Below are 57671 nucleotides of genomic sequence, written 5' to 3' on the forward strand. Positions count from 1 at the left end.
GATGTATCTAAACTAAGTGATAATTTGTTTAAGGAAGAAGGGTTTTTTAGCAGAGTTGAGTCCTTATTGGTAAATGCAGAAATATTTGAATCTCCCGGGAAATATAGGTCTGTTACGGATAAAGAGAGACATGATATTTTTAAATCATTTATGGATAATATTAATAGCGATATAGATTATCTTGTAAGGAAACGTACAGGTTGTGTGGATTTAGTTGTTCGTAGGGAAATATTTAATTCTGCTACAGTGGTTAGAGATAGGGGGAGTTACATAATTGATATGTGGGGATTAAATATCCATCCTAATGATAATAAACTTATTTTGGCTACAAGAAAAAAGTTTTCGATAAAGATAAGAGATAATATTCATAGGTTATTTTATGGTATGTTAAATGACAAATTTGTACTTCCAAATGGTAAGGTGATTAGTAAGTGTCCTTGGAGTCTGGTGGCCAATGAGTTATTTCCTATTGCCATGGAGTCAGTAAGAATGATTATGGAGGAACAATACAAGGAATTAGATAAAATTTTATCTAAAGTGCGTATTGTAGATAATAGTGGTAATAATTTTTCTAATTATGATGCTAGAGATGTTACGAGCTATGAAAAAGATAATCTTATGGCGCGTGCTAAGTCTTTTATACATAGAAGATTGGTTAATTCTATTAGGTTGTCATGGATAGATGTGTCTAAAACTCACAAACCTTACTATCATAAAGAAATGTCTGAATGCATTTATAAGGGGGAAGATAAAGACGGCAGTTTTGTGTTTAAGCTTCGCTGCGATGATGCTCTTAACATTATGTATTTAAGGCGTAAATTTTCATCAAAAATTAGATCCGCTATCTATGAAAAATTTACAGAAATTATAAATCATAAGCGTGATTTTATTAATGGTTCTGATATTGGTAGATTTGATTGGCACGTAGTGTCTAAAGAATTATTTCCAATTGCTAAAGAGGAGATTAAATATATTTTTGAAGATGAAGTTATAGCGCTGAAGGAGATTATATCTGAATCGCGTGTATTAGTTGATTCTGGAGTTGATAGGGAACTTACTAGTTATGAAAAATCTATTGTTCTAAAAAACATTATTAAGCTTGTAAATGCTGCATTGAAAAATTTGTGTAGAGGTGTTTGGGAGGACGTAACTTCTTCTTCCAGGGGTGATTCTATTGATATTAAAAAACGTGAAGTAACTGCCACTCGTAATAATCATTGTTTCGGTGAAGTTTCTTCGCCATCCGCTAGTGTTTCACGTGGTATGGAGATAGATGACGAAGATGATATTTCTAAGCTTGTTATTTATCATGAAGATGATCGTGCTCTTTACAAAGCTAAGAAGAGTATTTCCTTTGAGATAAATAGGTGTGTTTGTGTTAAGTTTAGTAACATGTTAAGAGGTAACTATAGATTTGAGGATGGTACTACCATAAGCAATTTGTTTTCTTGGAAAGATATATCTAAAAAAATGATGCCTTTTGCTAAAGAAGAAATTAATATTGTTCTAGAAAAGAAGCGCATAAAGATAAATGATCTTTTGCTAAGATCACGTGTTGACGTTTCTCCTCCTAATAGTTCTATTACAACTAGAATTACTAGAGAGATTACGTCTAATGAAAGGTCTTCTGTAGTTAAAAATATTATGAAATCGGTATTTAAACAGGTAGTTCATAATTTAGGTAGAGTGTGGAGTAGGGTTATTAATTCCTTAGACGATAAGTTTCTTGACTTGTCTGATGGTGGTTCATTGAATAGCCCTACTGTATCAAAAAAGGGTAATTCTAGAAAAAGCAGCGCATTACCTGTAAGACTGCCAGATCTTGGTGAGGCAGATAAAGCAGAGCTTGACAATATTAGACTCGAATTTATTGGGAATTTAGATTCAATAATATGTGAAGTTATTAGGTCAATGTCATTAAATTTTGATTCGTCCTTTAATATAAATAATGTGATTTCTGCTGTGTCTTATAGAAGTGATTCTTTATTTAAAGAAGAGGGGTTTTTTTCTAGGTTGAAGTTATTATTAGAAAATGCAAAAATCATTGAATTATCCGGGAATGATAGATTTATTACTGATGATGAGAGCAACAATATTTTTCAAAAATTTATGGATAATATTTATAGCGACAGAGATTATCTTGTTAAGAAACGTGTTGGGAAGTTTAGATCTCTGGTTATGTCCTCAGTGCGCAAGACATCTACTGCTGTGAATAGTTGTAAAGGATTGTAAATTTTATAGTGTAATCATATGTACCTAAAAATTAAATTTATTTTTCGATATAGGACATTTTATAGATTGTTAGTGTCATTTTATGAATTTAGTTCTGTGAGAAGCGATTATACTTACAGTAATTTATTAATAAGAATAATACGATCCGTTACCTACATATGATATAGTAAGGCTTTGTTCTTACTTTAGGTTGGAAATATTCACATTCTGTGTGAATAAGTACAGTAAGGTTTATGTATGTATCTTCAAGGAAAAAGTGATTGTGTTGATCGAGATAGTCATGATGAATCCTATCTAGAAACTAATCCTAGCTCTTCATTTTTACAAATAGATCATAATTATATTGCTCCAGATGCAAGCAGCTACTATAAAAATAGCTCGTCATGCGTTTCTCAACGATCATCACGAGAAAATTTTTTACATGTTAGCGATGGGTGGAGTACTGATATTGATACAATATCAGATATTTACGGTGATGATTTCTTTAAATTACATGCTAATAAGTGCGGGTACTGTTTGACTGAAGGTTTTTTATTAGCTATTAACAAATACAAGCGTGACTTTATAGAAAGAGTAGATTCCATTTTCATTAATTTATCTAATGCTTTTTGTTTTTTGAAAGAGTTAAACCCTCATAAAATAAACGTGGTCAAGTTGACTCGTGAAATTTACTCTTCTTTTTATGAGAATTTGTATTGTCTAAGGACTAAGTGTATTTATTTTATACATCATGATGTTATTCCAGTTATTGCCAAAAGAACTTTTTACTGTGATGCTATTGATAGCAGCGCTGGTCGTATAATAACATATCCTGAGATGGAGCAATTATTTTTACATCTTGTTGCTACTTTGGAGAAATTAATTATAGCAAGATCAGTAAAGAATTGGCGTGATTCTTGTAATGAAAATAAGTCCGTATTGTCAGTAATTCCAGGAATCGATTTTACGGATCCATTCAATAATTCTTTTGCATGTATGCACTGTTCTAACATAATTAACGATCATAGAAAGATTTATCCGGCTGCATTTATACATAAGTTCGGAGTATATATTTCTTTTATGGCTGTAGACAATATAGATGACATGATATCCCGCTTCGTTCGTACTTTTAACGATAAATTAAAAAAAGTTGTTCATTCTAAGTGTGTTCATATTTGTAATTACAGCGATAGAGTTGATTATGATCTTAGGGAATTACGTAATGAATTATATAGCAAATTAAGTGTTGAATTTAAGTTAATAGAAGAAGAGTTTGATCGGAAGGTAGCAGAAAAAACAGTTGTGCATAACTTTAGTAATTTTTTGAGCAATTTATCTATTTGGGATAAAAATAAAGGAGTAGTTGTTAATTCTGTGCTAACTTTCAGCGAAATTATTAGTTACATGAGAAATTTTTTAATGAACAAGTATACTGATGATTTATTTAATATTATTAGATGTTTTAGAGAAATGGAAGTTAAGAAAGGTGGATCAGAAAACAGTAATTTATGCACCATAAAAAGTATGTGGGGGGTTAAACTTCACCCTAAAGATAAAGTTGGTATTTTACATATCAGGAAGAAATTTTCTGCTAAATGTAGGTCTGTTATCCGGGATAAGTTTTGTGAAATGTTAGAAGATAGACGTATTTTTTTTGACAGTACTATAGTTGATTGGGGTATCGTTTCTAAAAGCATACTTCCTGTGGCTAAGGAAGCGGTTAAGTATATTGTCAGTGATGAATGTTTAGAGGTATATAATTTTTTGTTTAAAGTTCGTGTGCTAGATAATATTAGTATATTTGATGGATCTTGTGCCGGTACAAGAAAGATTACATCTACAGAGAGAGATAAAATTTTTACCTTTTATGTAAATAATATATATCGTAGGAATGGGCGTTTATTTTCTAGCATATGGAACGATTTAATTATAGAACGTGGTTGTAAAGAAAAATATTTTAGGGGAAGTATAGAAATTAACCTCCGTTACAGTGATGATGTTGCTATTTTTGATGTTAGGAGTAAATTTTCATCTAAAATTAGATCTAATATCTATGAAAAATTTAGTGAGATGATAATCAATAAACATAAATTTGATGATGGTACTATTATTGATAAATTTGATTGGGATAAGTTATCTAAGAACTTATTTCCAATTGCTATGGAAGAAGTTAAGCTTATTCTTGATGATGAAAGTAAGGAACTAGAAGAAGTTATATCTAGATCACGTGTGATTATTAATTCCAGCCTTGATAGAGATATCATGAATAAAGAAAAGTCTTCTGTTTTTAAAGATGTAATGAAAATTGTATATGGAGAATTAAATTTTTTGTTTAAGGATGCATGGGAATTAGTTCTATCTTCATTGAAAGATGATGCTATTAGCTGTGTATCTAATACTAACTCTTCGGTAAATTTTGTTGGTGAGTCTTTTTTGCCATCAATGGATGATGTAGATGTTGAGGTGGTAGATTCTAGCAGTAAGTGGAGTAACTCAAAGCTTAAGCTTCATCATGAAGACGATGTTGCTATTTTTAATCAAATTAATAGATTTGTTGATGAGATGAACAAAATTATTGTGACTAAATTTGTTGGGATAGTTAATAACAAAGGTTACGAGTTTGAGGATGGTACAACTATGAATTTTATGGACTCATGGGGAAGTGTGTCTGAAAGACTGGAGCCTATTGTAAAAGAACAAGTTAGTCCAATTATGAAATTGGCACGTGTAGAAATAAATAGAATGTTACTTGAATCAAGGGCAATTTTTTATAAATTGGATGGAACTGATGTAATTAGGAAGCTTACAGAATATGAAAGGAAAGATGTCTTGGAAAATGCTCTTGAATCTTTACATAAACTAGTAATGAAATGTTTAGGTAAAATCTGGGCAGATGCTGTTGCTGGAACAACATCAATATGTCTTCTTAATCTTAGGGAAGTAGATAAGCTAAATATTGATAATGTTAAGTTAGAGTTTGTTGGAAGTTTAGGAAAGATTGTGGATGAAGTTTCTACTCTGCTATTGTCAAAAGTTGATGCATTATATACTTGCATTGATGATATTAATGTTGATGTCTTTAATGTTGTACATGAAAAAAGTCAGGATTTATTTAGGGAGGGAGGTTTTTTTTTCAGGGTAGATTCATTGCTTTCAAGCTCTCAACTTGTTGACTCATATGGTAAGTATAGATTTATTACTGACGAAGAAAAGGAATATCTGCTTAAAGAATTTATAAGTATCATCGATCATGATATAGGCTGTCTTGTTAAGAAACGTAATAGCAAACTTAATAATACATTTTTTCCTATGCTGACAGATTAGCCTGATATGTTGATTGTAAATCTAAGGTGTGTGATTACCGTTGTACGTAAAAGCGATGCTTTTTGAATCAATAAGTTTTTATATGATATAAACATATTGTATTTAATTTTACTAGAGTATGATCTAGTAAAATATTTCTTTACTTTTCTTGTAATAATATTATCATTGCCTTATGAATAGAACCCAGTAAAATTATGTATAGCATAAGTTCTCATGGAAAACGGTGCTTTGTTTTTGGTGATAGTGATGCTGAATCTGGTATAACTAATCCTCAGTCTTCGTCTTCGCCAGTGTCGGTTTCGTGTTTTCCTCAAGATTGTTCATCTTTATTTTCTAAATTTTCCCTGGATTTGTGTACTACTTGTGGGTATGAATTTGGTTTTGAAAGCTTAGATGTTTTAGACGATGTTTTTTTGCGGGAGTATGTTTCTAAGTGTGGATATAAGTTTACTGATTATTTTTTGTTGATTGTTAATGATCATAAGATTCTCTTTATAGAGAAAATAGATTCTATTTTGACTGGTTTATGTAGTAGCTTCGATTTTTTGAGAGATTTAGGACAAGAAAATATAGATATAAGGCTCCTGATGGATAGAATTTGTGCCTCTTTTTCTAGGTGTTTGTGCGATTTAAGGTCTAAGTGTGTTGATTTTTTACGTGCTGATATTATTCCTAAGATAATAAAAAGTATTTTTGATTCTGATCTTGTTTGCGTTATTTCCGATCGTATGGTTAGTTATTCAGAAAGAGAACAATTGTTTTTGTACTTCGTTGCTTCTTTAGAGAAGCTAATTATGATAAAGGCAATGAAGTATTGGAGATATTTTTGTAGTGAAAATAAGTATGTTTTGTCATTGATTCCTAGTGTCGATTACAGTAATCCTTTAGCTCGTGCTTATGTTTTTGATGGAACTAGTGTACCTAATGTTAATCATCCTGCTGCATTTACTAATAGATTTGGGGTATGTATTTCTTTTGTTGCAGCTGATGAAATTGACAGGATGATATTTAGTTTTATCATAAAATGTGATGACGTATTGAGAAAAGTTATTCGCTATAAGTGTCTGTATATTTATAATTACAGTGATAGCACTGATAGTGATCTTAGAAAGTTGTATGATTCCGTGATTGATAAATTTAAACTCCTAATAGAGGAAGAGTTTAATAAAAAAATCATCGAAGATAAAATAGATAACATATTAAATGATTTTTTGAACAAGTTGATACTATGGGATAATAATAAGGTTGTTTCGGCAAATAGAACCTTGCTTTTTAAAAAAATTACTGAATACATGCTAGATTTACTGATAAATAAGTCAACTTGTGGTGCGCGTAGTATTATTGGAGATTTTAGAGAAGGTAGATTGTCATTTATAAACCGTTTCTCGAGGGACTGGAGATCTAGGTGGGGAGTTAAGCTTCATCCTGAAGATAGCCATAAAATTTCATTTATTAGATCTAAGTATTACTGCAAGGTCAGAAAGTTCATTAGGGATAAATTTTGTGAGATGATAAAGAAAGAATATAAATTTTTAGATGGCACAGTCATTAGTATGGTTGATTGGGATAAGATTTCAAAAAATCTTCTCCCAATCGCTCAAGAAGAGGTGAAATTATTCGTGATAATGGAACATCAAGAGCTGATGGTATTTTTATCTAATGTGCGTGTGTTTGATGATAGCAGTGTGTTTGATGGATCTTCCTATGGTACTAGGGATGCTACAGTTGAGGAGAAGGATAAAATTTTTAGATTCTCTACCGAATTAATATCAACTAAGAATAAAGAGTTGTTTATTAGGGTATGGAAAAATATCACAGAAGAGGGTTTGTTTGAATCTAAATCTAAGCGTTTATCCTTGAATTGGAGGAGTAAGTGGGGAGTTAGACTTTATCCGGAAGACAATTATGAAATTTTGTCCATCAGGAGGAGGTTTGAGGCCAAGTTTGCTAGAATTATCAGGAATAAGTTTTCTGCAATGCTAAAAGAAGGTTATAAATTTTCGGATGATACAATCATAGATTTTGTTTGTTGGGATAAAATTTCAGATAACTTATTTCCTGTTGCTCAAGAAATGGTAAAAAATCTTGTTGATAGGGAATGTTTGGAATTATCCAGGTTTTTGCTTAATGTTCGTATATTGGGTAAGAATAATATATTTGACGGGTCTTGTTTGATTTCAAGAAATGCTACTGTTGAGGAAAGGGATAGAATTTTTAGAGGTTCTGTTGCATATATACATAAAAGGAATAAGGAATTATTTGGTAAAATATGGAATAGTTTAATTAGTGAAGCGGAAGATAATAATACTAAACAGATTGATCATTTTGATGGTTTATTAAAATCTGACAGCGATGATAATTGTGTAGACTCGATGCCTGCGTCTTCTGTTAATGATGATGTTCCATTATCTGCTTCTGCTCCTACAATAGATGATGAAGCTTCCCTGGCTGTTTCTTTGCAATCATTGGGTAAGGTAGATTCGGTTATTAATACATGGGGATTAAATATCCATCCTGTTGATTGTAGGTTTATTCTTTCTATAAGGAAAAAATTTTCAAACAAAGTTAGAAATCATCTTATTGAACTATTTTCTAGTATGCTGGAGAATAGAGCTGTCCTTCCAAGTGGTAGAGTGTTGGGTTCTTGTTCTTGGGCTTCTATTTCTTCTGAGTTATCTCAGGTAGCTATAAAATCAACCGAATCTATTGTTGAAAATCAATATGTAGAATTAGGTAAATTTTTATCTAAGGCACGTGTGGTAGATGTTGATAAAAGTGATTCTTCATCTTGTGTTGTTAGGGTTGTTACAGATGATGAAAAAAGAAGTCTTATGGTACGTGCTAGAAAACTTGTAGATAAACGATTAAGTGACTCCTTCAGATTTTCATGGATGTATGTAGTTTGTAGGAATTCGGCAGATACTTTAGATGATTATGAAGGAGACTGCCAAAATGAAAATCTAATAAATGTTAACGGAGGTTCAGTAATTGTACTTCGTTATAGTGATAATATTGACATTTTGAACACCAGAAAAAAGTATACGAATGAGATTAAATCTGTTGCCTATGATAAATTTAAAGAAATGATGAGTAGTAGGTATAAGTTTGATGATGGTACTGTTATTGGAAAGATTGGTTGGCATGTGGCATCTAAAAAAATATTGCCAATAATTAATGATGAAGTTAAGAATATTTTTGAAAATGAGAGAATAGAATTGGGTAATATTTTATCTGTGGCAAGCGTAGTTGTTAGTGATGGAACTCATAGATCCATTACCTCTGAAGAAAGGAGTATAGTTTTACGAAATGTTATGAAACGTGTATATATTTCATCTAAAGTTTTATATAGGAGAGTATGGAATATAGTTATTGAATTACCGGAATTTGAGGATCTTGGGGAATGGGAAAGTGGAGGTTCTGGAATTAATCTTCGTTTAGTTGACGATGACGCTATTTTTAGTGTTAGGAGAAGATTTTCTTCTTTGATTGGAGGGGTTGTACGTGATAAGTTTATTGCTATGCTAAATAATAAATATAAATTCGATGATGGTTCTTCTATTGGTGCATTTGCTTGGTTTAGGATGTCTAAAAAATTGTTGCCAATTGTTAAACATGAAGTTAGTGGTATCATAAAAAATGAGCGGGAAGAACTAGAAAAGGTTATATCTTTATCTCGTGTAGTAGTTGATCGTAAGGCTGATAGAGAACTTACTGATGTAGAAAAAAATGTAGTTTTAGAAAAAGTTATGAGTCTTGTATATAGTTCTTCAAAAGTTCTATTTAAGAGAATATGGATTAGGGTAATTAATTCTTTATAATAAGAGTTTTTTCTATTTCTAATCTCTAAATAAAATTTATCAGGGGTTGGAAAATTATCATAAAAGATATACAGCTAAAATCATGTGTGGTATTTTTTACTTGATGTTATAAAATACCATTATAAAAATTACAATAGATTATTAGTCTATGTATATTTGTGATCATACTATTTAAAGATCATTAATAAGTAATGTCATATAATTATAATTTACCTTATCAATAATTTCTTGTTTTATTTATTACTATAGGGCTACATTTGTAATTTGCTATTATTTTTTGTTGGTAAATATGGTAATGCGTAGGTGTATTTTTATATGTAGAATTTTATATTTATCAGTTGGTGTATGGTTGTATTTATTAGTAATGGGGATAGTTGTCGTACTTATAGGATCTATTAATGTAAGTACAAAAAATAATAAATTGTAGTGTGAGATGTATAAAATATTAAATATCTCGTTGCGATTTTATAGAGATTAATAAATGTTTGATAATTTATCTTCATGATTTCAAGTTTTCATAGTCTCAAAATTTATCTATTTGCGTGTATTGTAAATACAAAATTACAAAATGATGCTTTACTTTTTAATTAATAATACAATATTATCATTTCTACTTTAAGAATACAGATAAAGAAACATTATATGTATAGCATAGATGCCCATGGGAATGGAAATTTGGTTGTTCAATGCAATAATGACAATTTTGTTGAAGTTTGTGACAATTCTCCACTATCACAAGTAGAAGTTTCTGATAACAATGCATTTGACTTATCTGTTTCTAACACAATTGATATCTTATCGCCACTATCTTATAAATTGTTACAGGATTTATGTGCTGGATATGGATATAGTGTTGATATAGAAACAATATCAGAAACGTGTGAGGATAATTTTTTACAAAAGTATGCCGTTGAGCACGGATATCGTTTTACTGAAAATTTTTTATCAGAAATGAATAATCATAAAAATAATTTTGTAGATAGTGTTGATTTTATTTTGGCCTATTTGTGCTATAGTTTTAGTTTTTTAAAGGAACCAAAAAATAATTGTAAAAATATTACTGAATTAATGAACAAAATTTGTTGTTCTTTTTCTAAGTGTGTGTATTGTTTGAGACCTAAGTGTGTTGATAATTTACGGTCAGATATTATTCCTATTATTATAAAAAGCATTTTTGATTCCAATGCTATCGATAGCAGTTATGCACTAAAAATGACCTATTCTGAGATGGAAAGATTATTCTTACATTTTGTAACTACCCTAGAGAAGTTAATCATGGGTAGAGTCATGAAGTATTGGCGGTATTTTTGTAACGAAAATAATGGACTCTTTGTTAACCATAGTAATCCCTTTGATTGTGCATACCGTTTTTATAGAGTAGCTGCTCCTGATATTGATTGTCCCGCTGCATTTACGAATAAATTTGGTGAATGTATTTCTTTTATGGCTGTTGCTAAAATTGATGAAATGGTGAATGACTTTGTTGACAGGTTAGATTGCGAATTGAAAAAAAATATTTTTTCTAAATGTTGTTTTATTTGTAATTATGGCAATGATGCTATTTCCAATCTTGATAAATTACGTGAAAAGTTTATGGATTTAGTAGAAGAGGAATTTAATAAAAGAATAATTGTAGAGGGTGTTAAAGATAGTTTTAGTAGTTTTTTAAAAAATGTATTAATTTGGAACAAAGATGAAGGGGGGGGGATAAATAAGGTATTAGTTATTGATAAAATTATCGAAAACATGCGCTATATTTTAACAAATAAGGCTAATAACGCATATAGGGTTATTAATAGTTTTAAAAAAAGATTGACATTGTTTAAAAGACGTTCATTAGTAAGTGTTAAATATTCACGTGCTGTGGAAGATTTATGGGAACTAAAACTTCATCCTGAAGACAGCCGAAGATTTTTATCTATTAAGAGGAAATTTTCTAATAAATCTAGGAAAATTGTTAATAATAAATTTTGTGAAATGCTAAACGAAAAATATAGGTTTTTAGATGGAACAATTGTTGATGTAGTCGATTGGGATAAGATTTCAAAAAATTTATTTCCTGTTGCACAAGAAACAGTTAGACATCTTGTTGATGATGAGCATGCAGAGTTGTCTAAATTTTTGTCTAATGCGCGTGTAATAGAGAATATAAATGTACTTGATGAATCTTCTATTGGTACCAGAAAAATTTCACCTGAGGAAATAGATAGGCTTTTGAAGGTTTCCGTTAACTCTATACATGGTAGAAATAGATATTTATTTAGTTCAGTATGGAGGAATTTAATCAAGAGCCAAAAAAGTGACAAAAGAAGTGAAATGGTAAACAACATTTTTTTTTCCAATGAATTAGGTGGTACTGGAAAAGTTGTATCTTCTGCAGTTAATCCTGTATTAATGTCCTCAGTTGGTGATAGTGACCCACCTTGTATTGCTACTTCAGTACAAAATGAACTACCAGAAGTTGTTTCTATTTCAGTAGATTTATTGGGAAAAGAAGATAAGATCATTAATAGATGGGGATTAAATATTCATCCTGATGATGATAAACTTATTTCGTTTATTAGAAGAAAATTTTCAAACCATATTATAGATCATCTTACCAGATTATTTTCTAGTATGTTGAAAAATAGGGCTGTACTTCCAAGTGGTATTGTATTGTGTGATTATTCTTGGACTATTGTTTCTCGTGAATTATCTGAAATAGCTATAGAGTCTGTAGAATCTATTGTTAAAAAGCAGTATGTGGAATTAGATAGAGTTTTATCCAAAGCACGTATAGTAGATGTTGGTGTAAATTCTGATTCCTCTTGTACTATTAGAAGGGTTACCAATGTTGAGAAAGCAGAGCTTGTGAAATGTGTTAAGAATCTGATAAGTAAAAGATTAAGTGTGTCTATTAGAACGTCTTGGTTATGTGTAGTTAATAAATCTTCAACAGATGTTGGGTATGGGTATAAAGAAAAACCTAACTATATTTTAGGAAGTGCTAGAGAAGGAAGTTGGGGAGTTAAGCTTCGTTATAGTGACAATATTAGTATTTTGAAGACTAGAAGGAGATTTTCATCCAAGATTAAGTGTGTATTACGTGATAAGTTTATCTCTATGTTAGAGAAAAGTCATAAATTTGATGATGGTACTTTCATTGGACCATTTACTTGGGCAAGGATATCTAGAAAACTGACTCCAATTGCTAAGGAAGAAGTTAGTCCTATTCTTGAGGATCAGAAAGAGGAATTAGAAAAAATTGTATCTAGATCTCGTGTGGTAGTTGATTTAGTTGACAGAGAAATTACGCAGGAAGAAAAGCATATCGTTTTAAGAAATATTATGAATCTTGCACATAATTCATTGAAAGCATCATTTAGGAAGATATGGGATTATGTAATTTCTTCTTCAAGGTCTAATTCGATTGATATTAAAGATTATTTATCAACTAATAATTGTGACGTTGATTGTAATGATGTTGATATTTTAAGAGCAGAGGGAGATGAAAAAAATCATATTTCTCAGCTTAAACTTTATTATAAAGATGATGTTTCCATTTTAAATGTAAGGAAAAAATTTTCTTCTGAAATTTACAGACGTATCAGCAATAAATATAACAGAATGATAGAAGAAAGGTACGTATTTAGCGACAACACTACCATAGGCATGTATCCATGGAGGGATATCTCTAAAAAACTCTTGCCCATTGTTAAGAAGGAAATTAACCCAATTGTAGAAAAAGAACGTGAAAAAATAAATGAGATTTTGCTGAAATCCCGTGTTGATATTTCTTCGCCTAATAGATCTAGTAAAGCCATAATAACTAGGGAACTTACATCTGAAGAGAGAGGTTATATTCTGGAAAAGGTTATGAAGTCTGTATATAGAAAAATTACGGATAGTGTTAGTCAAATATGGAATAAAATTATTAAATCATCTTCAGTGGGCTTAATGTGCCTTAAGGAAATGGAAAGATCAGAGCTTGATAATATTAAGTTAGAGTTTTTTGGAATTTTAGGTTCAATTGTTAATGAGGTTGTTGATTTTTTATTGTCTGATACAAACACGTCATCTTTGTCTAGTTTCGACGACATAACAGCTAATATTTATCATATTGTATCTGAGAGAAGTCATAGTTTATTTTGTGAATGTGGTTTTCTTAGTAGAGTGGAGTCATTATTATCAGATGCAAAAATTGTTGATGCGTCTGGAAAATACAGATTTGTTACTGATGAAGAAAAGAAGTTACTACTAAAAGAATTTATGGCCATAATTGGTACTGACAGAGATTTTCTTATTAGGAAACGTATTAGTAAATTGGATAGCTTATCCTTTCCTGCTGAATTGGATTTAAAAGTTAATTCAGAATCTCCGAATAAACATGAAAGTAATGTTTATTCGGATGGAATTTACTTATTAATTGAGAACGAACATAGATATGCTAAAATGGCAAGTTTCAAAAATGTGACTAATGGCTAATAACAGCTAATTTGTGTTCAATAATGTTTTTTATTTTTCTAGATATGGGAGATTATCTAAATTGCTGGCATATCATAAATTATATGTTTATAAGTATTTTTATCGGGACAAATATAAAGCATGGTTTATTTTTTTGTCAAGGATGTTAAAAATTGTTATTTTTATGGTAATACAGTGGTAGTAGTATCGATCGTAAGCTACGATGGATATCTCCGCAAAACGGTGATTTTATTTTTAATTTAAATTATAGTAATACATGTAATATGCATAGTGTAAGTACTTGTGTTAAATCCAATATGCAAGATGACTCTGATGAGTCTTCTTTTGCAGTAGCTTGTTGTGGCCCTGAGCTGGAACTAATATCTACGGGATCGGTTGATTTGTTTTCTTGTAATTCAAAATCAACTAATGGATTGTGTGCCTCTGCCTCTAACAAATTATTCGAAAATTTCTGTAATAGCTATAGTTTTATCTCTAATTCTGGAGCGGTATCAGAAATTTGTGGTGATAATTTTTTATATAAGTATGACATTGATTATAGGTATAAGCTTACTGGTAATTTTTTGTCAATTATGGATGGTTATAGGATAAAATTTATTGATAAGACTGACTCAATTTTGGATGTTTTATCCTGCAGTTTTTCTTTTTTTTTGAAAGAACTGGGGGATTATGATAAAAATATGACGTATTTAATAAATAAGGCTTGTTTTTCTTTTTCTAAGTGTGTTTATCGTTTGAGACCTAAATGTATTGATTTTTTACGATCTGATATTATTCCTGCAGTAATAAAAAGTATTTTTGATTCTAAGGTTGTTGATGATGGTTCCGAGCGTGAAATGACCTATCCTGAGATGGAACAGTTTTTTTTATATTTTGTTTCTGCTTTAGATAAGTTGCTTATGTATAGGATAATGAGGTATTGGCAAGATTTTTGTGATAGGAATAACAAAATCTTTGTTTATTATGGAAATCCATTTGATTGTGCATATCGTTTTTATAGAATTAGTGATCATAATATTTATTATCCATCTGCATTTGTCTATAAGTTTGGTAAATTTATTTCCTTTATGGCTGTTGTTAAAATTGATGAAATGTTAGGTTGTTTTGTCGGTAGCTGCATTACTGCATTGAAAAAACTTGTTAATTATAAATGTTCTTGTATTTGTTATTACAGTTCTGGATTCTCTGATAATCTTAATAAATTACGGAGCAAAATTAATGATTTAATAGAAGAAGAGTTTGATAAAAAAATAATAAATGAAGGCATTAATGATAGGTTCAGTAATTTTTTAAAGGATATAGTTATATGGAATGAGGATGGTAGTACTGAGGTAGGTGGGGTATTGATATTTGATAATATTATTGATCATATGCGCAACCTTTTGGTTAGTAAGTTTGTTAGTGATTCACATAAAATTATTGAAAATTTTCAGAAAAAAATGCTGGAATCGCGACGCTCATTAATTTTTAGTAAATATTTACCTGCTATAGAAAATAGATGGGGTGTTAAGCTTCATCCTGAAGATGATTACAAAATTTTATCCATAAAGAGCAAGTTTTTTGGTAAATCTAAGAAAATTATTGGGGATAAGTTTTTTTCAATCTTAAAAGAAGAACGTGTATTGTTAGATGAATCGGTTGATTGGAATAAAATTTCAAAGAGTATATTTCCAATTGCTCAAGAAAATATTAGACATCTTGTTGATGCTGAACATGAAGAAATTTCTAGATTTTTACTTAATGCACGTGTAATAGAAAATATTGATATATTTGACGGATATTGTGCTGGTACTAGAAAAGTTACAGCTGGTGAGAGGGATAATATTTTGAAAATTTCTTACAACAGTGTTCATCGTAAAAATATTATTTTATCTAATAGAGTGTGGAGAGGTCTAATTCAGAATAAAAGTATAAATATCTCAAAAGGAGTTGCTTCTGATTGTCAGTTAGGAGAATCTGAAAAGAACACAGTTTTTGATGTAGGTCGTGCATTAGGTGATGATAATTTTTCGGACGTTAATTTTGAACAAAGTGACCTACCAGCATCTACTCCGGCGTCTTTGTGGTTATTGAGCAAAAAAGACAAAATTTTTAATGTGTGGGGATTAAATCTTCATCCTGATGATGATAAGCTTATTTTTTTTATAAGAAGAAAGTTTTCGTCACAAATTAAAGATCATCTTTATAAGTTATTTTCCGATATGTTGGATCTAGGAATTGTACTTCCGAGTGGTGTTGTGTTGCGTGATTGTTCCTGGGCTGCTGTTTCTGGCGAATTGTATGAAATAGCAATAAAGTCAATCGATTATATTAATAAAAAACAATATGAAGAATTAGATAGGGCCTTATCTAATTCTCGAGTAGTAGATATTGATAAGGGTGATTCTTCATTTTGTATTATTAGGAAAGTTACAGATGATGAAAAAAAAGAACTAGTGACATGTGTGACTAAACTTATCGATAGGAGATTGAGAGATTCTATTAGGTTATCATGGGGTCGTGTCGTTAGTAAGCATTCATCCGATATAGGGTATGGTTACAAAGAAAAGTCAAAGTTTGTGGGAAGCGGTAGAGATGGAAGTTGGGGCGTCAAGCTTCGCTATAGTGACAATATTTCTATTCTTAATGCCAGGAGAAAGTTCTCATCTAGGATTAAACATGTTGTTCGTGATAAATTTAGCAGTATGTTAAATAATAAACATGTATTCGATGATGGTACTTTCATTGGTTTATTTGCTTGGTTCAGGGTATCAAAGAAACTATTGCCACTTGCAAAAGATGAGGCAAGCCCAATTTTAGAAAATCAACGCTTGGAATTAGAAGAAATTATATCCAGATCACGTGTAGTGGTTGATTCGTTTGATAGAGAACTTACACGTGAAGAAAAGTCAGATGTTTTGAAAAATATTATGAGTTTTGCATATCATTCATTAAAAGTTTTGTTTAGGCGAATATGGGATGATGTAATTATTTCTGCGCGAGACGGATCTACTGGTATTGGCGATACTATCGAAAATTTTCCCCCTAACATGGTGGGTTGTGATGTTGTTGAAGAGACTTCGCAGTCAATTGATGATGTAGTTGCTATAGAATTAGGTTCATGCGATAAGGATGACAATTTGATGGTTAATCTTTGTCACGAAGATGATTATGTTGTTCTAAGTGTCAAGAGAAAATTTTCATCTGAAATTTGTAATTTTATCCGTAATAGATATATTGAAATGATAAGGGAAAGTTACGTGTTTGATGATGGAACTGTTATATGCATGTGTTCTTGGCGAGATATATCTAAAAAAATTTTACCCATCCTTAAGAAGGAAGTTGCTGTTATTCTAGAGAAAGAACGCAAAGAAGTGAATGATGTATTGCTTAATTCTCGTGTAGATATTTCTTTATCTAAGGGTTCTGGTGCAACCAGAATAACAAGAAATATTAAATCGGAGGAGGTTCCGATTGTTTTGGAAACGGTCATGAAACCTGTATACAAGCAGGTTTTGCGTAATTTTGGTCAGATATGGACTAAAGTTGTTAACTTGCCGTTGGCAAGATTGGTAGATATTAGTGAGGAACAAAAACTAGAGTTAGATAATATAAAGATAGAATTTATTGGTAGTTTGAGTCCAATTGTGAGCGAAATAGATGGTCCATTATCATCAGCTGCATCAGATGTTTTATATGAAAGGAGTGATAATTTATTTAATGAAGGAGGATTTCTTAGTAGGGTAGATCTGTTATTATCAAGAGCGAAAGTATTTAGTAAATCTGGAGGTGGTAGATTTATTACTGATGAAGAAAAAAAGTGTGTGCTTAAAGAGTTTATGGATCAGGTTCGTTCTGATAGGGATTGTTTTATTCGGAAACGTGTTGGTAAATATTGTAATAAATTAAGATAGAGCAGTTGATTATGGTTATGTATTTTGGGGCTGTGTGATTATTACTTCTAATATTATATATTCATATTTGTCTTTCAGTAACTTTGGATTTATGGTATTCATTCTTTTTTAGTAGCTTGGGTGATTTTTTGGTAGGTTGTAGAAAGATTTAATTGATAGTGAAGAAATTAATATCTCAAAATTATATTTCGGAAAACATAGATTTTGATAGTGAGGTAGGGCATGAAAAGGATGTGTCTTCTATTTCAGTATCTCATGCCATAGATCCTATACTGGCGTCTAGGGTCAATGGAGGTGTTTCACTGATTTGTCCTTCATTGCATAGCGAATCTTTTCTTGCTTCTAATGTAACTCCAGGATTGTTATCTAAAAGTGAAAAAATTGTTGGTATTTGGGGATTAAATCTTCATCCTGATGATGATAAATTTATCTCATTTATTATTAGAAGAAAATTTTCGGTTAGTATCAAGAATCATCTTGTTAAATTATTTTATAGCATCTTGAAAAATAGGGTTCTGCCTCCGAGTGGCATGATTCTATGTGATTCTTCTTGGGTTATTGTTTCTAGTGAATTATTTGAAATAGCCCTAGAATCGATTGATTTTATTAATAAAAAACAATATAGAGAATTAAATAGGGCATTACCTAAATTGCGAATAGTAGATGTTTATGAAAATGATGCTTTATTTTGTGTTATTAGGAAAATTACAGATGATGAAAAAAAAGATCTTATGATATGTGCTAGGAAAATTATAGTTAAAAGATTGAATGCATTTATCAGATTATTATGGTTGTGTATGGTTAATAAGTTTTCAACAAGTGTTTTGTATGGTTGTAAAGAAAATTCTAAATTAATTTCAGAAAGTAATATTGTGGATTTATGGATGGTTAAGCTTAATCATAAAGATAACATTGCTATTTTGAAGAATAGGAGAAAATTTTCTTCCATGATTAAATCTATTGTTCATGACAAATTTAGCAGTATGTTGAGAAATAAATATGAATTTGATGATGGCACTTTTATTGGTGCTTCTTCTTGGTTCAGGGTATCTAATAAATTAATTCCAATTGCCAAAGAGGAGATTGTATCAATTCTTGAGTATCAACGAGAAGAATTAGAAAGAATTATATCTAGAGCACGTGTGATAGTTGATTATAAGGTTGATAGAGATCTCACTAGCAAAGAAAAGTATGCTGTTTTAGAAAATATTATGAATATTACATGTTGTGTCCTAAAAATTTTGTTTAAACGTATATGGGATAATGTAATTACTTCTTTGAGTAATAATTTTTCTGATACTACAGATCATTCTTATGCCTATTCTGAGGTTGGTTGTTCTGTTAAATTTCCTATATTTCCTATTAATAATGTAGTTGATATTGTAGGGATAGAATCAGGTGAGGGTGAAATCTATAGGTATGATAGTATTAAGATTAGGCTTTGTAATGAATATGATAAATCTATTTTAAGCATACGGAAGAGGTTTTCATCTGAAATTAATAAGTGTATTAGTAGTAAATACATGGAAATTATAAATGGAGGTCATAAATTTTGTGGTTGCAATGTTGGTATGTATTTTTGGAGAAATGTATCTAAGAAAATTCTTCCTATTGTTAGGAAAGAAATTGATCCCATCATGGAAAATGAACGTATAGAGATAAACGATATTTTGTTGAGGTCTAGTGCGTGTATTTTTTTATATGATGGTTTGGTTGCAGTGAGATGTCTTACGTTTGATGAAAGGGGTTTAATTCTGGAGACGATTATGGAGTCGGTAAGTAAACAGGTAATGCGTAATTTCAGCAGGATGTGGAATAAAATTATTAGGCTATCACTTTCAAGTTTGAAAAATTTTAAGGAAAATCATGAATCATACCTTGATAACATTAGACTAGAGTTTGTTGGAAGTTTAGGGCCTATTGTTAGTGAAGTTGTTGATTCGTTACCATCGGATGTTGTTATGTCATTGCCATCTAGGTTAGAACACACCGGCTATAATCTATCTGGTGTTATATACGAAAAAAGCCATAGTTTGTTTAATGAAAGAGGTTTTCTTGATAGGGTTAATTCATGTTTGTCAAATTCTAGGTTGGTTGATGCATTTGGAAACTATAGGTTTATTAATGATGAAGAAAAAAAGTACGTGCTTAAAGAATTCATGGATGCCATTGATACAGATATAGATTGTCTTATTAAGAAAAGGATTAAAAGATTGAGAGATTTATTTCCAACTATGTCAATGTATTCACATTATGTTGGTAATGATAGTGGGCATGAATAATAACGATAAAGAATTTTTTGCTCATGGGTGTCTTTATTTGTTTTTTTGATGCTAATGTGGTAGTTATATTTACGGGGATATTAGCTATCATTGGTATAGCTGGAACATCATAAATATTGGTAGCATCATTGTTACTGTTTATATGAGATATAGTAAAACGCATAATATGTATAATATAAGTGCTCTTGGAAACATCCATATCCATCAGGATGATTATAGTAAGTTCTCCGTTGAAATAGCTTGTCAATCTTCATCGTTACTGCCAGTTACTGGATCTGTTGATTCATTTGTTCTTGATTTTGCGGAAACTAATCATTCAACTGATATTTCATCTAATCAATTACTACGATATTTATGTGCAGGATATGGATATAATACTAATATTGAAAATATTTCTGAAGTTTGTGACGATTCTTTTTTGCAGAAATATTCTTCTGAGTGTGGGTATAAGTTTACTGACAATTTTTTGTCAGTAATGAATGATATTAAAATAGACTTTGTTGACAAAGTTGATTCCGTTTTGATTGCTTTGCCTAGTAGTTTTTCTTTTTTTTTAAAAGATGTAGAACACTGCGGTAAAAATGTAGAACATCATAATAAAAATATAATTTATTTAATTAATAAAGCTTGCTATTCTTTTTCTAGAGCCGCATATCGTTTGAGATCTAAATGCATTGATGTTTTGCAGCTTAGTATTATTCCCTTAACTATAAGAAGTATTTTCGATTCCATGATTGTTGATGGTAGTTCCGAGCGTAAAATGACATATCCGGAGATGGAGCGATTATTTTTATATTTCGTTACGACTCTAGAGAAGTTTATTATGGTCAGAATAATGAAGCATTGGAGAGATTTTTGCAATGAAAATAATGGTCTTTTTATAGATCGTTATAACCCATTTGAATGTGCTTATCGTTTTTATAGAATTAGCGTCCCTACTATTGATTGTCCTGCTGCTTTTAACGATAAATTTAGTGAGTGTATTTCTTTTATGGCTATTGCTAAGATTGATATCATGATGGGTGATTTTTTTAGTAAATTAGATGATGAGTTGAAAAAAATAGTTTCCTCTAAATGTTTTTGTATTTGTACCTACAGCGATAATGTTGTTTCTGACCTTGAAAAATTACGTGAAAAATATTTAGATTTGGTAAAAGAGGAATTTGATAAAAAAATAATTGAAGAAAGAGTTAAAGAAAATATAAATAGTTTTTTGAAAAAAGTATTAATTTGGGGTAAAGTCGCTCTTGCAGAAACCAATAAAGTGCTTATTGATAAAATTATTGTGGACAAGCGCAGATTATTAGCAGATGCGTCTACTAATAATCTATATAAGATTATTGATGGTTTTAAGAAAGGATTTTCATTATCCAAAAGAAGAAGTTCCTTGAGGGGTGAAAGATATTTACGTGCCATGGCAGGTAAATGGAAATTAAGACTTCATCCTGAAGATAGTAGTGAATTTTTATCTATTAAAAGAAGGTTTTATGATAATTACAAGAAAGTTGTTAATAGCAAATTTTGTTCCATGCTAAAAGAAGGATGTAAACTTTTAGATGGAACAACTATTAGTGCGGTTGATTGGGATAAGATTTCAAAAAATCTATTTCCTGTTGCGCAAGAAACAGTTAGATGTCTTGTTGATCTTGAACATTCAGAGTTGTCTCGGTTATTATCTAATGCACGTGTTATAGAAAATATTGATATGTCAAATAACTTTTATATTGATATTAGAAAAATTACACCTGAGGAAATAGATAGGCTTTTGAATATTTCAGTTAATTCAGTGCATAAGAAGAACAGGGATTTGTTTAATTTGGTATGGAAAAAATTAATTAGTAAAAATAAAAAAAATTCCATGTCAACAGATATTGATTTTTGTCCTGAATCTATATCGTCTGAAAATGTCATGCCTATTTCTGTGAGTCCTATAATAAATTCAGTTGATGTTGGTGGTCCATCATTTACTACTCACTCAATACAAAGTGATATGCCAGTAGTTGCTACTATGCCAATAGAATTTTTGGGAAAAAGGGATAAAATTATTGATAGATGGGGGTTAAATCTACATCCTGATGATGATAAACTTATTTCATTTATTAGGAGAAAATTTTCTAGTAATATCAAGGATCATGTTACCATGTTGTTTTATGGTATGTTGAAAGATAGAACTGTACTTCCAAGTGGTATTATTCTCAGTGATTATTCTTGGCCTTTTATTTCTCATGATTTATCTGAAGTAGCAATAGATTCAGTTGGACCTATTGTTGATAAACAGTATGCAGAGTTAGATACAGTTTTATCTAAGGCCCGTATAATAGATATTGGAGAAAATTCTGATTCCCTTGGCACTATTAGAAAAGTTACTGATGATGAAAAAGAAAAGATTATGTCACATGCTAGGTGTCTTATAAGCAAAAGATTGAGCGTGTCTATTAGATCGTCATGGCTATCTGTGGTTAACAAGTCTTCAATAGAAATTGGGTATGGTTACAGAGAAAAACCTAAAGATGTTTTTGTAGGCGTTAGAGAAGGAAGTTGGGGAGTTAAGCTTCGTTATATCGATAATGTTTCTATTTTGAGGGCTAGGAGGAAGTTTTCATCTAAGATTAAGTGTGTAGTACATGATAAATTTAGTAGCATGTTAAAGAATAAACATGAATTTGGTGATGGTACTTTTATTGGTGCGTCTGCTTGGTTTAGGGTTTCTAAAAAGTTAGTTCCAATTGCTAGTGAAGAAGTTTGCCCTATTCTTAAAGACCAGCTAGAAGAATTAGAAAAAATTATATCTAAGTCGCGTGTAGTAGTTGGTTTAGTTGATAGAGAAATTACCGACGAAGAGAAGCATACCGTTTTAAAAAATGTTATGAATCTTGCATATCACTCATTAAAGGTTTCTTTTAGAAAGGTGTGGGATAATGTGATTTCTTCTTCAGTTACTGACTCTGCTGATGTTGTGGATCATGCAGAAAATTATGTTTCTGGAGTGGATTGTATTGATGAAGTAGCTTCTTCTTCAGTTAATATGTTAGGTGTTACAGAAGTAGATAAGAGAGATAGTTTGACAGTTAGGATTTGCCATGAGGATGATTATGCTATCCTAAATGTTAGGAGGAAGTTTTCATTTGAAATCTGTAATTTTATTCGTAGTAAATTTTCAGAGATAACGAAAGGAAACCGAAAGCTTGACGATGGTACTACAATTGGTATACGTCCTTGGAGAGATATTTCAAAAAAACTTTTACCAATTGTCTGGAAGGAGATCTATCCTATTATAGAGAGAGAGCGCAAGGAAATAAGATTATCTTTATTAAAGTCACGGGTAGATATTTCTTCTCCTAGTGATTATAGTGCTACTAGAGTTACTAGAGAGATTACAGACGATGAAAGAGTTATTGTTATGGAAAATATTATGAAATCTGTGTACAAGCAGGTGATACGTAAGTTTAGTCAGATATGGAATAAGATTGTTAAATTACCGTTGATATGTTTGGGCGATATTAGTGATGAGTATAGATCAGAGCTCGATAATATCAGGCTAGAATTTATTGGAAATTTTGGATTAGCGTTGAATGAGGTTGTTTATTCGTCATCATCATATTCATACGGTATTGTATTACAAAAGAGCCATGATTTATTTAAGGAAATGGGTGTTATTAATAGAGTTGAATTGTTGTTATCAAATGTAAAAATTTTTGATAAACAAGGAGGTTATAGATTAATTGCTGTTGAAGAAAGTAAATGCTTACTTAAAGAGTTTATGGATATGATTGACACTGATAGGGAGTGTCTTATTAAGAAGAGAACCAGTACATTGAAGGACACATTTTCGATTGCTTAGATAGATATATTTTTACTGCTCTACTAATAAGTAATGGTACTGATGTGATGGTGAATTATTGTTTAACTATGAATTTTATTTTGTACTAATAAAAATAAAGCAAATGAGTTGTATCATTAAATTAATTACTTATGTAAATATTTATAGGCAATATGATAATTTTAGACTACATCAGTTTCCTATAGTGCTATTGGTTACTTATCGTATTGATCATGGTTATCGGTTTTACTTGCCTCATATTCTTTATTCGCTATTAGCAGATATAAGATTAACTTAATATGTGATAGTGATACAGGTTTTATTAGAAGAGGATTATTTATAAAAGTAAATAAGAGCTCAAATAATTTATATGTCATATTATTTTTGTTACGTAAATTATAGAATCAATTATCATTAGTTGTTAAGGCGTAATTTTCTTTATTCTTTATTGATAACTGTACCAGTAAACCACAAGTTATTTATCTTTTTTTGGGAACGTAGCGTAATTATTATATGAATGTTATTTCAATGAGGTAATTTATGAAAATATTATATATTTTATAAGAGTTATTATATTATACTTTTGTGACACTGGAATGATCATATCTTGAGGTGTGGTGATGAATGGTGAGTTAATTTTTAGGTGATGACATCATTTCCCTAGTGTAAGTGAGATATAGCAATGTATGTAATATGTATAATCTAGATGTTGATAGAAATAATGCTCAGGGTGACTATGATAGACTACCTGTTGAGGATAGTGTTTGTCAACATCCACTAGAATTATTAGATGTTGGTTATGTAGATTCATCCATTAATAATCTTACTGCTGATGATAGAATATCTAATATCTTTTCTTCTTCAGATCAATTGTCACAAGATTTATGTGATTGGTATAGATATAGTGGAAATTTTGAAATAACATCAGGTTTTTGCGAAGATAATTTTTTACAGGAGTTCACGGCAAAGTGTGGATATAAAATTACTGAAGGTTTTTTGTCAGTTATGAATAAACATAAGATAGACTTTATGGATAAAGTAGACTCTATTTTAATTTGTTTGCAAAGCAGTTTTTGTTTCTTGAATGAATCAGATTGTAGTTTAAAAAATATAATGATTTTATTATGTAAAGCAGGTTTTTATTTTACTAAAAAAGTACACAGATTAAGGTCTAAATGTATTGATATTTTACAGTTTGATTTTATTCCTATGATAATAAAAAGTGTTTTTTGTTCTAAAGTTATTGATGGTAATTATGAGCGCGAGATGACCTATTATGAGATGGAGCAGCTGTTTTTACATTTTGTTTCTACCTTAGAATGTTTGGTCATGCATAGAGTAATAAAATATTGGAGAGATTTCTGTAATTCAAATAAGGATCTACTATCAAAAATTTCTAGTTCTGATTACATTAATCCGTTTATTTATGCCAATAGTTTTAATGAAATTAATGTTCCTGGCATTACTCATTCTGCTGCTTTTACAAATAAGTTTGGGGTCTATATTTCTTTAATGGCTATTACAAAAATTGATGAGATAATTGATGATTTTGTTAATAAAGTTAATATTGATTTTAAAAAAAGTGTTCGTTCTAAATGTTCGTGTATTTTTAATTACAGTGATAAGTTTCATTATGATATTAAAGAATTAAGGGGTAAAATTAAATTTTTAATAAAAGAAGAAATTAATAAAAAAGTAGAAGAAGGAATTATTAAGGATGAAATTATTAATTTTTTGAAAGAAACATTTGTTTTGAATAAGTGTGGAGGTGTAGAGAAAGATAAATCATCAATTATTTGCAGTATTATTGACTATATGAGAAATTTGTTAGTATGTAAGTCTACTAATAACTCCTATGATATAATCAAAGTTTTTCAAAGAAAGATGACGGTATATGAAAAGCGTCTGTTAACTGGAAAGAAATATTCTAACACCATAAAAAGTAGATGGAACTTAAAACTTCACCCTGATGATGACAATAAAATTTTATCTATCAGAAGGAAATTTTGCAATGAATATAGGAAGATTATTAAAGATAAATTTTGTGCAATGCTAAAGGAAAGTCATAAATTTTTGGATGGTACAGTTATTGAGATGGTTCATTGGAATAAGATTTCTAAAAACTTGTTTCCAATTTCTCAGGAAGCGGTTAGGCCACTTATTATTGCCGAGTACGAAGAGATATCCAAACTGTTGCCCGATATGCGTATAGTAGAAGATATTTATGTATTCGATGGATATTTTGCTGGTACTAGAAAAGCGACAAATGAGGAAAAAGATAGCATTTTGAAAACCTTTACTAATCATGAATACCGTAGAAACTGGAATCTGTCTAATAAAGTATGGAGAGAGTTAACTGATAGCAAATCTATAAATGTATCAAAAGAAGTTGCTTCGGGTGTCGAAGTAGTAGAATTTGAAAAAGATATTACTTCTTCTGCCAGTTCAATCCATACTGTTGATGGAGGTGAGTTATCATCATCCTTATCTTCAGCACAAACTGAACTACCTGTTGTTTCTTTGATGTCAGCAGGGTTAAAAGATAAGGTTGTTAATTCATGGGGATTAAATGTTCATCCTGATGACAGTAAGCTTATTTTATTTATTAGGAGGAAGTTTTCAATCCAACTTATTGATCATATTACTAAATTATTTTGTGGTATGCTGCGAAGTAAAACTATACTTCCAAGTGGTGTGATATTACGTGATTCTTCTTGGACTCTTATTTCTAATGAATTATCTGCAATAGCATTGAAGTCAGTTGAGCATATTACTAAAAGGCAACATGAAGAGTTAGATATAGCCTTATCTAAATCACGTATAGTGGAGATTAATGAAGATGGTCTTTCTTGTGCTATTAGGAATGTTACAGATGTTGAAAAAAAAGATCTTATGGATAGTATTAAGAAATTTATGGATAGAAGGTTAAGGGAGTCTATTAGGTTATCATGGGTACGTATGGTTAGTAAGTATTCATCAGATATAGGGTACGGTTATAGAGAAAAGTCTAAATGTATTACTGGAAGCGGTAGGGAAGGAAGCTGGGGAGTTAAACTTCGCTATAGTGATAATATTGCTATTCTTAATACTAGGAAAAAATTTTCATCTAAGATTAAAGATATTATTCATGATAAATTTACTAGTATGTTAAAGAATAGATATAAATTTGATGATGGTACTTTTATTGGTATATTTGCTTGGCCTAAAGTTTCAAAAAAACTAATTTCAATTGCTAAAAATGAGATTGAGCCAATTCTTGCAGATCAAAGAGAAGAATTAGAAAAAGTTATATCTAGAGCACGTGTTGTGATTGGTTCATTTGATCGAGAAGTTACGTGTGAAGAAAATTCTATAATTTTGGAAAATATTACTAATCTTGTTTGTGGTAGCCTGAAAAAATTATTCAGGAAAATATGGAATGGTATAATTACTTTGTTAAAGGTTGATTTTGTTGGTAAGGGCAATTCATCCCCAGTTAATATTGTTGATATTTCAGAAGTAGATGTTAACAATAGGGATGATAGTTTGATTGTTAGACTTTGTTATGAGGATGATTTAGCTATTTCGAATATAAAAAGAAAAATATCCTCCAAAATTTATGATTGTATAGGTAATAAATTTAGTAAAATTATAAAAAGTAATCATCAGTTTGGTGATAATATTACTATAAGTACTTGTTATTGGAAAAAAATATCAAAAATAATATTGCCTATTGCTAAAGAACAAATTGGTCCACTCCTAGAAAAGGAACGAATAAAAATAAGTGATTTGTTGTTGGAGTCTCATGCAGATATTTCTTCATTTGGTGACCATAGTGAATCTAGAGTTCTTAGGGATCTTACATTTTATGAGAGGTCCATTATTATGGAAGGTGCTATAAAATCTATACGTAAAAATGTTTTTTCTAACTTAGGTAGAATATGGAATAGAATTATTAAATTGCAGTCTATTAATTTGATAGATCTTAGGGAAATAGATAGATCAGAGTTTGATAACATTAGGATAGAGTTTATTGGAATCTTGGGACCGATAGTAAATGAAGCTGTATCTGACTTAAGATATACAAACTCTGATATATATAGTGTTGTATATGAAAGAAGCCGTAATTTGTTTAATGAAAGAGGGTTTATTAACCGAGTAGAGTCATTATTATCTGAAGCCCAAATAGTGGATAAATATGAAAATAATAAATTTCTTACTGATGAGGAAAGGAAAAAATTACTTAAAGATTTTATGGATATTATTGATACCGATAGAGATTGTCTTATTAAGAAACGTGTTAGTATACTTTATTAGTTATTGCTGTATCTGTAGTTATGGAGATTTTTTGTTATGTGGTACTGACTAAATATCTAAAAGACAATCATTTTAATATTTGGTAATTTGATGCTATAGGTATAATGATATGAAGTATTTCTTATCTCAATATCATTTATGGAAGTTATAAATCGAGCTCGATATGATATTTATATGGATCAATATATGATATAGACGATAAAAACGTCCATATATGGACTTAAGATATTTAATTTATTTGTCAACACTGATAAAAGGTGTCATAAAATCAGATATATATTACTTGCTGTATGCTATATGCTTTCTCATTACAATATTTATGAGACGTAACAGTTGTAGATTTAGTAATTTATAATAAAATTTTTTCATACTCATACTTTTGCAATTTTATTTTCTTCATCTAAATGAAATATGGCGTCCGGTATGCGTGATGTAAGTATCAATGTAAGCAATAATGATAAAGATGATTACCATAGGTCATTTGTTGAAGTAGATCGTCAATCTCCATTATCACTAGTAGTTATGGGTTCTGTTGCTCCATCTGTTTGTGATGTTGCTGCTACTAATATTTCAATTTGCTCTGATAAATTACTACAAAATGTACATGATTTATGCAGATACGGTAGTGATTTTGAATCAATATCATTAATTTGTGATGGTATCTTTTTACAGTCTTATACTATTAAGAGTGGGTATAAACTTACTGATAATTTTTTGTCAATTTTGAATCAATTAAAGATAAAGTTTATTGATAAGGTAAATAGTACTTTACTTGATTCACATGATATCTTTCTTGTTCTTATGAAGGATTTAGAGGGTCATTGTGACGTAACTTATTTAATTAACAAATATTGTTATGCTTTTTATAAATATGAACATGGATTGGTATCTAAGTTTGTTGATATTTTACAGTGTGATGTTATTCCTGCAACGATACAAACTATTTTTGACTCCATTGTTATTGACGATAATTGTGAGCGTAAAATGACCTATATTGAAATGGAGCAGTTATTTTTATACTTTGTTTCCTCATTAGAGAAGTTAGTTAAAGTTAATATAGCTGAGTATTGGAGAAATTTTTGTAATAGAAAAAAAGATTTATTGTCATTAATTACAGATGTTGATTTTAGTAGTAAGTTTGTTTGTGTGGGTAATTTAGACAAAATTAATGAATCCATGGTTAATTGTCCCTCTTCATTTACCAATAAGTTTGGTGAATGTCTGTCTTTTATGGCTGTTGCTAAAATTGATGAGATGACATGCAATTTTATTGATAAATGTGATGATGTGCTGGCAGAAGCAATTAATTACAAATGTTTCTATGTTTGTAATTATAGTTGCAAGGCTTGTGATTTCCTTAGAGATTTACGTAATGAATTGCGTGGTGAATTGCGGGATGAATTTAAGACCATAATAGAAGAAGAGTTTAATAAAAGAATGAGAGAAGAAAAAATTAATGATAGATTTACTAGCTTTTTGAATAATTTAATTATATGGAGTAAAAATGATGGCACAGAGGTAAATAGAGCATTAATTTTAGATAATATTATTGATCACATGCGTAGTTTATTAATATATAAATTAACTAGTAATTCATACAAAATTGTTAAATGTTTTCAGATTGGAATGTCAAAGAGAATCCTATCTAAGAAAAGGACCTCATTATCTAAAAAACTACCAATAAATTTTAAATCTTTGAATGAGTTGGAAAATAAGTGGGGGCTTATGATTCATCCTGAAATTGACTATAAAATTTCATCTATTAGGAAGAAATTTTATGATAAATCTAAGAACGTTATTAAATCTAAGTTTTGTGCAATGTTGAATGAAGGATATCAATTTTTGGACGGAACAGTTATTGATGTATTTAGTTGGGATAGAGTTTCAAAAAACTTATTTCCAATTGCTCACGAAACGCTTAGACATCTTGTTGATGATGAACAAGAAGAATTATCTAAGGTTTTGTCAAGTGCACTTATAGTAGAAGATGTTTGTGTGTTTGATGGATGTTCTGCGGGAACGAGAAGTATTACAGTTGAGGAAATAGAACGGATTTTGAAAATTTCTACCGATAGGTTGTATAGCAAAAATATAACTTTATCTAGTAGGGTGTGGAAAGATTTAATTAGTGGCAAAGATATTGATATATCAAAAGAGGATAATTATGTTAGTAAGGCAGTAATATCTGGAAAAGATAAAATTTCTGTAGTGAATAATACAGTGTATGACGGCAATTCATTAGTTTCTGCTTCTTCTCTGCAAAATGATGAATTGCCTATGGTGGTTTCTGTAGGGTTATTATCTAAAAGAGATAAGATGATTAGTATGTGGGGATTAAGTCTTCATCCTGATGATGATAAACTTATTTCCTTTATTATAAGGAAATTTTCAGTTAAGATTAGAGGTAGTGTTAATGAGTTATTTTCCGGGGTTTTGGAAAGTATAATTATTCCTCGAAGCAACATGACAATACGTGATTTTTCTTGGTATTTTGTTTCTAGCGGTTTATTTGAAATGGCTGAAAAGTCAGTTATTACAGTTGTTGAAAGTCTACATGCGGAGTTGCGTGATATTTTATCTAGGGTACGTATAGTTGATTTTTGCGAAAATGATAATTCATCATGCCGTATTAGAAAAGTTACTGATGATGAAAAAAATCATCTTTCTTCACGTTCCAAGAAAATAATAGATAAAAGATTGAAGGATCGTATTAGGAGATTGTGGACTGCTGTGGTTGATAAGCATCTAGCAGATATTGGATATTCTTATAAATCAAAATATAAAGATGATTATGAGGTTGTAACAGAATGTGGGTTAGGAGTTAATCTTTGCCACAAAGATAATATTGCCATTTTGAATGTTAGGAATAAGTTTTTATCAAAAATTAGAGATATTGTATGTGGTAAATTTACTAGCATGTTAATTAATAAACATAAATTTGATGATGGTACTTATGTTGGACTGTGTGCATGGTTCAGGATATCTAAGAAATTGTTTCCCATTGCAAAGGAAGAAGTTAGGAGCATTCTTAAAGAAGAAAGAAAAGAGTTAGAAGAAACTATATCTAAATCTAGGGTAGTAATTGATCTATGTAATGATCGAGAACTTACAGTAGAAGAAAATAATATTGTTTTGGAGAAAGTTACCAGACATTTGGATGATTCATTGAAAAAAATATGCAGAAAGGCCTGGTATGATGTAATTGTTTCTTTAAGTTGTAATTATATTGACACCGTAGACTTTTCAATTACGAGCCCTGATGCAGATGGAATTGATGTATTGAATTTATCAGCTGATGTGTCTGTTATTACAGAGCTTAGTTCGTTTTCAAATTCTAAGGGTGATGTTATAAAAGTTAGGCTTTGCCATGAAGATGATAATGCTATTTTAGATCTTAGAAGAAAATTTTCATCTAAAATCTATAGTTATGTTGGTAATAAATTCAGAGAAATGCTGAAGGAAAGGTATATATTTAACGATGGTACTATCATAGGTGCATGTCCATGGAGATATATTTCCAAAAGGATTTTGCCGATTATTAAAGAGGGAATTGATCCTATTTTAGAAAAAGAACGAAAAAAGATAAGTGATATATTATTAAAATCACGTGTAGATGTTTATTCTCTTGATGATTCTAGTACAGCCATAGTAGCTAGAGAACTTACATGCGATGAGCAATCTGCTGTTATGGAGACAGTTATGAAAAATGTTCATAAAAAGATAGAAGTTAATTTGGGTAAAATATGGAATAAAGTTATTAAATTACTGCCATCAGTATTTTTGCTAGATCTTAGAGAGGTAGATAGATCTGAGCTTAATAACATTAGGTTGGAATTTATTGGAAGTTTGGTGACAATTGTTAATGAGGTTATTGATTTTATGTCTTCGGATGCTGATTCTGCTATAGATGATAAAAAACTTAATGTATTTAATACTGTATATGAAAGAGGATGTAACTTATTTAATGAAGGGGGGTTCATTAATAGGGTAAAATTATTATTATCAGAGGCTAAAGCGGTTGATAAATTTGGAAAGGATAGATCTATTACTGATGAGGAAAGGCAAATCTTATTTAGGGAGTTTATGGATGATATAGACTCTGATAGATATTATCTTATCAATAAACGTGTTGGAAAATTAAAGAGTATATTTATTACTACTTAGCTGAGTATTGTTATTTATGCAACAGATGATTTACTTGTGTTTTATGTTACTGAAAAAAGTGTTTGTAATAACTAAAAATTTATTAAGTAATTTATATTATTCGTAATTTTTATCTGTAAAAAATAATTAGTATAGGTTTAATTTTTATGCCAAATGTATTTTATTATTTGGTTGGATATTATTTACCCATACTATTCCAAAATGGTACTTTACTTTTAAATTAGTAATACTATCATTTTTCTATGGATATATAGTAAGAAGTAATGCATGCATAGTGTTAATTATAATGTGAACAGTAATTTTGTGTCCAAAGATAACAGTTATATATCCCCCTTTGGGGATGGGGGGCTGTATTTACTGTTACTGGTTAAGGATAGTGCTACTGACTCTTCCCCTTCTTCCAGTTCAACCACATCTAATAGTTTATCTTTGTCTAGTAAGTTATTACAAAATTTATATGTAGAGTATAAGTTTGATATCTACATAGGAGTAGAACCAGATATTTTTGAAGATGTTTTTTTGCATTCACATGTTATTGATTCTGGTTATAAATTTTCTGAAAATTTTTCATCGGTTATTAATAAATGTAAAACTGAATTTACTAATAGAATTGATATTATTTTGGCTGATTTGTGCTCTGTTTTTGATTTTTTTAAGGAAGTAGAAAATGATTGTACAAATGTAGATATCATAATGGAAAAAATTTGCTCTTGTTTTTCTAAATATGCTTATGAACTAATACCTAAATGTATTGATTTTTTGCGATCTGATATTATCCCTGTAACGGTAAAGGCAATCCTTGATTATAAGGTTACATGCGGTGATTTTGCTCGCAAGATGACATATCCTGAAATGGAGCAATTATTTTTGCATTTTGTTTCTCACTTAGAGAAATTAATTGCATTCAGAATAATGAGGTATTGGGGGGATTTTCGTAATAAAAATAATTCTATATTGTCTTCAGTTGCAGATGTCTATTATAGATATAGGAACCCATTTGTTTATTATCATAGTCGTGATGAAACTAGTGTTCCTAGTATTAGTTTTCCCGCCGCATTTATCAATAAGTTTGGAGAATATGTTTCCTTTTTGGCTATTGCTAAACTCGATGAGTTAGCTATTAATTTTTTTCGAAAATTAAGCAGTATATCAAAAGAGATTATTAGTTATAAGTGTTTCTACATTTGTAATCATAGCGATTCTGTTTTTGGTGATCTTAAAAAATTACATGAAACTTTGAGCGATTATTTTAGTGCTGTAATAAAAAAAGAATTTGATAAAAAAATAATAAAAATAGGTATTAGTAATGTCATTAGTAGTTTTTTAAATGAGTTAGTGATATGGAATAAAGAAGGTATAGAAACTAATAGGTCATTGGATGTTTGCAGTGTTATTGAGTATATTAGAGTTTTTTTATTAGATACTTATACTTGTGATGCATGTAAAATTATTAAAGATTTTGAAGAATCAATTTGTTCATCTGTAAAAATTTTTTCAAGAGATTGGAAAAATAGGTTGGGTTTTGATCTTCATCCTAAAGATAATTATAAAATTTCTTCAGTGAGTAGAAAATTTTCTATTAAGTATAGAAATGCTATTAGGTATAAGTTTCTTACAATGTTGGATGAAAAACATGAATTTTCAGATGGTACAATTATTAGTATGATTCACTGGGATAAAATCTCGAAAAACCTATTTCCTATTGCCCAGGAAACGGTTAGACATATTGTTGATACCGAACATGGGGAGGTATGTAGAATTTTATATAATGCACGTGTAGTAGAAGATGTTTATGCGTTTGATGGTTCTTCTGCCGGTACGAGGAAGATTACACTTGATGAAATAGATACAATTTTGAAAATCTCTACAGACCGTTTGTACAACAAAAATAGAGATTTATGTAGTAGGATATGGAGAGATTTAATTAACAATAATTTATCAAAAGATACTGATTATGGATTAGTTGAGACCACCAAATGCATGTTTCCTAGTTTAGATTCTACATTGATGTGTTCATCTGATGATTGTGATTCATCAGTGAATGGTAAGTCAGTAAAAAATGAATTGCCAGTTGTTACTTTTGCACCAGTAGAATTTGAGGGTAAAAAGGGTAAAGTTATCAGTATGTGGGGGTTAAATTTACATGCCAGTGATAATAAGTTAGTTTCCTTTATTAGGAGGAAGTTCTCAGAAAAGATTAGACATCATCTCACCAAGTTATTTTCAGGTATGTTGAGAAGGAGAGCTGAGCTTCCAAGTGGCATGGTCCTTTGTGGTTCCTCTTGGACCTTTATCTCTTCTGAATTATTACCAATTGCTACAAAATCAGTTGAATCCATCGTTGAGAAGCAGTATGGAGAATTAGATGCAGTTTTATCTAATGCACGCGTAGTGAATGCTGAAGAAAGATATTCATCACCTCGTGTTAGAAAAGTTACTGATGATGAAAGAAAAAAACTCATGATCCGTGCTAAGAAACTTGTAGATAAAAGTTTAATTACTTCTATTAGATTATCCTGGTTGCGTGTAGTTAATAAATATTCAACAGATATTGGATATGGTTATAAAGAAAATTCTAAAGGTATTTATGGGAGTGGTAGAGAAGGAAGGTGGGGGGTTAAATTACGCTATATCGATAATGTTTCTATTTTAAATGCTAGGAGGAAATTTTCTTCTAGAATTAAGAATATTGTATATTATAAATTTAGTAACATAGTGAAAAATGAATATAGGCTTAATGACGGTACTGTTATTGGTGCTTGGGCTTGGTTTAGAGTAGCCAAGAAATTATTTCCAATTGCTAAGGATGAAGTTAAACACATTATTGAAGATAAAATTAAGGAATTAGAAAAAATTATCTCTAAGGCTCGAGTAGTAGTAGATTCAAAAATTGATAGGGAACTTACAGCTGAAGAAAATAGAATTGTTTTGGAAAATGTTATGAAGCTTGTATTTAATTCATTAAAAATTTTATTTAGGAAAACCTGGGAAGATGTAATTTCCCCCTTAAGAGTTAATTATGTTGATATTGTAGATACTGTAACTTCTAATTGTGAGATTGATTGTATTGGTGAATTAAATTCATCCTCAGTTAATGTAGCTCATGGTGCGGAAGCAGGTAAGGTAAGTAATGATTATGATTCTGTGGTTAAACTTTGTAATGAAGATGATCTTGCAATTTTGAATGTAAGAAATGAATTTTCTCGTGAGATTAATAGACGCATCAGTAATAAGTATAGTGAAATTATAAATAAGAGGTATAGGTTTGATGATGGTGCTATAGTAGGAGTATTTTCTTGGAGAAAGATGTCTAAAAGAATTTTACCTATTATTGAGAAAGAAATTTTTCCCATTGTGGAAAATGAGCGTGAAAAAATAAGTGGCATGTTATTAAAGTCACGTGTGGATATTTCTTCGCCTGATTGTTTGGGTGCAACCAGAATAAGGAGAGAACTTACATCTGAGGAAAGATCAATTGTTCTAGAAACTGTTATGAGCTCTGTATATAAACAGGTAATGTCTAATTTTGCTCGTTTATGGAATAGAATTATTAAATTACCATTGGTTAGTTTTAGGGATCTTAATGAAGAGGTTAAATCAGAGCTTGATAATATTAAATTAGAGCTTATTGGGAGTTTAGGGCCATTTGTGGATGAGGCTATTAATTCAATGTCATTAGATGTTTATATCTCATCTCCAAGATTGGATTATATGAACTATAACGCATATAATGTTGTCGCGGAAAGAGGATATAATTTATTTAATGAAGGAGGTTTTATTAACAGAGTAGAGTCATTATTGCTAAAAGCTCAAGTTGTTGATTTTAATGGAATATATAGATTTATTAATGATAAAGAGAGGAAAATTATATTTAAAGAATTTATGAATATTGTTGATTCTGATATAGATTGCCTAGTTAAGAAGCGTACCAGTAACCTTAGTAATAAGATTTTACCTATGACAAAGGATTCATCTGCAGAATTATCAGTTTATTGTATGGATAAATTTAAGTCTACCAAAGATTGTAGAGACAATATTGATGTTTATAGTACTAATTTTTCATTTTATGATCACTCTTACGCTAAGAAGAAGTTATGTAAATCATAGATTATTTATTAGTACTGATAATTTTTATTTTCAGTGTAATTTAAGTTATTACCTATTTAATAAAAGAGGAGGTTTTATTAACGTGGTATAATTATTTTACGCTTATGGATGTTACCTCATCAATGTATTTGATAGTAAATTAGGTGCTCTATTTGTGGTGTTCTTATTAGATTCCGGTGATGGATTTAGCAGTCTATAAAAACTATATTATGTTTTATGCTGGTAGACTATGTTATTAAAATAAGTGATTTATCATAGATGTAAGTGAAAAAACGTGATTTAGTTTTTAGTCAGTGATATTGTTGTTTCTATATAAATGGAATATGGTGAGACGTATAGTATGTATAATATAAGTACCCATAGAAACGTTTATGATCAGGGTGATTGTGATGTATCGTCTGTTGGATCAAGTTGTCAATCCTCGCTATCGTTGGTAGTTTCGGATCCTGTTGATCCTTCTGTTAGTAATATTGCTTCCACTGATAATCCACTTTCGCACAATGAATTATTACAAGATATGTATGATTTTTGTGGTTATGTCAGTAATTTTGAAAAATTATCAGAAGATTATGATGATAGCTTTTTGCATTCGTATTCTATTAAACATGGGTATAAATTTTCCGAGTTTTTTTGGTCAATGTTGGACAAGCTAAAGATAAACTTTATTGATAAAGTAGATTCTATTTTAATTGATTTATGTGGCAGTTTTTGTTTTTTTCAGGAAAATTTAGAAGGTTGCTTTGATGCTAATATAGTATTTTTAATGAATAAATCTTGTCTTACTTTTTCTAAACGTGCATACAATTTGATATCTAAATGTATTGATATTTTGAGGCATGAGATTGTCCCCATAGCTATAAAAATTATTACCGAAGCCACTGTTATTGATGGTGAGTCTGAAAGTAAAGTTACCTACCCTGAGATGGAAAAATTATTTTTGTATTTTATTACAAGATTGGAAAGATTGGTGATGGCTAAGGTGAAAAATCATTGGTCTAAGTTTTATAATAAAAAAAAAGACGCTTTATTATCAATTTCAGATATCGATTACAGCAATCCTTTTATTTGTGTACACAATTTATACAAAATTAGTCATCCCATAACTAATTGCCCAGCTGCTTTTACCAATAAATTTGGTGAGCGCATTTCTTTTATAGCTGGTGCCAAACTTGACGATATGATATTGAGTTTTATTGATAATTGCAATGATGTATTAAAAGAAGTTATTCATTATAAGTGTTCCTATATTTATGGCTACAGTAGCAATACCTGTGCTGATTTTGTAAAATTGTATGATTCATTGCGCATTAATTTCTATAATTTAATAGAAAAAGAATTCAATAAAAATATACTAGAAGTAAGAATTAAGGATAGGATTGTTGATTTTTTTAATAATTTAGTTATATGGGGTAAAGTTAAAATAACAGAAAGTGATGTAGTATTGATTTTTGACAATATTATTAGGTACATGAAAAATTTACTAGTTGATAAATCTACCAATAGTGCCTGTAGGATTATTAGAAATTTTAATGAATCTAAATCTTTAGCTATAAAACGTTTGTTGAAGGATTGGAAGTGTAAGTGGGGTGTTAAAATACATCCTGGGGATATCAATAAAATTTCATCCATCAGAAAAAAATTTGCGGCCGAATGTAAAAATAATGTTAGGGACAAGTTTTGTGAAATGTTAAAAGAAAAACATAAGTTTTTAGATGGAACGGTTATTGGGATATTTAATTGGGATAAAGCATCAAAAAATATGTTTCCAATTGCTCAAGAAACAGTTAGGAATATTATTGATGTGGAACGTGAAGAGCTATCTAATTTTTTGCTTAATGTGCGTATAATTGATGACGATAGTATATTTGACGGGTCTTCTTATTCCGTAAGGAAAGCTACATCTGAGGAAAGGGAAGAAATTTTTAAAATATCTTCTAATTTTATTTATGATAGTAATAGAAATTTATTTCGTTTAGTATGGAGAGATTTAATTAGAAGTTCAGCTGATAATATCTCAAAGGATATTTGTGATGATTCTTTAGATACTATTAATTCTGCACAAAATGATTTACCGGTAGTTACTTTGATGTCAGCAGATTTATTGGGTAAAAGAGACAAAATTATTAATATATGGGGATTAAATATACATCCTGATGACAATAAAGTAATTCTTTTTGTTGTGAGGAAGTTTTCTAATAAAATTAGATTCCATCTCGCTGAATTATTTTCTGGTATGTTAAGAAGAAGAGCGGTACTTCCCAGTGGTATAGTGCTGTGTGATTCTTCTTGGACTATTATTTCTTCTGAACTATCCGAGATAGCAATAGAATCGGTTAGGTCTATTATTGAAAATCAACTTGCAGAGTTAGATATAGTTTTATCTAAGTTGCGTGTATTAGATGCTAATGGAGGTGATTCTTCTTGTATCATTAGGAAAATTACTAATGATGAAAAAAAAGAGCTTATGCTACGTGCCAGTAGGATTGTAGATAGAAGGCTAACCTCTGCTATTAGATTGTCGTGGTTGCGTGTAGTTAATAAATCTTCAACAGATATTGGATATGGTTATAAAGAAAAGTATCAGGATGTAGATAAATTATTTGTAGGAGGAAGTTGGGGAGTAAAGCTTCGTTATAGTGATAATGTTGCTATCCTTAATGCTAGGATTAGTTTTTCATCTAAAATAAAGGATGTTGTATATGCTAAGTTTAGTAGTATGATAAGGAATAAACATAAATTTAATGATGGTACCTTTATTGGTGCATTTGCTTGGTTCAGGGTGTCACCTAAACTATCTCCTATTGTCAAAGAAGAAGTTAGAGCTATTATTGAGGATGAACAAGAAGAAATAGAGAAAATTATATCTAAGGCCCGTGTAGTAGTTGATTCCAAAATAGATAGAGATCTTACTAGTGAAGAAAAGTCTACTGTTTTAGCAAACATTATGAAGCTTGTGGACAGTGCTTTAAAAACTTTGTTCAGGAGAGCATGGGATAGCGCAATTATTTCTCTAAGAGATAATTCTGTTGATGTTGTAGATTTTGTATCAGTTACTAATTCTGAAGACGATAGCACTGGTGGTAATTTTTCTCAATCGGTCAATACCTTAGATTGTAAAGAATTAGATTTAGTAGGTAATAAAGATTATCGGTTGAGAGTTAAACTTTGTTGTGAAGACGATCTTGCTATTTTAAATACAAGGAGGAAATTTTCATCTGAAATCTATAGTTATGTTAGTAATAAATTTAGTAAAATTATGAAAGAAAGGTACATACTTGATGATGGAACTGTTGTAGGAACATATCCATGGAGAAAGGTATCGAAAAAAATATTTCCCATTGTTAAGGATGAGATTCATGCCATAATAGAAAAAGAACGAAAGGAGATAAGTGATATATTATTGAGATCACGTGTAGATATCTCTTCACTAGATGTTCATGGTACTACTAGAATAACAAGAGTGCTTACATCTAATGAGAGATCTGAAGTTATGGAAACTGTTATGAAATCTGTATATGAAAAAGTAACAATTAATTTGAGTCGAATATGGAATAAGATTTCCAAGTTACCACCTTCGTTACGTTTGCGAGATCTTAGTGGGGAATATAAATTGGAGTTAGATAATACTAGGTTGGAATTTATTGGTGCTTTAGGTGGGGTTGTTGATGAACATGTTGATTCATTGTTGTCTGGAATAGGTGAGGTAAATTCTGATTTTCTATATGATGTCTTGTCTAAAAAAAGCAATTCTTTTTTTAAAGAAGGTGGGTTTCTTGGTAGGGTGGAATCATTGTTGCTAGAAGCTAAAGTACTTGATGCATCCGGCAATTGTAGTACTGTTACTTGTGATGAACGAAAGTATATACTTAAAGAATTTATTGATATGGTAGATTCAGATAGAGATTGCCTTATTAAAAAGCGCGTTGGTAAATTACATAATGTGTCTTCTCTTGGAGGATTGAATTTACTTGGTATGTCTTCAGTTAGTAGTGTATATGGGGAGTATAAATGTCATGATGGACGTAAGAAAGTTATAACTGCTTATGGTGTGGATTCAGCTCTTTTTGATCATTCTTATGCTAAGAAATCATACTACGGAACTTGATTGTCTAACTTACTATTTTTAATAGTGTAATATGTAGTAAATGTGATGTTGTTTATTAGGGTATATCGTTGGTTTTTAATGTATTGTTTGGTATTTTATTTTGCATGAGTATAATAGTAGATGGTATTTGCTTTGTATTTTCTACTTTTAGACAAGTCATGCTTTTAATGAGGTAAGTGGTGTTTATTTTATATTACAACTAAAATAATTATAAGAGATTATATTAAAATCACGTAGAAGAAATTATATCTCATGCAGGTGCAGTAATTGATCGAGAAGTTGATCATTAATTAATGCATTACATTCCAAAAAATTTTTATATTTTTATGTGATATTAAAAAATATTTTTCATGGTGTAGTATTAACATTAATACTAGCAAAGTGCAAATTTATTTGTTACTTGAATATAACTGCTAAATTATTATATGTGGTTTGGTGAGGTATATAAATGAAGTTTGGCAATGTTATGTAATTATGGTGCCATAATTTTATGAGATGATATAATTTTTTAATGAATGATTTTTCTTAATGCTGTATAAACGTTATTGCTATGAACTTATCAATTTATAGTTTATCTTTTTTGTGATAGTAATTGGTGATGTATAGTAGATTACGAGTGAGTTTTACTTGTTAAGTTTTGAGTTGTGATTTATGGTTATGCGGTGGTAGTAACTCTGGAGGTTAATTGTCATGTGTATTATCTCGAGGGATTTGATTGTATCTATGTTAGTTAAATATAGCAATAAATATTATAGGCACAATGCAATGGTTGGTCAACTGTTGTAATTATCAAGCGATATGTATCTGGGCGGATTATTATAGTGATGTGTAGTAATTAAACCTACAGTATTTTTTGAGTTGCTAAGCTTAATCTTTGAGATTAGTTAGTGTAATAAAATACCCTATGTTTTATGTTTGCTTTTGATTAATAATACTTTTGTCATTGTTTGAAAAATTGTATAAAGATGTGTGTTATGCGTTTTCACAGCATTAATGTAAATAGTAATAATTTTGCTCAAGTTGACAATGATTTTTCATCTGTTGATTCTGATCTACCTATTTCTAATGATATCTCATTTATATCTTATCAATTGCTTCAAGACTTATGTGTTGGATATGGGTATAGCAGTGGTATTGAAATGGTATCAGAATGTTGCAATGATGATTTTTTGCAAGAATATGCTATTAAGTGTGGATATGTATTTTCTGAAGATTTTTTATCAGTTATGGATAAGCATAAAATTAATTTTATTGGTAAAGTCGATTCTACCCTTACCGATTTATATGGCAGTTTTTACCATTTTTTAAATGAGTTAAACGAAAATAATGGAAGCACTGCAGATTTAATGAATGAGACTACTGTTTCCTTTTCTAAAAGAGCATATGATTTGAGGGCTAAGTGTGTTTGCATTTTGCAATGCAATATTATTCCTGTAACAATAAAGAGTATATTTGATTCAAATGTTATTGACATAAAATCAGAATTTAGAATGTCTTATTCCGAGATGGAGAAATTGTTTTTATATTTTGTTACCAACTTGGAAAAGATAATCATGATTAAGATAATGCAGTGTTGGCGTAGTTTCTATGATAAAAGAGATTTATTATCTTTAATTCCTGAGGTTGACTACAGTAATCCGTTTGTTTGCGCTCGTAATTTTAATGGAGTTACTGCTCCTGTTATTAATTTTCCAGCTTCATTTGCAAATAAGTTCGGTGCATGTATTTCTTTTATGGCTATTGCTAAAATTGATGAAATGATGAGTGATTTTATTGATAAATGCAATTATGTATTGAAAAAAAATATTTTTCATAGATGTTACTGCATTTTTAATAGAGGTAGTACTGTTGATGATTATGTTAAGGAATTACGTGATAAATTTAGACTTTTGTTAGAAGAAGAATTTGAAAGAAAAATAATAGAAGAAAAAGTTAGATACAGGTTTGGAAATTTTTTAAATGATGTATTGATATGGAATAACATTGAGAAAATAGATAGAGTTTTTATTCTTAACAAAATTATTGAGCACATGCATGATTTTTTAGTAAATACTGGTAATAGTGATTTACATAACATCATTAGGTTTTTCCAAGATGGAAATAAGCTCGGGGTGTATATTCATCCTGATGATGATTGTAAAATTTTATCTATAAGGATAAAATTTTCTGCTAAGGCTAGGAAAGTTGTTAGGGATAAGTTTTGTGCAATGCTGAAGGAGGAATATAAATTTTTAGATGGTACAGTTATTGATATAGTTGATTGGGTTGATATATCAAAAAAATTGTCTCCTGTTGCTCATGAAGCAGTAAAACATCTTGTTGATGCTGAGCGTAAAGAGCTATCTACGATTTTATCCAATGCTTTTGTAGTAGAAGACATTTGTGTATTTGACGGATATTCAGCTGGCACTAGAAAGGCTACGCATGAGGATATAGCTACCATTACAAAAAATTATATCGAGCTTGTACATACAAAAAATATAAATTTATACAGTAGGGTTTGGATGAAATTAATTGTTGGCAAGAAACATAATATGTTGAAGTCACTGGGAGTTGCTAGTGAATTTGTGGAGTCTGGAGAATCTGTATCTTCTGTTACAGATAATATAGTAGGATCTGTAGCTACTACTGATGGTGATGATTCATTGATGGATAGTTCTTCAGTAAAAATTGAATTTCCTGCTATTATTTGGGGACTAAATCTCCATCGTGAAGATTATATGAGCATTTTGGGTATTAAAAGAAAATTTTCAATGCAAATTAGAGATCATCTTACCGAATTGTTTTCTGGTATGTATAGAAGGAGAACTGTACTCCCAAGTGGTAGAGTGTTGCGCAAGTATTCTTGGGATCTTATTTCTAGTGAATTATCTGAAGTGGCGATGAAATCACTTGAGTCTATTAATGAAAATAGGTATACAGAATTAGTTAGGTTTTTAGCTAAGGCTCGTGTAGTGGGTGTTAATGATAATTCTTGTTCATCCTGTGTTTTTAGAGAAATTACAGATGATGAAAAAAATCATTTCATGAGATCAGCTAGAGAGTTTATAGATAAAAACTCAAGGGTAGCTATTAAAACATTGTGGTCCAGGATGGTTAATAAATCTTTTATTAGATATGGGTATAAAGAAAAGTATCAAGATATCGATATAGTTGATTTAGAAGGAAGTTGGGGAGTTAAGCTTCGCTATAGCGATAATGTTGCTATTTTGAATACCAGAAAGAAATTTTCATCTAAGATTAGGGGATTTATATATAACAAATTTAGTTGCATTGCCGAGAATTCACGTAAATTTAAGTCCCCCAATTATATTGGAGAATTTTCTTGGTTCAAGGTTTCAAAAAAACTCTTTCCGATTGCTAAAAATGAAGCTAGTCACATTCTTGAATGTGAACGAAAAGAATTGGAAGGAATTATATCTAAGGCACGCGTAGTAGTTGATTATAAAGTTGACAGAAGTCTTACCGACAAAGAAAAATCTACAGTCTTAGAAAACATTATGGATCTTGTGTATAGAGCATTAAAAATTTTATTTAAGAGGGTGTGGAATGATATAATTAGGTGTAATGTAACTGCTAATTTAAGTGATAATTTAATTGAGGTTAGAGATCGTGTGGTGGCTAATGTTTCTGATATAGATAGTATTATTAAATCATCTCCAGCATCTGTTGATATTATCGAATTAGAAGAAGGCTACATAAAGGATGGATATAGAATTAGACTGTGCTATGAAGATGACGTTGCTATTTTAAATATAAGGAAAAAGTTTTCATCTGAAATACATAATTGTGTAGGTAATATATTTAGTGAAATGATAAGCAAAGGTTATAAATTTAACGATGATACTATTGTAGATAAACTTTCCTGGAGAAAGGTATCTAAGAAAATTTTCCCCATTATTAAGAAAGAAATTGATCCAATTATAGAAAATGAGCGTATGAAAATAAGTGATGTATTATCAGAATCGAGAGCTTGTATTCTTTCTTCTGATGGTTCTGTTTCGGCTACAGTGACTAGAGATCTTACATCTGAAGAGAGGTCATTTGTTCTTAAAAACATTATGAAATATGTGTATAAACGGGCAATAATTAATTTGAGTAGAATGTGGAATAAAATTATTAGATTACAGTCCATAAGTTTAGTTGATATAAAGGAACCGTACAGATTGGAAGTTGATAATATTAGGCTAGAATTTATTGGTAATTTGGGAGCAATTGTGAGTGATGCTATTGATACATTATCATCAGGCATTGATAAAATATTACCTAACTTGGAGCATATAAATTTTAATGCAAGTAATCTTGCCAATGAAAAGAGCCGTTCTTTATTTAAGAAAGGAGGATTTCTCAGCAGGGTAGAGTCATTATTATCTGTTGCTCAAGTTATTGATTTATATGGAAAGGATAGATTTATTACGGATGAAGAAAAGAAACGTGTACTTAAGGAATTCTTGGATATTATTAGCTCCGATGTGGATTGTCTTGTTAAGAAACGTGTTATCGAAAAGTTCAGCGATTCGTCTTTACAATATAAATAGGAGTTATTAATTAATTGGAGCTATTTTGTTGTTATTTAGATGTTAACGAATGATGGTTTATTACTGAAAGTAGTATCATAATAATTCTTCCATCTTTTGTTACTAAATATGCAACTTCTTATGGTGGTAGCTTTAATGTTTTGGAATAGTAATAAACGTAGATATATATAAGTTAACTTAGTTTTTATGGAGTAAAATCGCTCTTTACTTTTTAGGTGATACTAATATCATACTAGTGTTGGCTTGTCATGTAGAGATATGTGGATGTATAACATAAATGCTAGTGGAAACAGTAATGGTGTTAATCAAGTTGGATCTCACGGGTTGCCGGTTGAAATAGGAGATACACGTGCACTGCAACTAGAAGTAGTTTCATGTCCATATCCTATTACTTCGACTTTTTCCGCCATTGATACTGTTGACGGTTTTTCTTTGTCAAATAAATTATTACTACAGGATTTATGCATTGATTATGAGCATAGTATTGATATAGAAGTAATATCTAAAATTTGTGATGATGATTTTTTTCAAGAATATGCTGTTAAGAATGGTTACATACTTACTAAACATTTTTTATCAGTTATGAATAGACATAAGTTGTATTTTGTAGATAAGATTAATTCAATTTTAGTAAGTTTATCTAGTAGTTTCAGGTTTTTTTTGAAAAATTTAGAAAATAGCAACAAAACAATTAATGAAATTTGCTGTAATGAAGTTTGCTGTTTTTTTTCTAAAAATGCGTATAAATTGGTGCCAAAGTGTATTAATTTTTTACAGTCTAATGTTGTTCCTGCAACAATAAGTAGTATTTTTGAATCTAAGGTTGTTGATGGAGATTGTGATCGTGAGATGACTTATTCTGAGATGGAAGAATTATTTTTATATTTTGTTTCATCTCTAGAGAAATTAATTATGCTTAAGATAATGAAGTACTGGCATGATTTTTGTAATAAGAGCGATTCTCTATTGCCATTGATTGCTGGTCCTAGTTATAGTAATCCGTTTATTTGTGCTAGTAATTTCGACGGAATTAGCGTAATCAAATTTATTTGCCCGGCGTCATTTAGCAATAAATTTGGGAAATATATTTCCTTTATGGCTGTTTCTAGAATTGAAGTGATTATGCACAATTTTATTGTTAAGTGTAATTATGTACTTAAAGAAATGGTAAGAACTAAATGTTCTTATATTCGTGATTGCAGTAAGGCTTATTATAAATTTAATGAATTGAGGTACAAATTTAAAGTACTAGTAAAAGAAGAATTTGATAAAAAAATTATAGAAGAAGGCATAGAGTATAAATTGAGCAATTTTTTGAAAAATGTAGTGATATGGGATAAACAAGAGGACATAGAAATAAATAGATTATTAATTTTTAACCGTATTATCGAGCACATGAGAAATTTGTTAATGTCTACTGTTACAAGGGATGTGTACAGCATCATTAAATGTTTCCAAGAAAAATTCCTTTTGTTTAAAAATCTCTCAGTAACTCATGGTGAAAATTTAACTGTTGTGAAACGTTCATTAATGGGTAGTAGATTTTTAGATGCTATAGAATACAGGTGGGGGCTAAGACTTCATCCCGAAGATGATAAACTTATTTTGTTTATTAGGAGAAAGTTCTCAATACAGATTAGAGATAATCTTACTGCGTTGTTTTCTGATATGTTGAAAAGTGGATATGTGCTTCCAAGTGGGAGAGTGTTGCGTAATTGTTTTTGGGTTTTTGTCTCTGATGAATTGCTCCCAATTGCCATAAAATCTCTTGAATCTATTATTGCTGATCAACATGAAGAATTAGATAGGGTTTTATCTGAAGCACGTATAGCAAATTTTAATGAAAAAGATCTTTCTTCCTATGTTATTAGGGGGATTACAGAGAATGAGAAGAATGATCTAATTTTACGTGCCAGGAAAATTGTAGACAAAAGGATAAAGGTGTCTGCTAGGTTGTCTTGGGGATATGTAGTTAGTAATTTTTCAAATCGCATTGTATATAGCTATAAAGACATGCATCAAGATGTTAATGGGATAGTTATAGCGGAAAGGCTAGGAGTTAAACTTAGACGTGTTGATATAGTTGCTATTTCTAACGCTAGGAAGAGGTTTTTGCCTAAAATTAAGACTATTTTGTATGATAAATTAAGCAATATAGTGAAAAATAGACATGAATTTGATTTAAGTGCTTCTATTAATGATTTTACTTGGATAAAGGTATCTAAGAGACTTCTTGGAATTGCTAAATCTGAAGTTAGACACATTATTGAAGATGAGATGGAGGAGTTAGAAGAAATTATATTTAGGTCCCGCGTGGTTGTTGATTGCAAAGTTGATCGTGATCTTACTGACGAGGAAATTTACTTTGCCATGTTAAATGTTGTTAGGCTCGTCTTTAATGCATTAAAAAGCTTATTGAAAAAAGTATGGGATGATGTAGTTGGTTCTTCTGGGTCTGATCTTACTGATGATAAAGTCTCTAATGTAGGTGCTGATTCTGATGTTGTTTGTGTTGGGGATAATTCATCATCGCTTAATGGTTCTGGTGGTATGGAGGTTTGTTATAACGATAAAAATGGTGATTTTATCGTCAAGATTTGTTACGAAGATGATTTTGCTATTTCATATGTAAAGAAAAGGTTTTTATGTGAAATTAATAATCGTATCAGTAAGAAGTATAGGGAAATAATGAGGAAAGAGTTCGGCTTTATAGGTGGTGATACTACCATAAGTATGTATTCTTGGCGTAGTGTATCTAAAAAAGTGCTTCCCGTTATAAAGAAGGAAATAGATCCAATTATAGAAAATGAACGTGCAGAAATAAGTTGTATTCTGTCAAATTCATCTGTTTATGTTTATCCACTTGGTGTTTTTGGCGGGAAAAGACTAACGAGGAAACTTACCCAATATGAAATTAGTATGGTTCTAGTAACCATTATGGATTCTGTGAGCAAACAGGTGATACGTAATTTCAGTAGAATATGGAATAAGGTTATCAAACTTTCGTCTGTAGGTTTGAGAGATATTAAGGATGAATACAGATTTGAGATTGATAACATTAGGGTGGAGTTTATTGGAAGTTTGGGTCCAATTGTTGATGAGGTTGTCGGTTCATTATCTCCAGATGTAATGTTAACATGCTTGAGCAATGTAATTTTTACTGTATCCAGTATAGTTTTGGTAAGGAGCCATAATTTATTTAATAATGGAGGTTTTTTAAAGAGGTTAGAGTTGTTATTGTCTAGTGCTAGAATTGTTGATTTGTCTGGAGATGGTAGATTTATTACAGATAAAGAAAAGGAAGTTGTGCTTAGAGAATTTATGGATATGATTGATTCCGATATAGAATTTCTCATTAGGGGAAGAATTAGTAAGTGGAGGGATCTGTTTTTATCATCTGTCTGATCATCTCTTTTTTTATTTTTAATTAATATATTATTATTTTTGTGTTAGTTGCTTGATATTGGTTGGTTTGGTTGTTGTGTATCGTCTCTTGAAGTAGTACCTGATCTTTCTTTAGTTGGTCCGTAGATTTGTGATTATAGTTTGTTGCTGTGTTGTAAATTTTCACGGTATTTATTTTATGAGCATAGTTGTAAAGATGATGTTAATACTTAATCATGTTTTTATGACGGCTTTTCGTGTAGGGGTGCGCCCTTAAGCGTGCTTATAGGTTTGCTGGCATTATAGGTTTACTGGCAATTTCTTATCATCTATTAATGATTACGAAGTTGAAGTTGCGAAAGAGGTTGATTATATTTTATCCCTGCCTTATGTAAATTTTTATTTTTACTCAAAATTAATGATAAAAATTATCATCCTATCATTATATTAAGATATCAATTATATTGATCTATTTATTTGTTAATGTAATTTTAATAGAGATAGTGTGCCAGACATTTTTTGTCCATATGATTTTTACAATATGTTTGTAGAGTATATTTTTTTGTGGCTATTGATAAAGTATTCGATATGACTAAATATTTTATTTGTGAGTTGCATATTGTATTTAAAAGTATTGGCTATTGTAGATGCTACATTATTTGTAATTACAGTCACAGATTTCGTAATTATCATTAAGGATTGTGATATAAAGTTAATATTTTAGTAGAAGGGGAAATTGATAAAAAAAATTATAAAATATGGTTATTAGAGGTTTTTACTATTTTTCTGAACGGCGTGTTCTAATGTCTGGTAGTTTTTCTGCCATAAGAGGAATGGTAGTGGTGAATATTAAGTTTGATGATAATTTAAAATTTCATCCGTTAGAAAGAAATTAGCTGATAAATCTATGAAAACTATTAATGATAAATTCAAAAAACATATTTCCTATTTTTCAAGAAGCTCTTAGGTGTATTGTTGATGAAGAACGTGCGGAATTGTATGATTTTTTGATTTACGTGGTTATATTGGATGGTGATGGTATAAGAAAAAGAAAATTTTCCCCTTATGAGAGTGGTAATGTCTTAGGAATTTATACCAACCGCCTAAATAGAAAAAATGTAAATTTGTATATCAGGATATGGATGAACTTATTTAGGAGTAGGAAAGTTATCATCTCAAAGGATGTTGATTTTGATTATGATAAATCGGCATTAATGTTTCCAGTTGATGGCAAAAGTGATTTATTAGTTGATACTATGCTAGAAAGCGAATGTCCTGTGGTTACTTCTGTGCCGATGGATTTGTTGAGTAAAAGAGATAAGATTATTAACATGTGGGGATTAAGTTTGCATCCTGATGATGATAAACTTATTTTGTTTGTTAGGATAAAGTATTCACTTCAGATTAAAGAGCATCTTGCCGAATTATTTTCTGGTATCTTGAGGAGGAGAATTGAGCTTCCAAGTGGTGTAGTTCCGCGTTACTCTTCCTGGTCTGTTATTTCTGGGGATTTATCTGAGATAGCTATTCAATCGATTGGTGCTATCATCAAGAATCAATATGAAGAATTGGATAGGTTTTTATCTAGAGCACGCCTAGTGGAAGTTAATGAAAGTGATACTTCTTCTTGCACTATTAGAATGGTCACAGAAGACGAAAAAAGTAATCTCATGGCACGTGTCAAGAATATTATAAACAAGAGGCTAAAGGCCATTATTAGATTATCATGGTTGAGTGTAGTTAATAAATCTTCAGAGGATGTTGGGTATGGTTATAAAGACAGTTCCAATATCATTTCTAGAAGAGTTACTGATGGAAGTTGGGGAGTTAAGCTCTGTCGTGCCCACAATATTGCTATTTTGTCCACCAGGAAGAAATTTTCATCTATAATTAAAGGCATTGTATATAATAAGTTTAGCAATATGTTAAAGAATAGATATAAATTTGATGATAATACTTTTGTCTGTTCGTGTGCTTGGTTTAGAATATCTAGAAAATTGGTTCCAATTGCTAAAGAGGAAGTTAAGCACATTATTGAAGAGGAGAGTATAGAATTAGAAAAAATTATATCTATGTCTCGTGTGGTAATTGATTGCGGAGTTGATAGAGAAATTACTAAGGAAGAGGCTTCCATAGTTTTTAAAAACGTTATGAATCTTGTACATAAGGCATTTTCAACGTTATTGAGAAGAATATGGGGTAGTGTTGTTAATTATGAATGTGATTCTGTTTCTGACTTGAATTTTACTGATGAGTTTCCACTACCGGTTAAGGCTTCACTACCTGTTAAGGTGATGGACTGTGGTGGAGTAGCTGCAATTAATAAATCCCATAACTTTAAAATCAATCTTTACCATGAAGATGATGCCGCTATACTTAATATAAGGAATCAATTTTCCCGTAAAATGAATAGGTTGATTAGTGATAAGTACAGTGAGATGATAGCCGAAAGGCATAAATTTGATGATGCTACTGTAGCAAGTGTACGTTCTTGGAAAGAGATTTCGAAAAAGTTGCTGCCAATTTTTAAGAAAGAAATTGCTCCTATTATAGAAAGCGAGCGTATAAAAATAAATGATGTGTTATTGAAGGCACGTGTAAATGTTTTTTCTTCTGATTGTTCTTTTGTGACAGCTAGAGAACTTACATCTGCCGAGAGATTTACTTTTCTTGGGGCTCTTATGAAATCTGTGAGAAAACAAGCTATGCGTAACCTATGCCGGATCTGGAATAAAGTTATTAAATTACCATCGTTAGGCTTGAGAGATATTAAAGAAGTGTGTAAATCAGATTTGGATTTTATTAAATTAGAATTTATTGGAAATTTGGGTCAGATTGTAGATGAGGTTGTTGGTTCATTATCGTCAGATGTTGATATGTCTTTATCTGGCCTAGAAGACATAAGTTTTAGTGCGTACAACATCGTATATGAAAGAAGCACAGTATTGTTTAAGGAAGGAGGGTTTTTGGGTAAAGTAGAGTTGTTATTGTCAGATACTCAAGTGGTTGATGAATATGGATGTGAGAGGAATATTACTGATGAGGAAAGTAATTATTTGATTAAAGAATTCATTAGTACTGTATACTCTGATATAGATTGTCTGGTTAAGAAGCGTATTGCTGAATTGAGGAGGGTATGGTTACCTGACTGTCAAAATAAATATGATATTAGCAAAATTGCTTATGTGGAAAATTTATATGGAGATGATCATTCATATTGCAAAAAGGGTATTTCGTCATAATCTGTGATACAGATGTTTTACTTATTTAGTGTTTATTGCAAATTAATATTTAATTGAAATTCAAGTAGCAGTATTGATCAAGCCGATGCTTTGGCTATTTGTTGAGGTTTGTTTGAAATATCCTTTGTTGTCGGTAGTTACCGATTATTATTTTTCATGGCAATCTGTTTGTAACTTTGCTGAATCTAGTAGTTCATGTCCACATAATAAATCGTACCATAATCTATGCTTATGGTAAGAATATATCATTAGTCTTAGTGCAATATCATAAGCTTGTGAAGATATTTGTTTGTAGTCATAAAATGTAGTGGTAACTTTAATGATGATTTTTTATAAGTTATGAATAAGTACAAGGGTGATTTTTTAGAGAAAGTTGGTTTTGTGTTAATTGATTTATGCAGTGTGGATTTACGCGTTGTGACTAATTAAAATTGTAATTTTAGTGATTTAAAAAACATATCATAAATGTGTAATTGTGGTAGATTTAGTTGATAATATTTGCTCTTCCTTTCCTAAGTGTGCATATGACTTGAGGTCTGAGTTTATTAATGTTTTGAGGCATAAAATTATACCTGTAACTATAAATGGAATTTTTTATTCTGAGGTTATTTATAGTGATCATGAACGCGAAATTACCCATCTCAGATGGGTAATTTATTTTTGTACTTTGTTTCTTTCTTAGAGAGGGTAGTTATGGTAAAAATGATGAGATATTGGTGTGATTTTATTAATAAGAAAGATATTATGTGATTTATCATTGATTCCAGGTGTTTATTGCAGTAATAAATTTATTTGTGCATACAATTTTGACAGGAATTAATATTCCTGATATTTCATTCCCAGATGCTTTTGTCAATAAATTTGGTTGTTTTTTATTTATGGCTATTACCAAAATTTATGATGGGATAGTTAGTTTTATCAATGTTTCAATGATGAATTGATAATAATTATTAGTTCCAAATGTTTTTGTATATCCAACTACATCAATATTGTCTATGATGATCTTAAAGGATTGCGTTATGAGTTGTTTTTTTGTAATTATGTCGTAGGAATTATGTATGTATAGTGTAAATTATCATGATGACAATAATTGTGTTGCTCAATATGATTTTAGTGTCAGTGTTTCTAATATCTCACCGGTTAATAGTTCGTTTTTACTTAGTCAACTGTTTCAAGATTTATGTGATGGATGTGGATATAGTATTAATAATATTGACTCAACATATGAAGTTAGTAATGACATTTCATTGAGTGAATATGCAATTAAATGTGGATATAAACTTCCAGATGATTTTTTATTAGTTATGATGAAGAACAAGAATAGCTTCGTGGAGAGAGTTGACTTTGTTTTATCTGATCTGAGTTGTGTTTCTAAATCAATAAATAGTTTTAATTTTTTTAAAAAATCAAAAAGTAGTAATGAAGACATTGCAAGTTCAATGAGTAAAATTTGCTCTTCTTTTTCTAGAAATTTATGTGATTTGAGGTCTAAGTGTATTAACATTTTACGCTATAATATTATTCCTGAAATTATAAAAAGTATTTTTGATTCAACTGTTATTGATGGTGATTGTGATCGTAAAATGACCTATCCTGAGATGGAACAGTTATTTTTGTATTTTGTTACTGCCTTAGAGAAATTGATTGTAGTCAAGATATTGTATTATTTGAGAGATTTTTGTAGTAAGAATAATGATCTATCGTCGTTGGTTTCACTTGTTACCTATAGCAATAAGTTTATTAGTTCCCAAGGTTATAATGGAATTAGTATGACTGATCTTGATTGTCCAGCTGCTTTTACTGATAAGTTTGGTAAATATACCTCTTTTATGGCCGTTGCCAAAATTGATGAGATTGTGGTTGATTTTTGGGGATCGTTAAACAATGTGTTGAAAAAAATTGTTGGTTATAAATGTTCATGTATTTATAATTACAGTGATAGTGCTCATGACGATATTGAAAAATTACTTAGTACCTTTAAAGTTTTAATAAAGGAAAAAATTGATAAAAAAATAGCAGAAGAAGAAATTGAAGATAGTATTAGAACTTTTTTAAAATGTATTTTTATATGGAGTAAGGCTGATGATATTGAAATAAATAGAGCATTGATTTTTGATAATATTATTGGATATATGCACAATTTTATATCAAAAAAATCTGCTAATAGTGTACTTGGTGTTGTTAGTTCTTTTAAGAAAAAATTGTTGTTATCTAAACGGCACTTAGTAACTTATGGTAAGCATTTGTCAACTATAGCTGATAGATGGGGTGTGAGGTTGCATCCTGAGGATGATTGTAAAATTTCATCTATCAAGAGAAAGTTTTCAGCTAAATACAGTAATGCCATTAATAATAAGTTTCGAGAAATTATAGAGATGGAATATAGGTTTTCAGATGGTACGGTAGTTAGTATGATTGATTGGGATAAGATATCGAAAAACTTATTTCCGATCGCTCAAGAAACAGTTAGATTTATTGTTGATGCTGAATGTGAGGAATTATCTAGATTTTTATGTGGTGCACGTATAATAGAAGATATTAATTTATTTGATGGATGTTTTGCCGGTACTAGAAAAGTTACATCTGATGAAATAGATAGTATTTTGAAAATTTCTGCTGACTATGCATATTGCAAAAACAGAAACATTTCCAGTAAATTGTGGAAGAATTTAATTAAGAGTAAGAGTAAGAGTAAGAGTAATAAATTTAATGTTTCAAAAGACAATTGTTTTTGCTCTTCAGTAGAACCTGTAACGGATATGGTTCCTGTTTCTTCTCCTTCAGTGCAAACGGAACTACCGGTAATTGTTTCGATTCCGGTAGAATTGTTATGCAAAAGAGATAAAATTATTAGTATGTGGGGATTAAATCTTCATCCCGATGATGATAAACTAATTATGTTTGTTAGAAAGAAGTTTTCAGTCCAAATTAAACATCATCTTTCTAGATTATTTTATGGCATGTTAAAAAATAGAACTGTACTTCCTAGTGGTACGGTGGTTCGTGATTCATCTTGGCTTATTATTTCTAACGAATTGTCTGAGATAGCGGCAGAATCGGTTGATTTTATTTCTAAGAATCAAAATAAGGAATTAAATAGAGTTTTATCTAAGGCTCGTGTAGTAGATGTTGATAAAGGAGATTCTTCGTATTGCGTTGTTAGAAGAGTTACAGATGATGAAAAAAATAACCTCATGTCACGTGTTAGTAAGGTCGTATGTAAAAGGTTAAATGCTTCTATTAGGTTATCATGGTTGCATGTAGTTAATGAATACTCAACAGATATTGGATATGGTTATAGAGAAAAGTATAAGGGTATTTGTGGAATAGCTAGAGAAGGTATATGGGGAGTTAAGCTTCGCTACACAGACAATATTGATATCCTAAATATAAGGAAGAAATTTTCATCTAGGATTAAATTTGCTGTACACGCCAAATTTGCTAGTATGATAATAAATAATCATAAATTTGAAGACGGTACTTTTATTAGTTCATGTGCTTGGTTTCGTATATCCAGAAGATTGTTTCCAATTGCTAAAGATGAAGTTAAATACATACTAGAAGAGGAAAGTAGGGAACTAGAAGGAATTATATCTAAGGCACGTGCAGTCGTTGATTCTGAATTGGATCGAGAACTTACGGATGAAGAGAAATTGACCATCTTGGGTAATGTCATGAAGCTTGTAAATAAAGCTCTGAAAAATTTATTTAGGAATACGTGGGAAGGTGTAATATTTTCTTTGAGTGGTAATTGTGTAGATATTAAAAATTGCGTAGAAATTTATAATTCTCAGGCTAATCGTATTGATGAGGTGATAACGTCGTCAGATTGTTCTCTTGCTGTCGAAAAATTTGATGTATGTAATAAAAGTGATGATATTAAAATCAGTATTTGCTATGAAGATGATCTTGCTATTTTGAATGTAAGGAATAAATTTTCTCGTATTATTACTAAATGTATTACTGATAAATATAGTGAGTTGATAAATAGAGGTTATATATTTAATGAGCGTACAGCTCTTAACAAACTTTTTTGGAAAAAAGTGTCTAAAAAGATGTTGCCTATTATAAAAAGAGAAGTTGATCCAATTATGGAAAGTGAACGTACCAAAATAGGTGACCTGTTGTCAAAATCACGTGTAGATATTTCTCTTCTTGGTAGTATTAGCAAAGATAGGGTAGTTAGGGAGATCACACTTGAGGAAAGGAATATGATCTTGGAAAGTATTATGAAACTTGTAGACAAACAGGTAATGCGTAATTTTGGTCGAATATGGAATCGAATTATAAAACTACCATCGGTTAGATTGAGACATATTAGGGAGGAAGATAGATCAGAACTTGATAGCGTTAAGTTGGAGTTTATTGGGAGTTTGGGGTCAGTTGTAGATGAAGTAGTTAGTTCTTTATCTTCTGGTGTTGATTTGTCTTTTGCTTGCTTAGATGATTTGATATCTAATATATCTAGAATTGTGTCTGAAAGGGGGCATAATTTATTTAATGAAGGCGGGTTTCTTGATAGAGTGGAATTATTATTGTCATGTGCACGAGTGGTTGAAATTAAAGGTAATGATAGATTTATTACTAATGAAGAGAAGAGGTTCGTACTTAAAGATTTTATGCATATGATTGATTCTGATATTGATTGTTTAATTAAGAAGCGTATTATCAAATTGAGTAATGTGTTTCTTTCTGCGAAGTAAATTCAATTTGATGTGTTTCCAATAGCTACAAATAATATGGATCATCGGTGGTTGTTTGTTGGTTCTGTTGTTTAATTTTAATGATCATTTCTAAGTGTAAATGTTTAGGGATCGTCATATGTCTATTCATACAATTAATAAATCTATATCTACATCGGTAGTAGTTTTGTTGAAATAAATGACAATAATAAATAATTTTTTCAGTTGCTATGACGTTAATATCAAATGTAATGGTATATGTTATTGCGTAAGTATGTTTAATTTACATGTCGTATTTTTTATTGTATGTATCATTGTAAATATTGATAGAAGTTTAGTATGACATTTTTGTTATGAATGTAGATATTAAATAATGTATGTCTTAGTATGCTGTTCATATCGAATGGTATCGAGAGTTATTCTTTGCTAATATTTCATTGTTCATTGCGATGTCTAGGATTGGTATATTTGTGTGTGCTAAAGTGGTGATGATTATTTTGTTCCACTAGTAATAGTATTGTACGATTTTATTGATTTAATGTATAAAGATATATTGTATGTATAACTTAAATTATAGTGTAAGCAATGATTACTTTGATCGAGATGATTTTTGTTGGCCTTGTGTTAATACTGATGATCCTTGTTGTTCCAGATTTATTTCAACTGATGTGGTAAATGTTGGTTTTTATACATCTTCTAAGTATTTGTGTGATTGGTCTGTGCAGGCAGTTAATTCTGAGGCGATATTAGAGTTTTGTGAGGCAAATTTCTTGCAATTGTATGTTACTAAGTGCGGGTGTAGGCTCACTAAAAGTTTTTTATCTGTTGTGAATGGACATAAGTCTGAATTTATAGAGAAAGTTGATAGTATTTTAGTTGAATTAATACTTAGTTTTGATCATTTGAAATGTTTGGACGATAACCATACAAATAAAATAGAGTTGATGAGTAAAATTTGTTCTTCTTTTTCTAGATGTGCATATGACTTAAGATATAGGTGTATTGATATTTTACGGCATGATATTATTCCTTTAACAATAAGGAATATTTTTGACTCCAATGTTGTTGACGGTGATTATGAACGTAAAATGACCTATCCTGAGATGGAGCAATTGTTCTTATATTTTTTTTCTACTTTGGAGAAATTAGTAGAGGTAAAGATAATTAAGTATTGGAACGATTTTTGTGCTGAAAATAAATCACTTTTATCATCAATTATTGATATTGATTATAGCAATCCTTTTATTTGTGCTTACCATTTTGATGGTATTGGCATTCATGATATTACCCATCCAGCTGCATTTAGCAATAAATTCTCTGTATATATTTCTTTTATGGCTA

General features: G+C 30.2%; 18 protein-coding genes (2 of these 18 only partly in view). All 18 read left to right on the plus strand.

The genetic code is table 11. The annotated features are described in order from the left end of the window. Positions 1-2232, plus strand: the 3' portion of a protein-coding gene (locus Arg41_RS04130) for a hypothetical protein (RefSeq protein WP_092343514.1). 1884 nt of this gene lie to the left of the window's left edge; the window shows 2232 of its 4116 coding nt (coding positions 1885-4116); its start codon lies off the left edge, out of view; it ends in the stop codon at positions 2230-2232. A gap of 237 nt (positions 2233-2469) precedes the next feature. Further along, complete coding sequence (locus Arg41_RS04135) at positions 2470-5535, plus strand: hypothetical protein (RefSeq protein WP_092343515.1); 3066 nt, start codon at positions 2470-2472, stop codon at positions 5533-5535. Positions 5536-5729: 194 nt separating this feature from the next. After that, positions 5730-9353 (plus strand): hypothetical protein, encoded by a 3624-nt coding sequence (locus Arg41_RS04140; RefSeq protein ID WP_092490498.1) that lies wholly within the window; start codon positions 5730-5732, stop codon positions 9351-9353. A 642-nt stretch (positions 9354-9995) separates the two neighbouring features. Beyond that, positions 9996-13817 carry a hypothetical protein gene (locus tag Arg41_RS04145; protein WP_092343517.1) on the plus strand — a complete coding sequence of 1274 codons (3822 nt, stop codon included), beginning with the start codon at positions 9996-9998 and terminating at the stop codon, positions 13815-13817. A gap of 263 nt (positions 13818-14080) precedes the next feature. Continuing rightward, on the plus strand, positions 14081-17710 hold the full coding sequence (locus tag Arg41_RS04150; protein ID WP_092343518.1) for a hypothetical protein: 3630 nt from the start codon (positions 14081-14083) through the stop codon (positions 17708-17710). A 152-nt stretch (positions 17711-17862) separates the two neighbouring features. Further along, positions 17863-19992, plus strand: coding sequence for a hypothetical protein (locus Arg41_RS04155; protein ID WP_141663204.1), 2130 nt, complete (start codon positions 17863-17865; stop codon positions 19990-19992). 166 nt (positions 19993-20158) lie between these two features. Beyond that, positions 20159-23833 carry a hypothetical protein gene (locus Arg41_RS04160; RefSeq protein ID WP_141663205.1) on the plus strand — a complete coding sequence of 1225 codons (3675 nt, stop codon included), beginning with the start codon at positions 20159-20161 and terminating at the stop codon, positions 23831-23833. Positions 23834-24505: 672 nt separating this feature from the next. Further along, entirely contained in the window at positions 24506-28108 is a 3603-nt protein-coding gene (locus tag Arg41_RS04165) for a hypothetical protein (RefSeq protein ID WP_141663206.1), read from the plus strand. A gap of 423 nt (positions 28109-28531) precedes the next feature. Further along, positions 28532-32272, plus strand: a complete 3741-nt coding sequence (locus Arg41_RS04170) for a hypothetical protein (protein WP_092343522.1) — start codon at positions 28532-28534, stop codon at positions 32270-32272. A gap of 303 nt (positions 32273-32575) precedes the next feature. Then, entirely contained in the window at positions 32576-36379 is a 3804-nt protein-coding gene (locus tag Arg41_RS04175; protein WP_157722266.1) for a hypothetical protein, read from the plus strand. Positions 36380-36719: 340 nt separating this feature from the next. Then, on the plus strand, positions 36720-40484 hold the full coding sequence (locus Arg41_RS04180; protein ID WP_092343524.1) for a hypothetical protein: 3765 nt from the start codon (positions 36720-36722) through the stop codon (positions 40482-40484). 974 nt (positions 40485-41458) lie between these two features. Next, the gene (locus Arg41_RS04185; RefSeq protein WP_092343525.1) at positions 41459-45022 is read left to right on the plus strand and encodes a hypothetical protein; all 3564 of its coding nucleotides are present in this window, start codon (positions 41459-41461) and stop codon (positions 45020-45022) included. A 264-nt stretch (positions 45023-45286) separates the two neighbouring features. Then, a complete protein-coding gene (locus Arg41_RS04190) occupies positions 45287-48427 on the plus strand; it encodes a hypothetical protein (protein WP_092343526.1) in 3141 nt (1046 codons plus the stop codon). 737 nt (positions 48428-49164) lie between these two features. Further along, on the plus strand, positions 49165-49302 hold the full coding sequence (locus tag Arg41_RS08165) for a hypothetical protein (RefSeq protein WP_172792666.1): 138 nt from the start codon (positions 49165-49167) through the stop codon (positions 49300-49302). A gap of 24 nt (positions 49303-49326) precedes the next feature. Further along, a complete protein-coding gene (locus Arg41_RS04195) occupies positions 49327-51648 on the plus strand; it encodes a hypothetical protein (protein WP_092343527.1) in 2322 nt (773 codons plus the stop codon). A 475-nt stretch (positions 51649-52123) separates the two neighbouring features. Beyond that, positions 52124-52330: a hypothetical protein gene (locus Arg41_RS04200; protein ID WP_092343528.1), complete on the plus strand. Its 207-nt coding sequence runs from the start codon at positions 52124-52126 to the stop codon at positions 52328-52330. Positions 52331-52706: 376 nt separating this feature from the next. Beyond that, positions 52707-56351 carry a hypothetical protein gene (locus Arg41_RS04205; protein ID WP_092490500.1) on the plus strand — a complete coding sequence of 1215 codons (3645 nt, stop codon included), beginning with the start codon at positions 52707-52709 and terminating at the stop codon, positions 56349-56351. Positions 56352-56887: 536 nt separating this feature from the next. Next, positions 56888-57671, plus strand: partial view of a hypothetical protein gene (locus tag Arg41_RS04210; RefSeq protein WP_092343530.1) — the 5' portion only. Its footprint extends 2447 nt past the window's final position; 784 of the gene's 3231 nt are visible here — the first part of the coding sequence; its start codon is at positions 56888-56890; its stop codon lies beyond the right edge, outside the window.

The sequence above is a fragment of the Candidatus Ichthyocystis hellenicum genome (genome assembly GCF_001460935.1).
Classification (GTDB): domain Bacteria; phylum Pseudomonadota; class Gammaproteobacteria; order Burkholderiales; family 2013Ark19i; genus Ichthyocystis; species Ichthyocystis hellenicum.

What these genes read in the sequence shown, in the direction of transcription:
- Arg41_RS04135 (WP_092343515.1), top strand. Translation starts at nt 2,470, where the DNA reads ATGTATCTTCAAGGAAAAAGTGATTGTGTTGATCGAGATAGTCATGAT.
- Arg41_RS04140 (WP_092490498.1), top strand. Translation starts at nt 5,730, where the DNA reads ATGTATAGCATAAGTTCTCATGGAAAACGGTGCTTTGTTTTTGGTGAT.
- Arg41_RS04145 (WP_092343517.1), top strand. Translation starts at nt 9,996, where the DNA reads ATGTATAGCATAGATGCCCATGGGAATGGAAATTTGGTTGTTCAATGC.
- Arg41_RS04150 (WP_092343518.1), top strand. Translation starts at nt 14,081, where the DNA reads ATGCATAGTGTAAGTACTTGTGTTAAATCCAATATGCAAGATGACTCT.
- Arg41_RS04160 (WP_141663205.1), top strand. Translation starts at nt 20,159, where the DNA reads ATGTATAATATAAGTGCTCTTGGAAACATCCATATCCATCAGGATGAT.
- Arg41_RS04165 (WP_141663206.1), top strand. Translation starts at nt 24,506, where the DNA reads ATGTATAATCTAGATGTTGATAGAAATAATGCTCAGGGTGACTATGAT.
- Arg41_RS04170 (WP_092343522.1), top strand. Translation starts at nt 28,532, where the DNA reads ATGCGTGATGTAAGTATCAATGTAAGCAATAATGATAAAGATGATTAC.
- Arg41_RS04180 (WP_092343524.1), top strand. Translation starts at nt 36,720, where the DNA reads ATGTATAATATAAGTACCCATAGAAACGTTTATGATCAGGGTGATTGT.
- Arg41_RS04185 (WP_092343525.1), top strand. Translation starts at nt 41,459, where the DNA reads ATGCGTTTTCACAGCATTAATGTAAATAGTAATAATTTTGCTCAAGTT.
- Arg41_RS04190 (WP_092343526.1), top strand. Translation starts at nt 45,287, where the DNA reads ATGTATAACATAAATGCTAGTGGAAACAGTAATGGTGTTAATCAAGTT.
- Arg41_RS08165 (WP_172792666.1), top strand. Translation starts at nt 49,165, where the DNA reads ATGGTTATTAGAGGTTTTTACTATTTTTCTGAACGGCGTGTTCTAATG.
- Arg41_RS04195 (WP_092343527.1), top strand. Translation starts at nt 49,327, where the DNA reads ATGATAAATTCAAAAAACATATTTCCTATTTTTCAAGAAGCTCTTAGG.
- Arg41_RS04205 (WP_092490500.1), top strand. Translation starts at nt 52,707, where the DNA reads ATGTATAGTGTAAATTATCATGATGACAATAATTGTGTTGCTCAATAT.